The 55,483-nt window shown below is 62.1% G+C and carries 58 protein-coding genes, 1 other RNA gene and 1 pseudogene; 33 read left to right on the plus strand and 27 right to left on the minus strand.

Features of this window, described 5'->3' with window-relative positions:
• Positions 1-131 (minus strand): annotated as a pseudogene (locus B9N72_RS16755) (muconate cycloisomerase); the annotation flags it as partial.
• 111 nt (positions 132-242) lie between these two features.
• On the opposite strand from B9N72_RS16755, the gene B9N72_RS16760 reads away from it, so the two are divergent.
• A complete protein-coding gene (locus tag B9N72_RS16760) occupies positions 243-1,154 on the plus strand; it encodes a LysR family transcriptional regulator (RefSeq protein ID WP_143477855.1) in 912 nt (303 codons plus the stop codon).
• Positions 1,155-1,330: 176 nt separating this feature from the next.
• On the opposite strand, the gene tldD is transcribed toward B9N72_RS16760, so the two are convergent.
• From tldD to B9N72_RS16775, 3 genes are read right to left on the minus strand one after another with little or no spacing between them, the layout of a single operon-like run.
• Positions 1,331-2,773: a metalloprotease TldD gene (gene tldD, locus B9N72_RS16765; RefSeq protein ID WP_085277429.1), complete on the minus strand. Its 1,443-nt coding sequence runs from the start codon at positions 2,771-2,773 to the stop codon at positions 1,331-1,333.
• Between the two features lie 11 nt (positions 2,774-2,784).
• Positions 2,785-3,594 (minus strand): carbon-nitrogen hydrolase family protein, encoded by an 810-nt coding sequence (locus B9N72_RS16770; protein ID WP_085277430.1) that lies wholly within the window; start codon positions 3,592-3,594, stop codon positions 2,785-2,787.
• Positions 3,595-3,596: 2 nt separating this feature from the next.
• Positions 3,597-7,421, minus strand: a complete 3,825-nt coding sequence (locus B9N72_RS16775; RefSeq protein WP_085277431.1) for a YhdP family protein — start codon at positions 7,419-7,421, stop codon at positions 3,597-3,599.
• Between the two features lie 78 nt (positions 7,422-7,499).
• Between B9N72_RS16775 and glnE the strand changes: the two genes are divergently transcribed.
• From glnE to B9N72_RS16805, 6 genes are all read left to right on the plus strand, one after another.
• Positions 7,500-10,172, plus strand: coding sequence for a bifunctional [glutamate--ammonia ligase]-adenylyl-L-tyrosine phosphorylase/[glutamate--ammonia-ligase] adenylyltransferase (gene glnE / locus B9N72_RS16780; protein ID WP_085277432.1), 2,673 nt, complete (start codon positions 7,500-7,502; stop codon positions 10,170-10,172).
• Positions 10,173-10,273: 101 nt separating this feature from the next.
• On the plus strand, positions 10,274-11,200 hold the full coding sequence (locus B9N72_RS16785) for a branched-chain amino acid transaminase (RefSeq protein WP_085277433.1): 927 nt from the start codon (positions 10,274-10,276) through the stop codon (positions 11,198-11,200).
• Positions 11,201-11,246: 46 nt separating this feature from the next.
• Positions 11,247-11,450 (plus strand): zinc-finger domain-containing protein, encoded by a 204-nt coding sequence (locus tag B9N72_RS16790; protein WP_085277434.1) that lies wholly within the window; start codon positions 11,247-11,249, stop codon positions 11,448-11,450.
• Positions 11,451-11,657: 207 nt separating this feature from the next.
• Positions 11,658-12,698, plus strand: a complete 1,041-nt coding sequence (gene waaF / locus B9N72_RS16795; RefSeq protein WP_085277435.1) for a lipopolysaccharide heptosyltransferase II — start codon at positions 11,658-11,660, stop codon at positions 12,696-12,698.
• A gap of 18 nt (positions 12,699-12,716) precedes the next feature.
• On the plus strand, positions 12,717-13,316 hold the full coding sequence (locus B9N72_RS16800) for a TetR/AcrR family transcriptional regulator (protein ID WP_085277436.1): 600 nt from the start codon (positions 12,717-12,719) through the stop codon (positions 13,314-13,316).
• A 114-nt stretch (positions 13,317-13,430) separates the two neighbouring features.
• Positions 13,431-13,892 (plus strand): flagellar hook-length control protein, encoded by a 462-nt coding sequence (locus B9N72_RS16805; protein ID WP_085277437.1) that lies wholly within the window; start codon positions 13,431-13,433, stop codon positions 13,890-13,892.
• Between the two features lie 85 nt (positions 13,893-13,977).
• On the opposite strand, the gene B9N72_RS16810 is transcribed toward B9N72_RS16805, so the two are convergent.
• Both B9N72_RS16810 and B9N72_RS16815 read right to left on the minus strand, forming a co-directional pair.
• Positions 13,978-14,610 (minus strand): tetratricopeptide repeat protein, encoded by a 633-nt coding sequence (locus B9N72_RS16810; protein WP_085277500.1) that lies wholly within the window; start codon positions 14,608-14,610, stop codon positions 13,978-13,980.
• Between the two features lie 44 nt (positions 14,611-14,654).
• On the minus strand, positions 14,655-14,843 hold the full coding sequence (locus tag B9N72_RS16815) for a hypothetical protein (RefSeq protein WP_085277438.1): 189 nt from the start codon (positions 14,841-14,843) through the stop codon (positions 14,655-14,657).
• A gap of 113 nt (positions 14,844-14,956) precedes the next feature.
• Between B9N72_RS16815 and trxB the strand changes: the two genes are divergently transcribed.
• The 5 genes from trxB (at position 14,957) to B9N72_RS16840 (ending at position 19,361) form a co-directional block, all read left to right on the plus strand.
• A complete protein-coding gene (gene trxB / locus B9N72_RS16820) occupies positions 14,957-15,910 on the plus strand; it encodes a thioredoxin-disulfide reductase (RefSeq protein ID WP_085277439.1) in 954 nt (317 codons plus the stop codon).
• 60 nt (positions 15,911-15,970) lie between these two features.
• The gene (locus B9N72_RS16825) at positions 15,971-16,534 is read left to right on the plus strand and encodes a Smr/MutS family protein (protein WP_234986028.1); all 564 of its coding nucleotides are present in this window, start codon (positions 15,971-15,973) and stop codon (positions 16,532-16,534) included.
• 85 nt (positions 16,535-16,619) lie between these two features.
• Positions 16,620-17,072, plus strand: coding sequence for a peroxiredoxin (locus B9N72_RS16830; protein WP_085277441.1), 453 nt, complete (start codon positions 16,620-16,622; stop codon positions 17,070-17,072).
• Positions 17,073-17,127: 55 nt separating this feature from the next.
• The gene (locus B9N72_RS16835) at positions 17,128-18,531 is read left to right on the plus strand and encodes a PhoH family protein (protein WP_085277442.1); all 1,404 of its coding nucleotides are present in this window, start codon (positions 17,128-17,130) and stop codon (positions 18,529-18,531) included.
• Positions 18,528-19,361 (plus strand): alpha/beta hydrolase, encoded by an 834-nt coding sequence (locus B9N72_RS16840; RefSeq protein WP_085277443.1) that lies wholly within the window; start codon positions 18,528-18,530, stop codon positions 19,359-19,361. The genes B9N72_RS16835 and B9N72_RS16840 overlap by 4 nt, the downstream gene beginning before the upstream one ends.
• Before the next feature lie 23 nt (positions 19,362-19,384).
• On the opposite strand, the gene B9N72_RS16845 is transcribed toward B9N72_RS16840, so the two are convergent.
• The 5 genes from B9N72_RS16845 to B9N72_RS16865 all read right to left on the minus strand — a co-directional run bounded on the left by B9N72_RS16845 (position 19,385) and on the right by B9N72_RS16865 (position 24,403).
• Positions 19,385-19,951: a thermonuclease family protein gene (locus B9N72_RS16845; protein WP_085277501.1), complete on the minus strand. Its 567-nt coding sequence runs from the start codon at positions 19,949-19,951 to the stop codon at positions 19,385-19,387.
• Between the two features lie 62 nt (positions 19,952-20,013).
• Entirely contained in the window at positions 20,014-20,574 is a 561-nt protein-coding gene (locus B9N72_RS16850) for a cob(I)yrinic acid a,c-diamide adenosyltransferase (protein WP_085277444.1), read from the minus strand.
• On the minus strand, positions 20,574-22,430 hold the full coding sequence (locus B9N72_RS16855) for a hypothetical protein (RefSeq protein ID WP_085277445.1): 1,857 nt from the start codon (positions 22,428-22,430) through the stop codon (positions 20,574-20,576). The genes B9N72_RS16850 and B9N72_RS16855 overlap by 1 nt, the downstream gene beginning before the upstream one ends.
• A 1-nt stretch (position 22,431) precedes the next feature.
• Positions 22,432-22,857, minus strand: coding sequence for a DNA polymerase III subunit chi (locus B9N72_RS16860; RefSeq protein ID WP_234986029.1), 426 nt, complete (start codon positions 22,855-22,857; stop codon positions 22,432-22,434).
• Positions 22,841-24,403 carry a leucyl aminopeptidase gene (locus B9N72_RS16865; RefSeq protein ID WP_085277446.1) on the minus strand — a complete coding sequence of 521 codons (1,563 nt, stop codon included), beginning with the start codon at positions 24,401-24,403 and terminating at the stop codon, positions 22,841-22,843. The genes B9N72_RS16860 and B9N72_RS16865 overlap by 17 nt, the downstream gene beginning before the upstream one ends.
• A 191-nt stretch (positions 24,404-24,594) precedes the next feature.
• On the opposite strand from B9N72_RS16865, the gene lptF reads away from it, so the two are divergent.
• From lptF to B9N72_RS16885, 4 genes are read left to right on the plus strand one after another with little or no spacing between them, the layout of a single operon-like run.
• Positions 24,595-25,695: an LPS export ABC transporter permease LptF gene (gene lptF / locus B9N72_RS16870; protein ID WP_085277447.1), complete on the plus strand. Its 1,101-nt coding sequence runs from the start codon at positions 24,595-24,597 to the stop codon at positions 25,693-25,695.
• 3 nt (positions 25,696-25,698) lie between these two features.
• The gene (gene lptG, locus B9N72_RS16875) at positions 25,699-26,775 is read left to right on the plus strand and encodes an LPS export ABC transporter permease LptG (RefSeq protein WP_085277448.1); all 1,077 of its coding nucleotides are present in this window, start codon (positions 25,699-25,701) and stop codon (positions 26,773-26,775) included.
• A gap of 1 nt (position 26,776) precedes the next feature.
• On the plus strand, positions 26,777-29,347 hold the full coding sequence (locus tag B9N72_RS16880) for a [protein-PII] uridylyltransferase (RefSeq protein ID WP_085277449.1): 2,571 nt from the start codon (positions 26,777-26,779) through the stop codon (positions 29,345-29,347).
• 14 nt (positions 29,348-29,361) lie between these two features.
• Positions 29,362-29,814 carry a MaoC family dehydratase gene (locus B9N72_RS16885; protein WP_085277450.1) on the plus strand — a complete coding sequence of 151 codons (453 nt, stop codon included), beginning with the start codon at positions 29,362-29,364 and terminating at the stop codon, positions 29,812-29,814.
• 132 nt (positions 29,815-29,946) lie between these two features.
• Here B9N72_RS16885 and B9N72_RS16890 read toward each other — a convergent pair whose 3' ends face one another.
• Positions 29,947-31,548: a methyl-accepting chemotaxis protein gene (locus B9N72_RS16890; protein ID WP_085277451.1), complete on the minus strand. Its 1,602-nt coding sequence runs from the start codon at positions 31,546-31,548 to the stop codon at positions 29,947-29,949.
• A 325-nt stretch (positions 31,549-31,873) separates the two neighbouring features.
• Positions 31,874-32,572, minus strand: a complete 699-nt coding sequence (locus B9N72_RS16895; protein WP_234986030.1) for a ParA family protein — start codon at positions 32,570-32,572, stop codon at positions 31,874-31,876.
• Between the two features lie 59 nt (positions 32,573-32,631).
• On the opposite strand from B9N72_RS16895, the gene B9N72_RS16900 reads away from it, so the two are divergent.
• Positions 32,632-33,291, plus strand: coding sequence for an HAD family hydrolase (locus B9N72_RS16900; protein ID WP_085277453.1), 660 nt, complete (start codon positions 32,632-32,634; stop codon positions 33,289-33,291).
• A 32-nt stretch (positions 33,292-33,323) separates the two neighbouring features.
• Here the strand turns inward: B9N72_RS16900 and B9N72_RS16905 are convergent, their stop codons facing one another.
• Positions 33,324-33,944, minus strand: coding sequence for an IMPACT family protein (locus B9N72_RS16905; RefSeq protein ID WP_085277454.1), 621 nt, complete (start codon positions 33,942-33,944; stop codon positions 33,324-33,326).
• Positions 33,945-34,203: 259 nt separating this feature from the next.
• On the opposite strand from B9N72_RS16905, the gene B9N72_RS16910 reads away from it, so the two are divergent.
• Genes B9N72_RS16910 through B9N72_RS16940 form a run of 7 tightly spaced genes read left to right on the plus strand, consistent with a single transcriptional unit; the run spans position 34,204 to position 38,353 of the window.
• Positions 34,204-34,635, plus strand: coding sequence for an NfeD family protein (locus B9N72_RS16910; protein WP_085277455.1), 432 nt, complete (start codon positions 34,204-34,206; stop codon positions 34,633-34,635).
• Positions 34,635-35,576, plus strand: coding sequence for an SPFH domain-containing protein (locus tag B9N72_RS16915; RefSeq protein WP_085277456.1), 942 nt, complete (start codon positions 34,635-34,637; stop codon positions 35,574-35,576). Before B9N72_RS16910 ends, B9N72_RS16915 begins: the two co-directional genes overlap by 1 nt.
• A gap of 55 nt (positions 35,577-35,631) precedes the next feature.
• Positions 35,632-36,165, plus strand: a complete 534-nt coding sequence (locus tag B9N72_RS16920; protein WP_085277457.1) for a septation protein A — start codon at positions 35,632-35,634, stop codon at positions 36,163-36,165.
• A complete protein-coding gene (locus B9N72_RS16925; RefSeq protein WP_085277458.1) occupies positions 36,165-36,467 on the plus strand; it encodes a YciI family protein in 303 nt (100 codons plus the stop codon). The genes B9N72_RS16920 and B9N72_RS16925 overlap by 1 nt, the downstream gene beginning before the upstream one ends.
• Positions 36,464-36,730, plus strand: coding sequence for a BolA family protein (locus B9N72_RS16930; RefSeq protein WP_085277459.1), 267 nt, complete (start codon positions 36,464-36,466; stop codon positions 36,728-36,730). The genes B9N72_RS16925 and B9N72_RS16930 overlap by 4 nt, the downstream gene beginning before the upstream one ends.
• Before the next feature lie 22 nt (positions 36,731-36,752).
• Entirely contained in the window at positions 36,753-37,547 is a 795-nt protein-coding gene (locus tag B9N72_RS16935) for a peptidylprolyl isomerase (protein ID WP_085277460.1), read from the plus strand.
• A gap of 29 nt (positions 37,548-37,576) precedes the next feature.
• Complete coding sequence (locus B9N72_RS16940; protein ID WP_085277461.1) at positions 37,577-38,353, plus strand: peptidylprolyl isomerase; 777 nt, start codon at positions 37,577-37,579, stop codon at positions 38,351-38,353.
• Positions 38,354-38,417: 64 nt separating this feature from the next.
• Here the strand turns inward: B9N72_RS16940 and B9N72_RS16945 are convergent, their stop codons facing one another.
• Positions 38,418-39,197: an enoyl-CoA hydratase gene (locus tag B9N72_RS16945; protein WP_085277462.1), complete on the minus strand. Its 780-nt coding sequence runs from the start codon at positions 39,195-39,197 to the stop codon at positions 38,418-38,420.
• A gap of 283 nt (positions 39,198-39,480) precedes the next feature.
• On the opposite strand from B9N72_RS16945, the gene B9N72_RS16950 reads away from it, so the two are divergent.
• Complete coding sequence (locus B9N72_RS16950; RefSeq protein ID WP_085277463.1) at positions 39,481-40,161, plus strand: sulfite exporter TauE/SafE family protein; 681 nt, start codon at positions 39,481-39,483, stop codon at positions 40,159-40,161.
• Here B9N72_RS16950 and B9N72_RS16955 read toward each other — a convergent pair whose 3' ends face one another.
• The 6 genes from B9N72_RS16955 to B9N72_RS16975 are packed head-to-tail and all read right to left on the minus strand — an operon-like array spanning position 40,162 to position 44,197.
• On the minus strand, positions 40,162-41,052 hold the full coding sequence (locus B9N72_RS16955; protein WP_085277464.1) for a metal ABC transporter solute-binding protein, Zn/Mn family: 891 nt from the start codon (positions 41,050-41,052) through the stop codon (positions 40,162-40,164).
• 8 nt (positions 41,053-41,060) lie between these two features.
• On the minus strand, positions 41,061-41,936 hold the full coding sequence (locus B9N72_RS16960) for a metal ABC transporter permease (protein WP_085277465.1): 876 nt from the start codon (positions 41,934-41,936) through the stop codon (positions 41,061-41,063).
• Complete coding sequence (locus B9N72_RS16965; protein ID WP_085277466.1) at positions 41,936-42,679, minus strand: metal ABC transporter ATP-binding protein; 744 nt, start codon at positions 42,677-42,679, stop codon at positions 41,936-41,938. The genes B9N72_RS16960 and B9N72_RS16965 overlap by 1 nt, the downstream gene beginning before the upstream one ends.
• Entirely contained in the window at positions 42,676-42,831 is a 156-nt protein-coding gene (locus B9N72_RS21120; protein WP_159453051.1) for a hypothetical protein, read from the minus strand. The genes B9N72_RS16965 and B9N72_RS21120 overlap by 4 nt, the downstream gene beginning before the upstream one ends.
• Before the next feature lie 11 nt (positions 42,832-42,842).
• A complete protein-coding gene (locus tag B9N72_RS16970; protein WP_200811040.1) occupies positions 42,843-43,775 on the minus strand; it encodes a CobW family GTP-binding protein in 933 nt (310 codons plus the stop codon).
• Positions 43,763-44,197, minus strand: a complete 435-nt coding sequence (locus tag B9N72_RS16975; protein WP_008953900.1) for a Fur family transcriptional regulator — start codon at positions 44,195-44,197, stop codon at positions 43,763-43,765. Before B9N72_RS16975 ends, B9N72_RS16970 begins: the two co-directional genes overlap by 13 nt.
• Positions 44,198-44,344: 147 nt before the next feature.
• On the opposite strand from B9N72_RS16975, the gene B9N72_RS16980 reads away from it, so the two are divergent.
• The gene (locus tag B9N72_RS16980) at positions 44,345-44,647 is read left to right on the plus strand and encodes a hypothetical protein (RefSeq protein WP_085277468.1); all 303 of its coding nucleotides are present in this window, start codon (positions 44,345-44,347) and stop codon (positions 44,645-44,647) included.
• Positions 44,648-44,752: 105 nt separating this feature from the next.
• Positions 44,753-45,193, plus strand: coding sequence for a c-type cytochrome (locus tag B9N72_RS16985; RefSeq protein WP_085277469.1), 441 nt, complete (start codon positions 44,753-44,755; stop codon positions 45,191-45,193).
• A 65-nt stretch (positions 45,194-45,258) separates the two neighbouring features.
• On the opposite strand, the gene B9N72_RS16990 is transcribed toward B9N72_RS16985, so the two are convergent.
• The 5 genes from B9N72_RS16990 to B9N72_RS17010 all read right to left on the minus strand — a co-directional run bounded on the left by B9N72_RS16990 (position 45,259) and on the right by B9N72_RS17010 (position 48,965).
• A complete protein-coding gene (locus B9N72_RS16990) occupies positions 45,259-45,912 on the minus strand; it encodes a cytochrome b/b6 domain-containing protein (RefSeq protein ID WP_200811041.1) in 654 nt (217 codons plus the stop codon).
• A gap of 4 nt (positions 45,913-45,916) precedes the next feature.
• Positions 45,917-46,864 carry a lipoyl synthase gene (gene lipA, locus B9N72_RS16995; protein WP_085277471.1) on the minus strand — a complete coding sequence of 316 codons (948 nt, stop codon included), beginning with the start codon at positions 46,862-46,864 and terminating at the stop codon, positions 45,917-45,919.
• Positions 46,861-47,484, minus strand: a complete 624-nt coding sequence (gene lipB / locus B9N72_RS17000) for a lipoyl(octanoyl) transferase LipB (protein ID WP_085277472.1) — start codon at positions 47,482-47,484, stop codon at positions 46,861-46,863. Before lipB ends, lipA begins: the two co-directional genes overlap by 4 nt.
• Positions 47,485-47,487: 3 nt before the next feature.
• Positions 47,488-47,757, minus strand: coding sequence for an HP0495 family protein (locus tag B9N72_RS17005; RefSeq protein WP_085277473.1), 270 nt, complete (start codon positions 47,755-47,757; stop codon positions 47,488-47,490).
• Between the two features lie 65 nt (positions 47,758-47,822).
• Positions 47,823-48,965 carry a D-alanyl-D-alanine carboxypeptidase family protein gene (locus B9N72_RS17010; protein WP_085277474.1) on the minus strand — a complete coding sequence of 381 codons (1,143 nt, stop codon included), beginning with the start codon at positions 48,963-48,965 and terminating at the stop codon, positions 47,823-47,825.
• Positions 48,966-49,196: 231 nt separating this feature from the next.
• On the opposite strand from B9N72_RS17010, the gene ilvA reads away from it, so the two are divergent.
• The 3 genes from ilvA (at position 49,197) to ssrA (ending at position 51,858) form a co-directional block, all read left to right on the plus strand.
• On the plus strand, positions 49,197-50,726 hold the full coding sequence (gene ilvA / locus B9N72_RS17015) for a threonine ammonia-lyase, biosynthetic (RefSeq protein ID WP_085277475.1): 1,530 nt from the start codon (positions 49,197-49,199) through the stop codon (positions 50,724-50,726).
• A 63-nt stretch (positions 50,727-50,789) separates the two neighbouring features.
• Positions 50,790-51,437, plus strand: a complete 648-nt coding sequence (locus B9N72_RS17020; RefSeq protein WP_085277476.1) for an HAD family hydrolase — start codon at positions 50,790-50,792, stop codon at positions 51,435-51,437.
• Between the two features lie 57 nt (positions 51,438-51,494).
• Positions 51,495-51,858, plus strand: a transfer-messenger RNA (tmRNA) gene (gene ssrA, locus B9N72_RS17025).
• 415 nt (positions 51,859-52,273) lie between these two features.
• On the opposite strand, the gene B9N72_RS17030 is transcribed toward ssrA, so the two are convergent.
• Positions 52,274-52,795, minus strand: a complete 522-nt coding sequence (locus tag B9N72_RS17030; protein ID WP_200811043.1) for a hypothetical protein — start codon at positions 52,793-52,795, stop codon at positions 52,274-52,276.
• 145 nt (positions 52,796-52,940) lie between these two features.
• Here B9N72_RS17030 and B9N72_RS17035 point away from each other — a divergent pair, with 145 nt between their 5' ends.
• The 3 genes from B9N72_RS17035 (at position 52,941) to B9N72_RS20915 (ending at position 55,278) form a co-directional block, all read left to right on the plus strand.
• Entirely contained in the window at positions 52,941-53,564 is a 624-nt protein-coding gene (locus B9N72_RS17035) for a TetR/AcrR family transcriptional regulator (RefSeq protein ID WP_085277477.1), read from the plus strand.
• Between the two features lie 49 nt (positions 53,565-53,613).
• Positions 53,614-54,786, plus strand: a complete 1,173-nt coding sequence (locus B9N72_RS17040; RefSeq protein ID WP_085277478.1) for an MFS transporter — start codon at positions 53,614-53,616, stop codon at positions 54,784-54,786.
• Positions 54,787-55,065: 279 nt separating this feature from the next.
• Positions 55,066-55,278, plus strand: coding sequence for a hypothetical protein (locus B9N72_RS20915; RefSeq protein WP_143477856.1), 213 nt, complete (start codon positions 55,066-55,068; stop codon positions 55,276-55,278).
• Positions 55,279-55,483 lie beyond the last annotated feature (205 nt).

Raw genomic sequence — 55,483 nt, forward strand, 5'->3', positions numbered from 1 at the left:
CAGCCCTCGATCCCGTCTTCGCACAGCACGCGCACCAGCACCAGGGTCTGGGTGTTCATGGTGGCCACCGACAACTTGTGCGGGCGGATGGTGGGCACATCGACTAGAATGGTTTCGATTGATCTGATCATGTCTTTAGGATATGGAAGTAAATCTGTTTGACCTGATGCAAAGCATAAGTAGTTGATTTAACACCGTCCAACACCGATTTAGTATCAGCTTTATACCCGGGAGGTATGGTCTTGGAGCTGCGCCATTTACGCTATTTCATCGCCGTGGCCGAGGAGCTGAATTTCACCCGCGCCGCCGAACGCCTCCACATCGCCCAGCCGCCGCTGAGCCGGCAAATCCAGCAACTGGAGGAAGACCTGGGGGTGCAGTTGTTCGAGCGGAATACCCGACCACTGAAGCTGACGGAGGCCGGGCGCTTCTTCTATGCGCATGCCCAGCAGCTGCTGGCGCAAACCGCCGAGCTCGCGGCCATGACCCAGCGGGTGGGGAAAATCGAGCGGAAGATGTCGATCGGCTTCGTGGCGTCGACGCTGTACGGCATGCTGCCCAAGGTGATCCGGCGCTTCAGAACGCGGTTTCCCGAGATCGAACTGAGCCTGCACGACATGACCACCATGGAGCAGATCCAGGCGCTCAAGGAGGGACGTATCGACGTCGGGTTCGGCCGCATCCGCCACGAGGACCCCAACGTGCGCCGCATCCTGCTGCGCGATGAGCGCCTGATGGTGGCGCTGCCGTCGGGGCACCCCCTGCTGTCGGCCAAGCCGGTGTTGTCGCTGAAGGATGTGGCGATGGAAACGGTGATCATTTTTCCCAAGAGCCCGCGTCCGAGCTTCGCCGACCAGGTCCTCGCGGCTTTTCACGACAGGGCGATTGAACCGAAATCGATTTACGAGGTGCGCGAACTGCAGATCGCCCTGGGATTGGTCGCGGCGGGCGAAGGCGTATCCATCGTGCCCAGCAGCGTGAAAGGGTTGAAACGGGAAGATGTCAGCTACATGGAGCTGGACGACCCGCAATTGGTGTCGCCGATCATCCTCAGCACCCGCCTGCTGGATGAGTCGGACGACATCAAGGCATTACTGGAAATGATTTACGACCTGTACCGGGAACAGAATATCGACTTCTACCCAGGAGATTAGCCGCGAAAGCGGCGGAACGGCTTGATGCCCTGGCCAGCCAATGGCGCAAAGCTACTGCGATGTTCCGCCTCGAACGACACTGATCTCGGCAGGACTGCCGCCACCCCCTGCCCGTCCCAATGACAAAGGGGGCATCGCACGATGCCCCCTCTCGTTGATTCCCGAGTTTCGACGCTTCAGCCGCCGGTGCCGCCCACCGTGAGGCCGCCGTCGATGCGCAGTGTCGGCTGGCCCACGCCCACCGGCACGCTCTGCCCTTCCTTGCCGCACACGCCGACCCCGGCGTCGAGTTGCAGATCGTTGCCGATCATCGACACGTAGTGCAGCACGTCGGGACCGTTGCCGATCAGCGTAGCCCCCTTGACCGGGTAGCTCAGCTTGCCATCCTCGATGCGCCACGCCTCCGACGCCGAGAACACAAACTTGCCGCTGGTGATATCCACCTGCCCGCCGCCGAAATTCACCGCGTACAGGCCGTCCTTTACCGAGGCGATGATCTCCTGCGGATCGTGCTGGCCGGCCAGCATGTAGGTATTGGTCATGCGCGGCATCGGAATGTGGGCATAAGACTCACGCCGGCCGTTGCCGGTCGGTGCCACGCCCATCAGGCGCGAGTTCATCTCGTCCTGCATATAGCCCTTGAGGATGCCATCCTCGATCAGCACGGTGCGCTCGGTCTGGTTGCCCTCGTCATCGATGGCGAGCGAACCGCGTCGGGAGGCCAGCGTGCCGTCGTCGACCACCGTCACCCCTGCCGACGCCACGCGCTGGCCGATGCGACCGCTGAACGCCGAGGTGCCCTTGCGGTTGAAATCGCCCTCCAGCCCGTGGCCGATGGCCTCGTGCAGCAACACCCCCGGCCAGCCCGGCCCGAGCACCACGGTCATCTGCCCGGCCGGCGCCGGACGCGCCTGCAGGTTGACCTTGGCCTGATCCACCGCCTGGCGCACATAGCGCTCGACCACCTCGTCGGTGAAATGGGACAGATCGACCCGGCCGCCGCCACCGCTGCTGCCGGACTCGCGCCGGCCGTTCTGCTCGGCAATCACGTACACCGACATGCGCACCAGCGGGCGCACATCGGCCGCGCGTACGCCGTCGTGGCGCGCCAGGTAGATCACGTCGTACTCGGAGGCCAGACCCGCCATGACCTGGATGATGCTCGGGTCCATGGCGCGCGCCAGCTTCTCGACCTTTTCCAGCAGCGCCACCTTGGCCGCCGCCTCCAGGCTGGCGCAGGGATCGAGTGCCGGGTACAGCGCGCGGCTGCTGCGCGGAGAGACCGAACCCACCGAGCCGCTGCCGCCGCTGCGACCGATCTCGCGCACCGCGTCGGCGGCACGCATCAGCGCCTCGGTGTTGATCTCGTCGGAATAGGCGAAGGCGGTCTTTTCCCCCGCCACGGCGCGCACCCCGACACCTTGGTCGATATTGAAGCTGCCCGACTTGACGATGCCCTCCTCCAGGCTCCAACCCTCGTGGCGGGTGTACTGGAAATAGAGATCGGCATAGTCGACCTGGTGCTCGGTCATGCGCGCCAGGGTGCGCTCGAGATCGCGCTCGTCGAGGCCGGAGGGGGCCAGCAGCAGTTCCCGGGCGATAGAGGAGACGTCTTGCATGATGGAATCTTTCACGGCAGTACGCGGTGCGCCAGCGCCGGAAGGCGGCTGCGTACCGACTGGATAACGGAAGGGTCGATCTCGGCGAGCACCACGCCCTCGCCCTTGTCCTGCTGAGCCAGGATGCGCCCCCAGGGGTCGACGATCATCGACTGGCCATGCGTCTTGCGGCCGTTCTGGTGGGTGCCGCCCTGCGCCGAGGCGATCAGGTAACACTGGTTCTCGATGGCGCGCGAGCGGATCAGCGGCTCCCAGTGCGCCTCGCCGGTGGTGGCGGTGAAGGCGGCCGGCAGTACGATCACGTCGATCGGCGACAGGCCGCGGTAGAGTTCGGGAAAGCGCAAATCGTAGCAGATGCTGTAGGCAATATCGGCCAGCGGCGTGGACACCTTGACCGGCTCGGTGCCGGGACGGATGGTGTTGGATTCGCAGTAGCTCTCACCGGTGCCGGTAAACCCGAACAGGTGAATCTTGTCGTAGCGCGCCACCACCTCGCCCTGCGGGTTGTAGGTCAGCGTGCTGTTGAACACCCGGTCAGGCTCGGGGCACTCCAGCGGCACCGTGCCGCCCACCAGCCACACGCCATGGCGGCGCGCCATCGCCGCCAACGCGGCCTGGATAGGTCCGGCGCCGAACGCTTCGCGGTGCGCCACCTTGTCGCTGTCCTGCTCGCCCATCAGGCAGAAGTACTCGGGCAGCACCACCAACCGGGCGCCCTGCTCGGCCGCCTCGGCAACCAGGCGCGCCGCCGCCTCCAGGTTGGCCGAAACATCGGTCCCCGACACCATCTGTACGGCGGCGGCGGTAAATTTTTGCTTCATGGCTATTTTGTCTTTTCCTGGCCGGCGCTCGCCGCGCCAACCTTGTTGACCACCGGGTCGGCGAGCGACCCCTTCACCTCGTAGTCTACCGAGAAAATCTTGCCGACGGGGTCCTGCAGCAGTTTCTGCGCCGCCAGCGCGGCCACGCCGGCCAAGGGGTTCAGCAGCGCCGCCCCTGTCGCCAGCGCCACCCCCTCCGACAAACGCGGCTCAACCCGTACCCGGATGTCCTGAGTTTCACTGTTCAGGTCGACCTTGCCCTTGATGCCGACGGCGGCGGCGGGTCCGTTCATCGCCACGTTATCGGAGGCGAACACGCCATTGCTGATGGCGGCACGGCCGGTCAGCGAATCGAAGGCGAAGCCATCGCTGAACATGTCGGTAAAATCGAGCCGGATACGGCGCGGCAGCGATTGCAGGCTGATCACGCCGAGCAATCGGGCCGCCCCCGGACTCACCTTGGCAAAACGCCCATTACGGAAATCCACCGCCATCTCGCCCGACAAGCGCGACAACTCGTAATCGGTCAGCCCCCCCGGCCAATGCAGCTTGCCGCCCAGCGTCCCCTCGCCCTTGCGGAAGGTGTCGCCGTAACCGAAACGCCCCAGCAGCTCGCCCAGGTTGGCGGATTCGAGCTTGAAGTCGACGTCCACCCGCGGCGTGGCACCGTCGCTGGCACGCGCGGCGCCCTGCAGCAGACCGCTGTCGGAACGCAGCACGAAACGGTCGAGGAGCCAATCCTTGCCGGACTGCACCGCATGCAGTTCGAGCTTGCCGACGCTTCTGCCACTATAGAGCAGATTGCCCACCTCGACGTCCAGCTCGGGCAGGCTCTCGTCTTCGCCCTGTGCCGTCGGCGCCAGCACCTGCGAGGCGCTGGCCGGCAGCGGCAAGGCCAGCCGGGCGATCCTGGCCTTGAGCCGGCCCTGTCCTTGCGGGTAGTAATCAGCCTCAGTGACCAACTGGTCAGAGCCGAAATTCATGTGCCAGAAGGCCTGCCCCGGCTGGCGTGCGAGACGCGCCGAGACCCCGGAGAACTGGCGCGCCCCCACCTCGAGGCGCCCGGTATCGAGCTCGATCCGCCACGGCCAGTCGACCGCCCCGCCTCCCGAGCCGACACTCCGGCTCTTGAGCAGGGTCTGCCATGGCTTCAGCGCGATCACCGGCTGCGCCACGCGTAGCGTCAGTCCCGGGGCCGGCGGGTCGGCCACCGGACGCCCCACCGCTATCAGAGCCGCGCTGAGGGCGCCGTCCTCGGCCAGCCGCAGCCGACCGCCAGCGCGTTTGTTGTCGACAGTGAACCCCACTTGCCAGCCGCTCGCCGGCACCTTGGCAGGCAGCACCTCCACCGCCAACGGCCACGCCTCGCCCGCCGCCTTGCTGGCCGGGGCCGGTGCGGTGATGGCGGTACCGACCAGGTCCGAGCGCACATTCAAGCCTTCCAGCCCCTTGCCCACCTGGAAATTGACGCTGTAGCGGGAACGACCGGCGGCGTACGGCGCCAGAAACGGCACGTAACCCTGCAGCACCCGCCCCGAGTCGGCCTCTCCGTCCATGCGGAACGTCATCCGCCCGGCGGGATCGGTCGTCGCCCGCAGGGTGAACGGACCGCCCAGCGCGGTCATCCTGAGGCCATTGCTGAGCACGCCCTTCTCGGTGAAGCGCAGCACACCACGCACACCCTCGGCGGCGGGAATCGGCCAGTGCGTGAAGGCCAGCCGGTTGTCGATGAACGACAGGTCCCCAGCCACCCGGCTCGTCTGCGCAGCGGACAGGGGTACCGCAATGGTGAGGTCGAACCGTGCCGACCCCGTCGCCTGGATCTGCCCGGTAAAACCACCCAGCCAGCCGTCGACCGGGCTGTGCGTGGTGAACGCCAGCAGCTTGGCGAGCTCGCCCTGAGCCCGTCCCTTGATGTCGAGCACCGGTGCGGCGGCGCCGAGATCGGCGATGCCGACCCTCACGTCACGCAGCGGCACGCCCAGCGTCGTGGCACGCGGCGACACGATCTCCATCTTTTCGTTGTGGAATCGCAGCAAGGCATCGATGTCGTCCAGCTTCGGCCAACCTGGCTGATACTCGAGCTGGCCATGCTCCACCTGCGCTTCCACCAGGAACTCGCCGTTGCGCCCGCCCTTGAAGGGAAAATCGTCCAGATTGCCCTTGAGCTGCAGCGTCACCTTGCGCGCCTCACCGTCCTTGAGCGCGGCGCGCAGCCAGCGGATCGTGTCGGCCCCGGCAGCATAGGGCAGGTAGTCGGGCACTCGCACGGCCCGCACCCGGTCGATACCGGCCTTGAGATCGATCTGCCCCGCCCCCTGGCCGGTATAGCGATACTTCCCTGACAGCCACCCCTGCAGGTCGCGGTTGCCGAAATTCAGCTGCCGGAAGGCGACGTCGACACCGCCGGCCACACGGGTCCACTCCACATCGGCTTTCAGATGCTCGAAACCGAGCGGCTGCGGAAACACCCGCGACAGCTGCAGTGACGAAGCGCCGGCATCCAGTTGCAGGCGTCCGCCGGCCTGGTCGAAGCGTATCTGCCCGGTCACCCCGGCCACGCCGGGAACCGGCCCGGTCTCGGCCCAGGCCAGCTGCTGGAATCCGCTCGCCACGCTGTACTTGGCCGGCGCCTCGAGCCGGCCTTGCCAGCTGACGCTGACATCGTGCAACTGACCGGAGGGCGAGAATTTGCCAAACAAGGGCGATTTGTCCGCGCCCACGGCGTGGATCAGCGGCGCCAGATGCGTCAGCGACGCGTTGTCCAGTTTCAGGTCGCCGCCATCCTCGGCCCAGAACCCGGAAACGCGCGAGTGATCGAAAGCCAGCCCCGTCGCGCTGGCCAGGGTCAGATCACGTGCCTCGATCTGGTACTTGCCGCCATCCCGCACCACCTCCAGTTGGCCACCCAGCTTGGGAACGTTGAGCTCGCCGGCATCGATCGGCGCGTAGGCCGCATTCTTGAGGGCGACATTGGCCTTGAGCCGGTCGATGCGGCCCTGGCTGAACGCCACCTGGAACACACCGTCGCCCTCGCCGGAACGCACCCCGCCCCACTGTTTCAGATAGCGTGACCAGGGGCTCACCTTGACCCCCTGCCAGTCGACCCTCAGCTCGCCTTGCCATTCCTTCCATGCGCGCACGTCGTCACCGCGCCACTGCGCCGACAGAGAGATGGCTCGCCCGAGCGCGGCCGAAGGCTGGCCGGTGATTTTCAAGCCGTGGCCGAACAAGCCGCTGCTGAATTCGGCCTGCCCCTTGTCGAGCCGGAAACGCGGCAAGCCAAGCAATTCGTCCTGCCACGACAGCCGCGCATTGTTGATCACCAGCGAAGGCTGGTTGAGCCACCAGTTGGCGGCGCTGCCGTCGCCGGCCCGCCCCTCGCCACCGGAGGAAATATCGAAACCATTCAGGTAGATCACGCCGTCACGCCCGCGCGACAGGTCGACCACCGGCCCGTCGACCACGATGTGTGCAAAGCGGGGAGACCACACCAGCAGGCTGCGCCACGCCGGCGTCAGGCTGACGCGTTCGAAGCTTAGCGCCGCGCCATCGCGTGGATTGGCCATGGTGACGCCGTAGAGATCGAGCCGCGGGGCCACGCCGGCCCACTGCCCTTGCAGTTGCCGGATCGTCACCACCCGTCCGGTCTGGCGGGACAACAGCGACGCCAGCTCGGCGCGATACTGCTCGAGGTTAGGCAGGAACCAGAAAGTGAACGCGGCGAAGGCTGCCGCCAGCACTGCGGTACCGCCGGCCAGCAGCACCCCACCCCAGCGCAGCACAAATTTGAGGGACGCGACCACCGGCAGCCGGCGAAAAGACAATCGACGCTTTTCCAAGAAAGAGAACCATTACACAATGAGAAAAATGACCGGACCGAACGATCAGACAGCGGAGCCATTATGCCAGCAAACCCCGTCCCCACCATCGACAGCAGCTGCAACTTTTCGCTTTACCTGCGTCGCCTGCTCGATGCGCATCCCGAGCAGCGCGAGCGTCTCGTCGCCCGGCTGCATATGCCATTTGACCGGCAGGAAATGGAGGAGTTTACCGACTGGGCCACAACCCTGGCTCCCGAGCTCTTCATGTCCCGGCTGCGACAGCTGCGCCAGGCCGTCATGGCTCGCCTGATCAGCCGCGACCTGGGCGGACTGGCCGGGCTCGACGAAGTGGTCAGCACCATCAGCGAGCTGGCCGAATTCGCCGTGCAGCGCTCGCTGGCCGTCGCCCACGCCGCGCTCTCCCATTATGGTCAACCGATCGGAGAAGAAAGCGGTCAGGTCCAGGAGCTGATCGTCATCGGCATGGGCAAGCTGGGCGGCGGCGAGCTCAATGTCTCCTCGGACATCGACCTGATCTTCATCTACCCGGAAAACGGCGAAACCAACGGCGGGCGCCGCATCAGCAACATCGAGTACTTTACTCAGCTCGGCAAACAGATCATCCGCTTCATCAACGACCAGACCCCCGATGGCCAGGTGTTCCGCGTCGACATGCGCCTGCGCCCCTACGGCGACTCCGGCCCGCTGGCGATGAGCTTTGCCGCCCTGGAAAACTACCTGCTGTCGCAGGGGCGCGAATGGGAACGCTACGCGTGGATCAAGGCCAAGGCGCTCACCGGCGATACCGACGGCCTGGCCGAACTGGTACGCCCCTTCGTCTACCGCAAGTACCTCGACTACAACGCCTACGGCGCGATGCGTGAACTGCACGTGCAGATCCGCCGCGAAGTGGCACGGCGCGACATGGCCGACAACATCAAGCTGGGGCCGGGCGGCATCCGCGAAGCCGAGTTCATCGCCCAGGTGTTCCAGCTGATCCGGGGCGGCCGGGAGAAGAGCCTGCAGCTCAAGAGCACCCGCGAAACCCTCGCCCGCCTGGCCGAAATGCGCCTGCTGGAACCCGACGCAGTGCACGAGATCATGGAAGGCTATGTGTTCCTGCGCAACCTCGAGCACCGCCTGCAATACCTGGACGACCAGCAAACCCAGACGCTGCCCTCCTCGGCGGAAAATCGCGCCAAGATCGCCGGCAGCATGGGCTTTGCCGACTGGCAGGCGTTCATGGACGCCCTCAACATCCATCGCCGCCACATCACCCGCCACTTCGAACAGGTCTTCTTCCTGCCGACCGAAAACGCCGTCGCCCACCCGCTGACGCCGCTGTGGCGCGACATTGGCGACGACGACAACATCCCGGAACAACTCGCCCAGCTGGGGTACCAGGATGGCAACAGCGTCGCCCAGCAGCTGAAGAGCCTGGCCGGCAGCCAGCGCTACCAGCAGATGCCGCTCGCCAACCGCAAGAAGTTCGATGCGCTGATCCCGCCGCTGATCGAGGTCGCGGCAGCGCTGCCGCACCCCGACGTCACGCTCGCCCGCATCATCACACTGCTGGAAACGATCAGCCGCCGCGCCTCCTACCTGGCGCTGCTGACCGAATACCCGCAGACGCTGCAGCGCCTGGCCTCGCTTTACGCCAGCAGCTCCTGGGTGTCGAACTACCTGACCCGCCACCCCATCCTGCTCGACGAACTGCTGGACGCCCGGGTGCTCTACGCCACCCCGGACTGGCCGCAACTGGCCGCGCAACTGGAAGAGCAGCTTTCGGCCAACCCTGGCGACACCGAAGGCAAGATGGACGCGCTGCGCCATTTCAAGCATACCCAGACCTTCCGCCTGGTGGCTCAGGACCTGGCCGGCATGTGGACCGTCGAAGCCCTGTCCGACGAGCTCTCCCGGCTGGCCGATACCGTGCTCGAGGCCACCCTGCGCCACGCCTGGCTGGAGATGCCGACACGGCATCGCGACGTCCCGCGCTTCGCCATCATCGGCTACGGCAAACTGGGCGGCAAAGAGCTGGGCTATGCCTCCGACCTCGACATCATCTTCCTGCACGACGACCCCCACCCCGACGCCGCCGACCTCTACTCGCGCCTGACGCGCAAGATGTCGACCTGGCTCACCAGCGTCACCTCGGCCGGGATTCTGTACGACATCGACCTGCGTCTGCGCCCGAACGGCTCCAGCGGCCTCTTGGTCAGCTCGCTGGAAGCCTTCGAGAAATACCAGCACCACGACGCCTGGGTGTGGGAGCACCAGGCCATGACCCGGGCCCGCTTTGTCGCCGGCGATGCTGCCATCGGCGAACGCTTCGAGGCCATCCGTCACGACGTCCTCACCCTGCACCGCGACCCGGCAGTGCTGCGCGAGGAAGTGCTGGCCATGCGCCAACGCATGCTGGAATCGCACCCGGCCCGGGAAGACGACGTCAAGCACGCCCGCGGCGGCATCATCGACATCGAGTTCCTGGTGCAATACCTGATCCTGGCCCATGCCCACGAACTGCCGACTCTGACCCGCAACGCCGGCAACATCGCACTCCTGGGCGTGGCGGCTGATGCCGGCCTGATCGACGCCGGACTGGCCGCCGCCGCGCGCGAAGCCTACCGCCACTATCGTCGCCTGCAGCACGCCGCCCGCCTCAACGACGGCAACAGGATCGAGGTAAACGACAAGTTGCGGCATTTCTACCACCAGGCCCAAGCCTTGTGGCAAGCCGTGCTGGGCGGCTAGCCCTGAAACCGGCCCGTGGCTGTTTTTCACCCGGGCCGGTTCACAAGCGGGGCGACGACGGTATAATCTGCCGCACACTACTTTTCAGACGGAGAAACACGATGTCCATGGCTGACCGCGACGGCTTCATCTGGTACGACGGCAAACTGGTCGACTGGCGTGATGCCACCACCCACGTACTGACTCACACCCTCCACTACGGCATGGGCGTGTTCGAAGGCGTGCGTGCCTATGAAACCCCGAAAGGCCCGGCCATCTTCCGTCTGCAGGACCACACCGACCGTCTGTTCCGCTCGGCCCACATCCTCGACATCAAGCTGCCGTTCACCAAGGAAGAGATCAACGCCGCCCACGTCGAAGTGGTGCGCGCCAACCGTCTCAAATCCTGCTACTTCCGCCCGATGGCCTTCTACGGCTCGGGCAAGCTGGGCGTGGCGCCGCCGGTAGGCGACGTGCACGTGATCGTGGCCGCCTGGCCGTGGGGCGCCTACCTCGGCGAAGAAGGCCTGGAGCGCGGCATTCGCGTCAAGACCTCGTCCTTCACCCGCCACCACGTCAACATCACGATGTGCAAGGCCAAGGCCAACGGCAACTACATGAACTCCATCCTCGCCAACACCGAAGCCACCCGCGACGGTTACGACGAGGCGCTGCTGCTCGACGTCGAAGGCTACGTGGCCGAAGGGTCCGGCGAAAACATCTTCATCATCCGCAAGGGCAAGCTGTATACCCCGGACCTGACCTCGGCGCTGGAAGGCATCACCCGCGACACCGTGGTGCAGATCGCCAGCGAGATGGGCCTGGAACTGATCGAGAAGCGCATCACCCGCGATGAAGTCTACAGCGCCGACGAAGCCTTCTTCACCGGCACCGCCGCTGAAGTGACGCCGATCCGCGAGCTGGACAACCGCGCCATCGGCAGCGGCACGCGCGGCCCGATCACCACGGAAATCCAGAAGCGCTACTTCGACTGCGTCAAGGGCCTCGACCCGGCGCACGAAGAATGGCTGACCTACATCGAACAATGAACGTCCCGGCCGGCCCTTGCCGTGGCCGGCCTGCAAGGAAGCAAGCATGACCGTACTGAAAGAAAATACCCAACGCGTGATCGAAGTCACCGAGAAGGACCTGCCGCTGCACTGCCCGATGCCGGACATGGTGAAGTGGAATGCCCACCCGCGTGTCTTCCTGCCGGTGCACAAGACCGGTGAAGCGCTGTGCCCATATTGCGGCACCCGCTACAAGCTGGTTGGCCCGGTGAGCGGGCACCACCACTAAGAGCCCATCTCATTAGGCGGCTGTGCCTGCGCATCTTGAGCGTCAGCGGTGCTCGGAATCCTCATGTACTCCGTGTACATTCCGGTTCCTGTGCTCCGGTGACGCTCAACCTGCTTTGGCTCGCCCACCTACTGAAATAGGCTCTGATTTATCACAAAGGACATACTAGGGGTGCGGCCCGCTGCCGCACCTTTTTGCTTTGTATCGATGATGAAAAAAATCCTGGTGATCGCCCCATCCTGGGTGGGCGACGGCGTCATGGCCCAGCCACTGTACCGGCGCCTGCACGAACGCCATCCGGACCTGGAACTGCACGTCTTCGCCCCCAGCTGGACGCTCCCCTTGCTGGCGCGCATGCCCGAGGTTCACAAGGCCCACCTCAATCCGTTCGGCCATGGCCAGCTGCGCCTGCGCGACCGCTGGCAAGTGGGCCGCCTGCTCGCCCGCGAGCGTTTCGACCAGGCCATCGTCCTGCCCAATTCGATCAAATCGGCACTGGTACCGATGTTTGCCGGCATCCCGCGTCGTACCGGCTTCCTTGGCGAGTCGCGCTACTGGCTGCTCAACGACGCGCGCGAGCTGGACGAAACGGCGCTGCCGATGATGGTCGAACGCTTTTGCGCCCTGGCCGAAGACAAAGACCAGCCGGTGGTGCGACCAATTCCCCACCCCCGGCTCGCCAGTGACGCAGCGGGCCGAGAGGCCGCGCTCAGCCGCCTGCAGCTGGACACCCAAAAACCGATCGCCGCCTTCTGCCCCGGGGCGGAATACGGCCCGGCCAAGCGCTGGCCGAGCCGGCACTTTGCCGAACTGGCCCAGCGCTTCACTCGGGCCGGCTACCAGGTATGGCTGTTCGGCTCCCCCAAGGACAAGGAGATCGGCGACGAGATTGCCGCCCTGTCAGGGCATACGGCCGTCAACCTCTGCGGCAAGACGGGCCTCGACGAGGCGATCGACCTGCTCAGCCTGGCCAGTGTCGCCGTCTGCAACGACTCCGGCCTGATGCACGTTGCGGCCGCGCTGGATGTACCGCTGGTTGCCCTATACGGCTCCTCCAGCCCGGATTTCACGCCGCCGTTGACAGCGCGCTCGGCCATCGCCACGCTGAATCTGGAATGCAGCCCCTGTTTCGAGCGTCAATGCCCCTACGGGCATACCGACTGCCTCGAGAAGCTCGTCCCCGACATTCCCTGGAAAGCCGTCGTCCAGTTTGTGCCGCCGCTGACGGACAAGGCCGATGAAACGTAACCGGACACTGCCCAAGACATGACCACACTGGAAAAGAATACGCCACTGGAAGAAAACAGCCGTCGGATGGAACTGGTACGGGCCGCCGCCAAATTGTTCCGCGACCAGGGTTACGAGCGCACTACGGTGCGCGACCTCGGCAACGCGGTTGGCCTGCAGTCGGGCAGTCTGTTCTATCACTTTCGCACCAAGGAAGAAATCCTGGTTGCCGTGATGGCACTGGGCATCAGCAGCACCACCGAGCAACTGGAGCGGGCCATCGCCAAGGCCGGATCGACGCGGGAGAAATTGTCCGCGCTGTTCCACGTTCACCTGAACTCGCTGCTCGGCGACAATCAGGCGGCGCTGGAAGTCATGCTGTACGAGTGGCGCAGCATCTCCGAGGCTGCCAAGCCGGGGCTGATCCTGCTGCGCGACCGTTACGAGGCGTTGTGGCAAGCCGTGCTGGACGAGGCAGCGGCCGCAGGGCTGGTCAAGCCGGATACGCGCCTGCTGCGCCGCACCCTGCTAGGCAGCCTGCACTGGTCCGTCCAGTGGTACCGCAAGGATGGGGAGCTGTCCGTGGACAAGCTGGCTGACCGTATGCTGGATCTGGTTTTGATCGAACAATCGAAGTAACCGGATTACACGGGCTATGTCGTTTTTCCACCCGGGCAGGCGATCATTACTACGGCATACCTCGGAAGCTGGGCTAGAATATCAGCATCACGCCTTTGGGCAGCAGGTCCGCACATGAACATTGCAGGCAGCACAGCCAGTATTGGCTACACCACCGTTGCGCCAAGCGCGGCTTACCGCGCCGATCGTGACCCTCTCCCCGAGTCGACACCCGACACCTCGGCCGACCCCGCCCCCCTCGCGTGGGCTGCCGGCATCACCGTGCCGCGCCGCAGCGAGAGCATCGCCCAGGTCGAGAGCGAGCTCAGCCGCCAGTTGACGGTGAATCAGGCCACCGGCTCCGAGGCCGACAGCGCCGCACCCGACGCCACGGCGACGAGCACCAGAAAGGCATCCGCCGCCGCAACCTCTCCCGACGACAACCCCGAGCCACCATCACCCCGGCCAGTCCAGACGGACACTGCTGGGCAGCTGAACGCCACGGCTCAACTGGCCGTCACCCAGTATCAGGCGCACCAAGCGCTGCTCGACACAGACAATGATTCCAGCTCGCACCGGATTTCCCTTTCTGCCTGAGCACGCGGCAGTACCACAAAAAGACGATGGCCCGACACATCATCCGTGTCGGGCCATCGTCGTATTCATTCACACGCTACACCAGTCACTCTGTCAAACGCCGGGCCAGTTCCCGCGCCTTGAGTGAAGCGGCCACATCTCCCTGCCGGGCCGCCGCCACATACCAGCGAATCGCCTCGCGCAAATCCTGCGCCACCCCGTCGCCGTGCTCGTACAGGCTGGCCAGTAGATACTGCGCGCCGACATCGCCTTGCTCGGCGGCCGCCTTGTACCACTTGGCCGCCTGCAGGTAATCCTGCGTTACGCCGCGCCCCAGATAATACTGGGTGCCCAAGCTGACCTGGGCATCACGGTAGCCTTGTCGCGCAGCCAAGTCGAACCAGCGGGTTGCCTCCGGCTGCGAGCGCGGCACACCATCCCCGTTCTCGTACAACAGACCCATCGCGTACTGCGCCCGCGACAAACCATGGCCGGCAGATTTACGCAGCAGCTCAAGCGACTTGTCCCGGTTGGGCGAAACCCCCTGTCCGTGCCAGTACATCATGGCGAGATTGAACTCAGCCACTGGCTCACCTGCGCGAGCCCCCTCCTCGAACAGCTTCCGGGCGGTAGAGTAATCCCCTCCCTCATAGGAAGACCACCCCGGTATCGCCGGCTTTTCTTCTGCCAGCGCGAAGAGGCTCAGGCCGAACAAACACATCAGCATCAGGTAACGCACGGCACCCTCCTCCATCGGAAGAAGTGACAGCCGCCACTGGCCGCTCAGGCGGTGACATCGACATTCTGTCCCAGATGAGGCGGATTGACCGATGCCGCCTGCTCGGAAACGTTCACCGCGCCCTCAATCAAGGAGAGCGCGGTATCCGCTGCCACCTCTCTGACCTTGTTCAAGGAATACACTTGCAGCGTCGTGGCAACGTCCACCAAACCGGCTTGACTAATCGGGTCCATGCCCACATCTCCCACATTGCTTGCTACTATTTTGACTGTAACCTCCGGCAGCGGTTCTGTCAGTCATAACTTGTTAAAATACTGATCTACACCCCAAGAACAGGAACATCTCCATGAGCACGACTCGCCACAGCCCTCTTCTCATCCTTGGTTCTGGCCCGGCCGGCTACACCGCTGCAGTCTATGCCGCGCGCGCCAACCTCAAGCCGGTGATGATTACCGGCCTGGCACAAGGCGGCCAGCTGATGACCACCACCGACGTGGACAACTGGCCGGCGGATGCCGACGGCGTGCAGGGCCCCGAGCTGATGGTGCGCTTCCAGCAGCACGCGGAGCGCTTCGGCACCGAGATGATCTTCGACCATATCCACACCACCCACCTGCAGGAAAAGCCGATCCGCCTGGTCGGTGACGCCGGCGAATACACTTGCGACGCACTAATCATCGCCACCGGCGCCTCCGCCCAGTACCTGGGCCTGGCCTCGGAAGAGGCCTTCATGGGCAAGGGTGTGTCAGCTTGCGCCACCTGCGACGGTTTTTTCTACCGCAATCAGGACGTGGCGGTGATCGGTGGCGGCAACACCGCCGTGGAAGAGGCCCTGTACCTCGCCAATATCGCCAAGCACGTGACCCTGGTGCACCGCCGCGACAGCTTCCGTGCCGAGAAAATTCTGATCAACCACCTGATGCACAAGGTCGAGGAAGGCAAGATCACGCTGGCACTGAACCAGACGCTGGACGAGGTATTGGGTGACGACTCCGGCGTGACCGGCGCGCGCCTGAAGAACACCGCCGACGGCACGACTCGCGACATCGCCCTGACCGGCGTCTTCATCGCCATCGGCCACAAGCCGAATACCGACATCTTCAAGGGCCAACTGGAGATGGATAGCACCGGCTACATCATCACCAAGGGCGGCCGCGAGGGCAATGCCACCGCCACCAGCGTTCCGGGTGTGTTCGCCGCCGGCGACGTGCAGGACCATATCTACCGCCAGGCCGTCACCAGCGCAGCATCGGGCTGCCAGGCCGCCCTCGACGCCGAGCGTTTCCTGGACGGCAAGTAAGCCTTGAAGCCCTTCAAGGAACAGCTGAAGGGGTTTCGTAAACAGGCAAGGCAAGCCGCCTTGCCTGTTTTGCCTTCGGTCAAGCCGCCCGAACCGGAGCCGGATTTCCGCAAACTGTTTTGCGACGTCCGCCCGGTCAAGGACGGCAACCGCGTGCCGCCGTATACCCCCAAGCCCAGCCCGCGCCCGCGTCAGCCAGATCGATACGTCCAGCTTCCCCTGGAACTGGAAGCGGCGTTGCTGGCGCATGCTGTCGGCTGGTTCGAACCGGCCGAACTCGAGCGCAACTTCGCCCGGAACGGCATGCCAGCGGCCACGCTCAAACGCCTGCGCAGCGGCCACTGGCCCGTTGTCGCCGAACTCGATCTGCACGGACTCGACCGCTACCAGGCCCAGGACACCCTGACGCTGTTCCTGCACCGTGCCAGCACACGTGGGCAATGCGTGCGCATCATCCACGGCAAGGGCTTCGGCTCGCAAGGCGCACCGGTGCTCAAGCGCATGGTGCGCAACTGGCTTAAACACCACCCCGAGGTACTGGCCTTCTGTGAAGCGGACGAACGCCAGGGTGGCAGCGGCGCCTTGATGGTCCTGTTACGCCGCCCTCCCTCACCAAACAAGTAACCCCTCTTCCCAGCGTCATGGGTTTCCGCTAGTCTTCAAGAAAAGGGCGGGCCCATGTCATTACCACCCTACCCAGGAGCTACGCATGCAAGGCGAACGCTGCCCCGACTTCACTCTGCCGGCCACTTCCGGCAAAACGTTCACGTTGGCCGAAGCCGGCAAACCACTGGTCATCTACTTCTACCCCAAGGACAACACTCCCGGCTGCACCAACGAATCGATGGCCTTCCGCGACCTCTACACGGAATTCACCGCAGCCGGAGCCGAAGTGGTCGGCATCTCGCGTGACAGCCTGAAGTCCCATGAAAACTTCAAGGCCAAGCTGGAACTACCCTTCGAATTGCTGGCCGACCAGGAAGAAGTCGTCTGCAACCGCTTCGCTGTCATCAAGATGAAGAATATGTATGGCAAACAGGTAAGGGGGATTGAGCGCAGCACTTTCGTCATCGACACGCAAGGTAACGTGGCGCGGGAATGGCGTGGCGTGAAGGTGCCAGGCCACGCCGAAGAAGTGCTGGCGTTCGTCAAGACGCTTTGAGCGCAGCCCTGCCCGGCATCCCCGGCCGGGCACTGCGCAGACAAGGGGACTCATCATGACAAGCCACAGGAAAAGCAGAATCGCCAAGCTGTTTGTGCTGGACACGAATGTACTGCTGCACGACCCGACCTGCCTCTTCCGCTTCGAAGAGCATGATATTTTCATCCCCATCATCACCCTCGAAGAACTCGACAATCACAAGACCGGCATGTCCGAAGTGGCGCGCAACGCCCGCCAGGCCAGCCGCTTCCTGAACGAGATTGTCAGCAGCACCGAGGCACGCATCGACGCCGGTATCTCGCTGGCCGGGCCAAGCAAAGATGCCGCCTCCGGCAAGCTGATCCTGCAGACCCAAGCCATTTACAGCGTGTTGCCCACCTCGCTGCCGGTCGGCAAAGCCGACAATCAGATCCTGGGCATCGTCATGGCGCTCAAGGAGCTGCATCCTGAACGCCCCGTCATCCTGGTCTCCAAAGACATCAACATGCGCATCAAGGCGCGTGCGCTGGCACTGGATGCGGAAGACTACTTCAACGACAAGGTGCTGGAAGACACCGACCTGCTGTACACCGGGTCGCGCGAGATCGATGCCAGTTTTTGGGATCGCAACAGCGAAGACCTACGCTCGTGGCAGGAGCATGACCGACGCTACTACCAGATCAAGGGGCCGGACGTCCCGGACATGCACGTCAACCAGTTGCTCTGGCAGACCGGCGAGCAGCCGTTGCTGGCCATGGTCACCAAGATCGAGGGCAAGACCGCCACCCTCGAGACGCTCAAGGACTTCAGCCATCAGAAAAACAACGTCTGGGGCATCGTGGCGCGCAACCGTGAGCAGAACTTCGCCCTCAACCTGCTGATGAACCCGGATATCGATTTCATCACCCTGCTGGGCCAGGCGGGCACCGGCAAGACCCTGCTGACACTGGCAGCCGGGCTCGCCATGACACTGGAGCAGAAACTCTACTCGGAAATCATCATGACCCGGGTGACGGTGCCGGTTGGCGAGGACATAGGCTTCCTGCCCGGCACCGAGGAAGAAAAGATGACCCCCTGGATGGGGGCGCTGGAAGACAACCTCGACGTGCTCAACAAGAGCGACGACGACGGAGGAGACTGGGGACGCGCCGCCACCCGTGACCTGATCCGCTCGCGCATCAAGGTGAAGAGCCTCAATTTCATGCGCGGCCGCACCTTCCTCAACAAGTACCTGATCATCGACGAGGCCCAGAACCTCACGCCCAAGCAGATGAAGACGCTGATCACCCGCGCCGGTCCCGGCACCAAGGTGGTCTGTCTCGGCAACATCTCGCAGATCGATACTCCCTACCTGACCGAAGGCAGCTCCGGGCTGACCTACGTCGTCGACCGCTTCAAGGGATGGGTGCACTCGGGCCATATCACGCTGCAGCGTGGCGAGCGTTCGAGGCTGGCCGACTTCGCAGCCGAAGTGCTATGACGCACCCCCGTCTCGAAGTCATTCGCGAGGCGGCAAAAGGGGTGGCGCGCAATGCGCCGCCCCTTTTGTTTTTGCATGGGGCTTTCTCCGCCGCCTGGTGCTGGCAAGAGCATTTCCTGACCTGGTTCGCCGAGCAAGGCTACGATTGCTGGGCACCCAGCCTGGAGGGTCACGGTGGCAGCAGCGGGCGCAACTACCTGTCCGGCATCAGCATCGACGACTATGTACGCAATCTATCGGCGGTGATTCGCCAGATCGGCCACACCCCGATCGTCATCGGCCACTCGATGGGGGGCTTCGTACTGCAACAATATCTTGCCCTGCACGCCCTGCCTGGCGCCGTCTTCCTGGCCTCGGTTCCTCCACACGGGCTCGCCGGCTCCAGCCTCCGTTTGCTGAGCCAGGCGCCATCGCAGTTTCTTGCGTTGAATCTGTATCAGAACGGCATGCATCAACCCGACTGGCGCGAGTTGCGGGACATGCTGTTTTCTCCTGCCGCCAGCGACGAGGCCATCGCCCTGATGGCCAGGCAAGCTCAGCAGGAAAGCCAGCGCGCCATCATGGACATGACCCTGATCAACCCGCTGTTCATCCGCCCGTTGCCGCCGGTGCCGGCGCTGGTACTGGGCGCCGCCGACGACAGGCTGATCTCGGCTGCCGACGTGGTCGCCACCGCCTCCCGGCTCAACTGCACCGCCGAGATTCTGCCGAGCATCGGCCACATGATGATGCTGGACGCTCACTGGCCGCAGGTTGCCGATCGCATACTGGAATGGCTCGACCGGCACTGGCCACAACCTGAAGCCGAAACCTACCCCTCCCCCAATTGATACCAAGGTTGGCCGAAGCGGCCTCAGTTGCCGCGTTTACTGCGCCGGAACTCCCATGGTGCTTGTGGGGCGCTCCCTTCCCACAGCCCCAGGCGTTGGGCGCGCGCCTGCTGTTCAGCCGCCTCGTAGCGGGAAAAATCCTCGGCAGACTGGTTCTTGCTGGCATAAAAGCGATAATGCCAGGCGTAACCCTCTTTGAGCTGGGCCAGGTTGACGTCGGTCGCCCCTTGCCAGACACGTCCCACGATCCGGCCATAACGGTCTTTTTCCACCACGTCCACCTTTACCACCTGGCGATAAACACGGGCAGCCAGTATCTGCTTGGCACGCTGCCCATACGGCTGAGCCTTCTCAGGTGCATCGATGAAAGCAAACCGGATCTTGTGCTGCTGTTGCGCCGCATCCAGCACAGTGATGGTGTCGCCATCGGCCACCCCAACGACAACTCCGCTGATTTCTCCGTTATCCGCCTGGGCGAAATAGGCACCAACCGCCAACAGCAGCGTGACACCCGCGATCAGCTTTTTAGCCGTGGAGGCCCCGGAGAGCAACGTCATGACGGCACCAAGTTGCCGCTGATTCACTTTCATCTGCACATACACCCTTCACAAAACAAAAACGGCCTTGCGGCCGTTCCACTTCATATCGACAATCAGCAATCGCTCTCATGCCGGCGTGGCTGCCACAACACGTCAGGGTGGCCCTCCACACGGTTGAGATGCCGGGCCAGCACGAACAGGGCGTCAGACAAGCGATTGAGATACTGCCGGGCCGTTTTCGAGACCTCCTCCTCACGAGCCAGCGCCACCACCGTCCGTTCTGCGCGACGGCAGACCGAGCGGGCCTGGTGAGCCAGCGCGGCAGAACGCGAACCGCCAGGAAGGATGAACTCCTTGAGCATCGGCAACTCGGCGTTCATCTCTGTCACCTTGCCCTCCAGCGCCAGCACCTGGGCCGGCTGCAGCGCCTTGTAGCCGGGCACAGCCAATTCCGAACCGAGGTCGAACAGCGCATGCTGCACCTCGCTCAGCCAGAGCGCCACCTCAGACGGCAGCACTTCGGCCAACAGCACGCCGATGACGCTATTCAGTTCGTCCACATCGCCCATGGCCGCGATGCGGGTAGCGTCCTTGCTTACCCGGCTACCGTCTCCCAGACCGGTCGTTCCATCGTCACCGGTGCGGGTGACGATACGTGACAGCCGATGCCCCATCACGACTTCCCGTCCCGTTCGTCACGACCGATCTCGCTGATGGCCTGACGCAGGCTCTCACGCAGCGTTTCGTTGAACAGCATCTCGTAGTCCTCTTTCAGCTGGTGCATCACGCCGGCCAGCATCTGCCGCGCCTGCATTTCCAGTGCGTCCTGCAACCACAGAGACAGCTCGACTTTCATCCGCGGCAGAATCTTCTGCGTCAGTGAATCGATCAAGGACTGCTCATCTACCACGGCGCAGGAGGGTTCAGGGTCCTTCTCGACCGCTTTATCCGTACCGACAACCGGTTCGGATATCTCCAGCAACGGCGCGGCAGGGGCCGGCGGCGCCTCACTCGACGGAGGAACCGACACCTGCCCTGCTACCGCACTGCTGCTGGGCTCCGGCATGGAGGGCGCATCAACCGCAACCGCGCAGACACCGGCAACGGCATCCTCCAAGTCCAACACGGACGAGCTATCATCATCCGACACGGGGGCCGGGTCGGGCGAAATCGCGTCTATCCCCACCTCAGACGCACCGCTCGCTCCGGACAACAGCTCGTCCGACTCCGCCATGGAGGCTAGCGGTTCCTCTACTCCCGACACAGGCAGGTCGACAGCAGCCCTTTCCGGCTCAATCACCGCCCCCTCCAAGCCGTTCTCATGCGGTAGATTCACTGCGACGTCCACGTGGGCAGCAGGTGGAACCGCCTCGGCAACGTTTGCCGCCGCAGAGAACTCGGGCAATCCGCCATTGATGAATTCCTCGAGCCAGGCGTCCCCATCAACCTCCTCCTGCGACTCGGCAACGCCGACATCCAGCGAGGATTTCTCGGCGACAGGGAGGTCATGCACCTCAGTGGTTTCCGAGAACGAGACTTCCAGCTCCGGCAAGGCCGGAACGCCGGCCAATGCGTCTCCCTCCCCGGATGGAGCGTACGTCACAGCCCACGAGGAAGATGACTCGGGGCCAATTCCGCCACCCAGCACGCCAGTCGGCAAGCTGTCGATATCAATACGCTGCGGAGCCAAAGCCGGTTCAGGGGCCGTTTCCATGTGCTGGGTCGACTCCACCTCGGTATTTTCGGCCCAGGACGCAAGCGGAGCGTCCACCGGCTCGGCCTCTTCGCCCCCCAGCTCGACGGCGGCGATAACGCCCGGCTCCACTTGCCCGTCACCAGACAGACCATCAGGCACCTTGACCTGGACTGCCATCGGTGCGCCGGCATCAACCGCTTCCGGGGCGCCTTCGGTCAATAGCGGAATCGAAACCGAGCCCTCCAAACCAACGGCATCGGACAAAGAGGCAACGGCGGCACTCTCGGGTTTCCCATCCTGGGCAGCCACCGGCTCCGACCATTCCATGGTCAGCTCCGGTATGTCGAACGCACTGTCATGCAGGGGCGCTGGCTCTACAGACGTCGTCGTAGGGTGCTCCTCCACCGGCGGCGTCAGTATGAAATCAAAGACGCCCGCACCCAGATCGCCTACTGGGACCGATTCGCTTTCCTGCGGCACCGGCGCAACCCTCTGCAACTCGGGCAGCACGTCGCCCAGCGCCAGCTCGTCCAAGTCAGCCACATCCAGATCAAGCGATGGCAGATTTGAAAAATCCACCACCGGCTCGGTACTCACCGGCACCGGCCCCACATCCAGCACATCGTCGAGGGGTAACTCAGGAATCTCCAGCTCGATGGTGGCTGCTTCCGGCATGGCGGCCACCATCGCATCCAGTTCGCCGGAGAAGTCGAAATCAGGCAGCTCGAAGGGGGGCTCATCCGTCAGGACGGGCGGCGCCGCCTCTTCAACTACGTCGGTCAACACCGGGAGTTCCAGACCAGCGGGAAGCGATGCGTTTTGCGAGGGATTCATCTCAGAGGTGGCTCATATCGTGATGTTCGATCTCGTAGGCTGCCGCGCGGTAGAACCGAAAACGCTCGCGTGCTGTCGCCAACGACGCCTCGTCGCAACCGACGATTTCCAGAATACGGGCAAAGTGCTCGGGATGCTCCGGCAACGCCGGCCCCAGGTTCAACAGAACCGGGTGCTCCAGGTCAGCCGGCAAGCGCGTCGTAAGCCAGATCGGCGTTTCCGGAGCTTCGCCAGCATCCAACTGACAATGCGGCACGAACTGGGTATCCGCGATGCTCCACAACCGGGCGCTGAAGCCCGCCAATTGCCCTTCATCGGCCAACCACACAAGCAGGCGCTCGCCCTTGCGGAATACCGTTTGGGCAAGCCTGCAAGCAAACGCCTGAGGGTCGGCGACGTTGGTGTAAAAGTCAATCCGCGGCATCATCAACCAGGTCGTGAGATTCGCGCCGCGGCCGGCCGCGACGCACCACATTGCCGATGGCGATATCGGCGCGGTCTTGCAGGAACTGCACCAACAACGGCACGGGGCGACCGGTCGCCCCCTTGTCCTTTCCGCTCTTCCATGCGGTTCCGGCAATATCCATGTGAGCCCAATCGTAGGACTTGGCAAAGCGCGACAGGAAACACGCCGCGGTAATACTGCCACCCGGGCGTCCGCCGGTATTGGTCATGTCGGCGAACGGACTCTTGATCGCCTCCTGGTACTCGTCCCACAGCGGCAAATGCCAGGCACGATCACCCACTTCTTCGCCCGCCGCCAGCAGTTCGCGCGCCAGGGAATCCTGGTTGCTGTAGAGGCCGCTGGCCACGTTGCCCAAGGCAATTATGCAGGCGCCGGTCAGCGTGGCGACGTCAATGACCAGAGCTGGATTGAAGCGTTCGGCAAACGTGAGGGCATCACACAGGATCAGGCGGCCTTCGGCGTCGGTGTTGAGAATCTCGACGGTCAGACCGGACATGGTCGTCACGATGTCGCCCGGCTTGTTGGCCTTGCCCGACGGCATGTTTTCGCAGGTGGGAACGATGGCGATCAGGTTCAGCGGCAGCTGCATCTCGACGGCGGAGCGGAATGCGCCCAGCACGGTGGCGGCACCGCACATGTCGTACTTCATCTCGTCCATGCCTTCGCTTTGCTTGAGCGAAATGCCGCCGGAATCGAATGTAATGCCCTTGCCGACCAGCACAATCGGCTTCTCGTCCGCCTTGCCCCCCTGGTAGGACAGCACGATCAGACGCGCCTCTTCCTCGCTGCCCTTGGCCACTGACAGGAAGGAGGTCAAGCCTAGCGCCTCGATAGCGTCGGGAGCATAGATATCAGCTTTGACCGAGAACTGACGGGCCATCTCCTCTGCCTGCCGGGCGAGATAATCCGGTGTGCATACGTTGCCCGGCAGGTTGCCCAGGTCCTTGGCGAAATTCATCCCATTGCCGATGGCCAGGCCGCGCTGCAGGCCTTTTTCACCGTCGGCCAAGTCGCTGCGACGCGGTACCGCGAGGGTGAGCTTGCGCGGTTCGCGCAGACCGTCTTCGGACTTGGTCTTGAAGCGGTCGAAACGATACAGGGTGTCGAGCGTTACTACCGTCGCCTGTTCGATCATCCACTCCGCATCATGCTTCTTGACTGTCAGCTCGGTCAGATAGCTCACGGCCTCATTGGCCGACGTCTGGGTCAGAGCGCGAACCGAACTGCGGATCGCCTCGCGATATTCCTTGGCGCGGAAATCACGCTCCTTGCCCAAGCCGACCAGCATCACCCGGTCGCACAGGGTGTGCGGCACCGCATGCAGGATGAGGGTGGAGCCCAACTTTCCCTCCATGTCGCCGCGGCGGATCACATCGCTGATGAAGCCGTTGGAAATGCGATCGAGCAGGTCCGCGGCGAAGGTCAGCTTGCGCGACTCGAACACGCCGACGATAACGCAGGCGACGCGCTGTTTTTCCGGGCTACCGCTTTTTATGTTAAATTCCATCGTGAACTCTCATGGATTATGTGCGTCAATTATGCCTGTTCCAACCGTGTGTCAGCCGGTTACGCCCAAGAATAGAGGCATTGACCGCAAACAGATAGTCTCCCACTCCAGAATCTGCCAAACAGGCACCTCTGAAAATTCATTCAAATTATCTCTACGCTTAACATAAAAAGTCAAAAAGGCCCTGCTCAATGGTTTTTCAAAAAAGCCTGACCCGTGAATTGACTTTTACTGCGGTCAGCGTGTTCGTGGTCCTGCTGGCCATCCTGGTCACTACCCAGACCATCAATCTGCTCGGCCGTGCCGCCGAAGGGCGCATCGCCAACGAGGCGGTAGCGGCCCTGATCGGATTCTGGACACTCGGCTTGTTTCCCCTGCTGTTGATTCTCACCGTATTCGTCAGCGTCCTGGTGGTGTTAACCCGACTCTGGCGCGATCATGAAATGGCCGTCTGGCTGGCCTCAGGTGTATCGCTCAAGGACTGGGTCAAGCCGGTGCTGCGTTTTGCCGTCCCCTTGGCCATTCTGGTCGGCATCTCATCGCTACTGATCGGCCCTTGGGCTGAGCAGCGCAGCCATGAATACGCCGAAATTCTCAAACAGCACGAGGATGTTTCCGCCATATCCCCCGGAATTTTCAAGGAATCCCACTCCTCGCGCCGCGTCTATTTCGTCGAGAATTTTTCGGGGAAAAACGGCTCGGCCGCCAACATCTTCATGCAGGACATGAGCAAGGGTAAGGTTGCCAGCATTTTTGCAAAATCCGGCCGAATCGTGACCAACGAGCAGGGCGAGCGGCTTCTGGTGCTGGAAAACGGTCGGCGCTATGTCGGCAATCCTGGCGAGGCGGACTACGAAGTGGCCGAATTTGCCCGCTACAGCGTGGTCATCAATGACCAACCCCAGTTTATTCCCTCCGGCAACTCGCGCCAGACCATGACCTCGGCCGCGCTGGCCCTGAGCGACAAGGCCGGCGACAAGGCCGAACTCGGCTGGCGGCTGTCCATGCCCATCAGCACCATCGTCCTGGCGCTGCTCGCCATTCCCTTGTCTTATTTCAACCCGCGCAGTGGTCACACCTACAACCTTCTGCTGGCCCTGCTGGCGTACTTCGTTTACCAAAACGCCCTAACCCTATGCCGTAACTGGGTGCTGCAAGATCGCCTGAGCGCCTATGCGATGCTGGCCCCCCATATGCTGATGCTGCTGGCAGCACTCGGCATGCTGGCGTACCGCAACCGTCCGGCCATTTCACCGGGTCGCTTCCTGGGCCAGCTCATCCGGAAATCCTGATCCATGAAACTGATTTACCGCTACATCACCACCCAGCTGACCGTGGCCACGCTGTATGCCCTGGCGGCGCTGCTCGCACTGTATGCCTTCTTCGACATCATCAAAGAAGTGCCTGACTTGGGACACGGCGGCTATGGCGTGCCGCAGATGCTGCTCTACATTGTGCTTTTGATGCCGGGTCACGCCTACGAACTGATGCCCCTCGTGGTGCTGATCGGCGGCATGGTCGCCATGACCCAGCTCGCCACCAACAGCGAATACACCATCATCCGCACCAGTGGCGTCACCCTCGCCCAGGTCGCGGGCGTGCTGTTGCGTTTCGGCATCGGCTTTGCCCTGATCACCGGCCTGCTGGGCGAATTCGGCGCCCCCTTCTCCGAAAAGCAGGCAGAGCGCATGAAACTATCGGCGACCAGGTCGATGGTCACTCAGGAGTTCCGTTCGGGCATCTGGGTCAAGGATGACCAGAATTTCATCAACGTGGGCGAAATGCTGCCGGACAACACCCTGCTCGGGGTTCGTATCTACACCTACGACAAGGACTACCGCCTGGTGCAAACCCGTTTTGCCGAGCGCGGCACCTATCAGCGGCCACAGCATTTGTGGCGACTCGAAAAGGTCAAGGAAACCACGCTGGGCGACAAGACGACGACAACACGCCAACTCGACACACTAGATTGGCATTCGGTGATCGAACCGTCGATCCTCGACGTGCTGCTGGTGGTACCCGAGCAGATGTCCGCCATGGACCTGACCACCTATATCGAGCACCTGCGCAGCAACGAGCAGAAGACCCAGCGCTATGAGATCGCCCTGTGGAGCAAGTTCTTCTACCCCCTGGCCTGCATCTCCATGGCCCTGGTGGCTCTCGCCTTCACGCCGCGCCAACGCCGTCATGCCCAACTGGGCATAAGGCTGTTCGTCGGCATCTGCCTGGGGGTCACTTTCCACTTCGTCAACCGGCTGTTTGCGCACCTGGGCCTGCTTTACGACTGGAATGCCATGTTTGCGGCCACGCTCCCCACCCTGTTGTTCCTGCTGGCGGGTATTACCATCACCGTACGACAAGAAAGGCGCTGACATGACCGACCCGATGCTCGAACGCTGCAAGGCCTGGCGCCGGACACTCAACGAGGGTCGTCAGCAGCTGGCCGAGACCTACCTGAAGAAGCGTGACCCGGAGCGCTTCCTCAAGCAATACAGCCAGGTCGTCGATGGTATCCTGCAGGACATGTGGGGGGCACTGGAGCTCGGCCAGCAGGCAACGCTGGTCGCAGTCGGTGGCTACGGGCGCGGACAATTGTTCCCGCACTCCGACATCGACCTGCTATTCCTGCTGCCATCCGCTAACGAAACCGAACTGAACGATGCGATCACCCGCCTGATCGGTTTAATGTGGGATAGCGGCCTGGAAGTCGGCCACAGCGTTCGGACCATCGACGAGTGCCTGAGTGAGGCGGCCAACGACATTACGATCGAGACCACGCTGCTGGAAAACCGTTTCCTCGCCGGCGACGCGGCCCTGCACCAGGCAGCCTGCACCGCGCTCGCCCAGCAACGCGACCCGCTGGCCTTTTTCGAAGGCAAGATTCTCGAGCAGCAACAGCGCCATAACCGCTATTTCGGCGTCACCAACAACCTCGAACCGAACGTCAAAGAAAGCCTGGGTGGCTTGCGTGACCTGCAAACCATCCTGTGGATCAGCAAGGCCATTGATCTGGGCGACAACTGGGATGCACTGGTGCGGCGCGGCATCCTAACCTTGGCCGAAGCCCGCCTAATCAAGCACAGCGAGAGCCAACTGCAAAAACTGCGCATCGATCTGCACCTGCTGTCCCGCCGCCGCGAAGACCGCCTGATCTTCGACCTGCAGCAACAGATGGGGCTCGCCTGGGGACTCAAGGACACTCCGGCCAAGCGCGCCAGCGAGCAGGTCATGCAGCTCTATTACCGCGCCGCGAAAACGGTCGGCCAGCTGAACGGCATTCTGCTACCCAACCTGCGGGCACGGATTTATTCGCAGGTGCCGCGCGTCACGCAGAATCTCAACGCCCGCTTCTATAGCGTCAACGGCATGCTGGGCATCCGTCGCCCGGACGTGTTCGAGAAAGAACCGTCGGCGATTCTGGAGGCCTTCCTGATCCTGCAAAGAAACCCGGAATTGACCGGCTTTGCGCCGCGCATGCTGCGCGCGCTATGGCACGCACGCAGCCGCATCAACGAGAAATTCCGCCGCGACCCGGCCAATCGGGCGCTATTCATGCAGATTCTGCGCGAACCCGGCCTTACCCGAACGTTGCGGCGCATGAATCTGTACGGCGTACTGGGCAAGTACCTGGCCAATTTCGGCCGCATCGTCGGCCAGATGCAGCACGACCTGTTCCACGTCTATACCGTGGACGAACACATTCTGATGGTGGTGCGTAACCTGCGCCGCTTCGCCATCAGTGCCTTCAGTCACGAGTATCCCCTGCTCTCGAGGCTGATGAACGATTTCGTCCGCCCTGAAGTGCTGTACGCGGCCGGGCTGTTCCACGACATCGCCAAGGGCCGGGGCGGCGACCACTCGATGCTCGGCATGGATGACGCGCGCCAGTTCTGCGAAAGCCACGGCCTGTTGGCCGAAGATACCGAGCTGGTAGTGTGGCTGGTCGGTCAACACCTGACGATGTCCAGCGTCGCCCAAAAGCAGGACATCTACGATCCGGATACTGTGCTGCGCTTTGCCGACCTGGTACAGACTCCACGCCGTCTCGCGGCACTGTACATGCTGACCGTAGCCGACATCCGCGGCACCAGTCCCAAGGTGTGGAACGCCTGGAAAGCCAAGTTGCTGGAAGACCTCTATCACGCCACCCTCAAGGTGCTGATGAGCGGCGGCGCCTTGGACGTGGCCTCCGAGTTGAATGACCGCAAGCAAGAGGCCCTCACCCAATTGCGCTTGTTCGCGGTACCCGATGACGCCATCCAGCGCTTCTGGGATGAGCTGGACACGGTCTATTTCCTGCGCCATGAAGCACGCGAGATCGCCTGGCACACCCGGGTACTCAATCGCTTCGTCCACGTCACCGAGCCAATGGTCAAGACGCGACTGTCGGACGACCGCGAAGGCATCCAGGTCCTGGTCTATACCCCAGATCAGCCGGAGCTGTTCGCCCGCATCTGCGCCTTCTTCGGCCGAAGCAATTACAGCATCGCCGACGCCAAGATCCATACCACGCGGCACGGCTACGCGCTCGACACCTTCCATGTCTTTATCCCGGAGCATCATGATGGCGACTACCGGGACATGATCAACTTCATCGAATTCGAACTGGCGGACTGCCTGAAGAAAGCGGCGCCGATCGTTCTGCCCTCTGAGGGCCGTATCAGCCGCCACCTCAAGCACTTCCCGGTCAGCCCCCAGGTAATGATCCGTCCCGACGACCGCGATAACTTCTTTGTGCTGACGATTGTGGCGGGCGACCGGCCCGGTCTTCTGGCGAGGATCGCCAAGGTGCTGACTGGCTACCGGCTCAACGTCCACTCGGCCAAGATCATGACGCTGGGCAGTCGCGTCGAGGACTCCTTCCTGGTCACCGGCTCGGCGCTGAAAGACGGCAAGAGCGTGCTGGCCCTGGAGGGGGAGCTGCTCGAAACGCTGCGACTGTAACGAAGGAGAAAAGCATGCTGTTCCTGGAAGACCTGACCCTCGGCCGACGCTTCGAGACCGGTAGCCATACCCTCACCGAGGCAGAGTTACTGGCCTTCGCTCACCAGTTCGATCCGCAGTTTTTCCATACCGACCACGAAGCGGCCAAGAACAGCGTCTTCGACGGTCTTGCCGCCAGCGGCTGGCACACCAGCAGCCTCAGCATGCGCCTGGTCGCCCTGTCCGAGCTGGGCACGGTGGCGAACGGCTTGGTCGGCATGGACATCATTTCGATGCGCTGGCCACGCCCCACCCGCGCCGGGGACACTCTCACCGTGTGTGTCGAGGTGCTGGAGAACCGCCGCTCCAACAGCCAGCCCGGCTTCGGCATCGTCACCGTACGCTGGACCACCACCAATCAACGGCAAGAAATCGCCATGCAACTGGAAAACCGCATCTGGGTCCAGGCACGCGGCGAAGCGGACTGAGCCGATAGAACCGGCCCGCCCGACATGATCGTTTGAGGATTAATCAGGGTGTGTCGGCAGCCCCGGGGCACCACCCCGAACAGAGAGACGCAGGCTCAGGGCACCAGCACGGCTGATACCCTGAACAGGCCTTCAGCGGACATTCCACTTGCGAAAATCGGCAGTCAGCTTGGAGAGGTCGCCGGCCGTTTCGGCCAGATGGTTCGAGCTCTGCTCGATGGCACGCGTCGTATGCAGATTCTGCTCGGCGATGGTGTTGAGCTGTTCCAGCGAAGCGGCCACCTCGTGCACCGACTGCGAGTTTTCCTCCATGCCCATGGCGAGATCGTTGGCTTGACGTCGCGCCTGCTCGGCCACCTGCATCAGGTGATCGAGGTTGGCCGAAGACTGGCGAATATGCCCGCTGACCTCTTCCACCTCTTCGACCGTGGCATCCATGCTGGACACAGCCTGCCGCGTGATCTCGCCGATTTGCTGGACCACTTCGGTAATCGATCCGGTTGCCGAACTGGTCCGTTCCGCAAGCTTGCGCACTTCATCCGCCACGACGGAAAAGCCGCGGCCCGCTTCTCCGGCGCGCGCCGCCTCGATGGCGGCGTTGAGTGCAAGAAGGTTGGTCTGCTCGGCGATCTCGTGGATCATGTCGGTCATGGTGCGGATACGCTGCATCGAGTGATCCATTTCGGAGATCGCGGCACGCGAGGTGCCCACCACCGACACCGTGCGCTCGGCAGCCCGCGTCGCCGCCTGCATTGTGTCCTTGCCGGCTTCGGCAACCGACTTCGTCGATTCGGCGCCGTTCAGATTCTGCTCCGCCAGCTCCACCACGTCTTTGATCGCCGCGCTCATGGTTTCCATGTTGCGACTGATCTGCATCAGGCCTTCGCCCTGCTGCACCGAGCGTGCCGCCAGCGAATGCATCTCGTCGCGCAACTGATCAGCCTGGCCGGAGGTCCGCGAACCCGCACCGATCACATCCGCCACCACGGCACGATAATGGATGCGCAACGACTCCAGCCCGCCGATCACCTCGCCCAGCAGCCCGCCATCGCGGACCTGGAGGTCGCGGCCGAGTCGCCCTTCCGCGAGTTCACCGAAGCCCTGCCGCAACAGGCCCAGCACCTTGTTGACCCGCCACCAGCCCCAAGCCCCGCCACTCACGGCCAGCACAGCGCCGGCCATGACAAGCGCTGCCCCACCCACGCCTGGCGGCACGAGACTGCCGGCCAACAACAACACAACGCCGGCCCCCGCCAGCAAAGGAGCCCAGCGCAGCACGTCGACGCAACGCCGCAAGGCCTTGAGGGTGGACGGCACCACCGCCTGCTTGTTGCGGACAGCCTGGTATAACGCCGTGGCGGCCGCAATTTCCTCGCGCCGAGGCGCCGATCGCACCGACATGTAACCGGTAATCTTGCCATGCTCGGTGATCGGCGTGACATACGCTTCCACCCAGTAGAAATCACCATTTTTGCAGCGATTCTTGACCAAACCCCGCCACGGCCGCCCCGTCTTGATGGTCTCCCATAGGTCGGCAAAGGCCTCGGGCGGCATGTCCGGGTGGCGCACGATGTTGTGATTGCGGCCGACCAATTCTGCTTCGCTGAAGCCGCTGATATCGACAAAGGCACGATTCACATAAGTGATGCTGCCCTTGGCATCGGTCTTGCTGACGATAGGATTGGATGGGTCGACCAGATGCTCCTGGTCGGTAACCGGCAGGTTGATTTTCACGAAACGATCTCAGAAATAACGATATTTTATAATTATTATTTATAATAAATAATTGCCGGGAACAAAGCAAAGCAATCGTCGTTCACTTTGCCTTGAGCGACATCAAGCCAATCAAAACCGCCGCAAGATGGCCGCAAGATGGCCGGATCGGCCATGGCGGGGATCGGCAGAAGGTTGGGGAAGACGGTTACCCTAGGTCGCCAGCGTGAACCGGGTTCAGGAAACGTCATTGAATCTGGCTAAGGAGAGGCAAAAAGCGTGGGAAACGGGGCTCTGCGGGCAAATCGTTTATCCCGGCCACCACGCCAGGGCTCACTGGCCCGTTCTATTTATCGCACCAGCCCTCCTCGGCCGGGGGACGCAACCACTCGATAATGGTCTGCCACGCGGCACGATCCCTGGCCACCTTGCTGGCCGGCAGATCGAACAAGGTCAGGCCTTGCGCCGCGGCTTGCACGTACAACTGGGTATCTCTCAACCAGCTCAGAACCGCCACGTCGTGGCGCTGCAGGAAGGATTCCAGTTCACGCGCCGAGCGGGTGCGCGGGTCGACACGCATGCCGACCACAGCCATGAATACCTTGTTTTTCCTGATCGCCTTTTCTTCCAGCAGCCGATGGAAGAATTCCTCGCTCGCCCACATGTCGAACGGGGAAGGCTGGATCGGGATCAGGATACGGTCGACTCGGGAGATCAGACTGTTGAGTCGCTTGCCATGAAGCCCGGCAGGGCTATCCAGCACCACGACACTGGTGCCCTTCGGCGGCTTTGCCGGCTCGCCAGGCTCGACCTGCCAGCCGTGAATGCTCGGTAGAACGGGCGGGCGGCGTGCCAGCCAGTGCAGGGATGACTGCTGCCGATCGACATCCCCGAGCATGACCTTGTCACCGCTGTTGGCAAAATATCCGGCCAGATTTGTCGCCAGGGTCGATTTGCCACTCCCCCCCTTGGGGTTGGCAACCAGCACCGAAAGCACCATGCTCGTCTCCATTGCATCACGGCGCGATGACTCTACCGAAGCCATCGCCCTTGCCTGTTTTCGGAAATTCTGTTCAGCTTGCCGCTGGATACAGGGAAACAACCATGATACGCAGCTTTGACGCCGTCTTGTTCGATATGGACGGCCTGATGATAGATACCGAATCGGTGAGCGCTTCAAGCTGGCGTCTGGCGGGCGAGTCGCTCGACATTCAGATCCCCGAGGAACTGATTCACAGCATGGTCGGCCTGTCGGTCAGCCGGAGCCTGGAACGGGTCATCGAGCACTACGGCGACCGCACTCTCGGCCAAGCCTTGAGCGAGGCCTGCCGTCACCACTACCGGCGCCAGCTCGCCGAGGATGACATTCCCCTCAAGAGCGGTATCGAGGCAGTACTGGATTGGCTGAGTGAACAAGACATTCCGCGCGCCGTGGCGACGTCGACACAACGGCTGATGTGCGACCTCAAATTGCAACGCACCGGTTTGGCGCGTTATTTCGATATCAGCGTTGCCGGTGACGAGGTCCAGCATACCAAACCGGCCCCCGACGTTTATCTGGCCGCCGCCGCCAGACTCGACATTGCGCCGGAGCGCTGCATCGTACTGGAAGACTCTCCGTACGGGCTCCTTGCGGGACACGCCGCAGGCATGCGTGTCATCCTAGTACCAGACCTGATCAAGCCCAGCCAGGAAGACAACGCCAAGGCCCTCGCCACGTGCGACACCCTGCACGACGCCCTGACCCTCCTCAAGTCACTGTGACATCGACAGGTTGGCCGAACTCTTCGGCCAACCTAGTCCCGGGCATTGCCATCAGTAGGCGCCTTGGCCTGGCCATCGAGCACCGTCAACGCCCCATGCAGATAATCGGTCAGTTGGGCCAGCAACTGCGCCCCCAACTCCGCTGGCGCTTCCAGAGTCAGCTGCACCCGGTCGCCGTAAGCGGGCTCCAGCACGATCACGCCATGGTCCGAACAAAAGCGCCGCAATCGCGACTCCTCGGCAAAGCCGGTACTGACCCTGTAGCGAGCCATCTTGACGGTCGGCAGTAGCTGGGCATTCTGCAGGGCGGCACTCACCGCCTGGGCATAGGCCCGCACCAAGCCGCCGGCGCCCAGTTTGATGCCGCCGAAATAGCGCACCACCACCGCCAGCACGTTACCCACATCCTTGTGCGTCAACACCGCATACATCGGCTTGGCCGCCGTACCGGAAGGTTCGCCGTCGTCGTCGAGTCCCGAATCCCCTTCCGTCAGCAGTACCGAGCAGTAATGCCGGGCATCCTTCCAGCGCTGACGCACCTCGGCCAGACGGTCCATCGCCTCGGCCCGGCTGGTTACCGGATAGAGTACGACGATGAAGCGGCTTTTCTTGATCTCGATCTCGGCCGTTACCGGTGCCGCTAGTTGCAACATTGCTGCCTTTCCTCAAGCTGGAACCACGGATAAATCACACTGTGCCTTCCCGGATCGATCCGCGGGCTCGCCGCCGCCCCCCTTTTACCTGGGTTTTGTCAGCACACACAAAGTCTCCATCTTACCCGAAGCCCTACCTAGGCTGAGATGAAGCACAGCCATTACCGATGAGGCTGGCCAGGCCAACACACCTCCCATGCTTGTCACCGACTCCGTCGGGATGGACAATAACCCATCCATCATGGCCGGAAAGGTAACGATGCTGAGCACCCCTACCCTATGGTTCACCTGCGCCGTGGTTGCCCTGATCGCCGAGTTCGTCACCGGCACCTTCTACCTTCTGGTGGTAGCACTAGCCTTGGCCGGGGGTGGGCTGGCGGCACTAAGCGGCCTGGGTGCCGCCGCCGAGCTGACCGCCGCCAGCCTGACCGGCGTCATCGGGCTGTGGCTCGTCACCCGCTGGAAACAACGCCACGCCAACCCGCGCCAGCCTCGCCGCGAGGCCGACTTCGGCCAACCCGTACGCATCGTCAGCGTTGCCGGCAATGGTCAGGCTCGCGTCCATTACCGTGGCACCGAATGGGACGCTGAGCTGCTCGACCCCACCCTCTCTCGCGGCCAGACCGGGTACATCACCGACAGCGACGGCGGCCGGCTCAAGATTTCCTCAACACCACCAGGACAACACTAATGGAACTGGCGCTCCTCCTCTTTCTGGCCGTAGTGATCTTCGTCCTCAAATCGATCAAAGTCGTACCGCAACAGCATGCCTACGTGATCGAGCGGCTCGGACGCTACCACGGCACACTGCAGCCCGGGCTCAGCATCGTCGTGCCTTTCGTCGATCGCGTCGCCTACAAGCACATCCTCAAGGAGATTCCGCTCGACGTCCCCAGCCAGATTTGCATCACCCGCGACAATACCCAGCTCAAGGTCGATGGCATTCTGTACTTCCAGGTCACCGACCCGCAGCGGGCCTCCTACGGCTCCAGCGACTACATCCTGGCGATTACCCAACTGGCTCAGACCACGCTGCGTTCGGTCATCGGCAAGATGGAACTCGACAAGACCTTTGAGGAGCGTGACGAGATCAATCGCGCCGTGGTCGCCGCCCTGGACGAAGCCGCCTTCTCCTGGGGGGTCAAGGTGCTGCGCTACGAGATCAAGGACCTGGTGCCTCCGCAGGACATCCTGCACGCCATGCAGGCACAGATCACGGCCGAGAGGGAAAAACGCGCCCTGATCGCCTCGTCGGAAGGCCGCAAGATGGAACAGATCAACATCGCATCCGGTACGCGCGAAGCCGCCATCCAGCAGTCACAGGGTGAAATGCAGGCCACCATCAACCAGTCGGAAGGGGCAAAACAGGCTGCCATCAACAAGGCCCTCGGCGAAGCGGAAGCCCTGCGCCTGGTTGCCACCGCCACTGCCGAAGCCATCCAGCGCGTGGCAGGGGCGATCAAAACCGAGGGCGGCATCGAAGCGGTGAATCTCAGAGTGGCCGAGCAGTACGTCGACGCATTCGGCAAACTCGCCAAAGAGAACAATACCCTGATCCTGCCCGGCAACGTCGCCGACATCGGCGGCCTGGTCGCCAGCGCCATGAGCATCGTCAAGCAGGTTCAACGTTAAGACAGCCTACGGCCGCAGCTTGTATTGCGGCCGGCCTGCCCCCATAATCGTTTGCATGAAATTCCTGTCCGACCTCTTTCCCGTCCTGCTGTTCTTCGGTGCCTACTGGTTCAGCAGAGACATGTTCATCGCCACCGCTGTCGCCATTGCCGCCACCACATTGCAAGTGGCGACCGCTTGGCTGCGCCACCGCAAGGTCGAAACCATGCAATGGGTCAGCCTCGGGCTGATCGTGGTGCTGGGTGGTGCCACCCTGCTGCTGCATGACAAGCATTTCATCATGTGGAAGCCGACCGTACTGTACTGGATCATGGGCGCCGGCCTGCTGATCGGGGAACTTGCCGGCAAGAACGGCATCAGAGCCTTGGTTGGACAGCAAATGGAACTCCCCGCTGCCGTGTGGCGCAAGCTCAATTACGCGTGGGTGGCGTTTTTTGCCCTGATGGGTGCGCTCAACCTGTTCGTTGCCTTCCGCTTCAGTGAAGACATCTGGGTCAATTTCAAGCTATTTGGTGGATTGGGCCTGATGTTCGCCTTCGTCATCGCCCAAAGCCTGTTTCTCTCCAAGTATCTAGAGGAAAAAAAGTAATGCTGTACGCCATTATCGGCCAGGACCAGCCAGGCTCTCTGGAAAACCGTCTGGCCGCCCGCCCGGCTCATCTGGCGCGCTTGCAGGCTTTGCAAGAACAGGGCCGCTTGCTCGTCGCCGGGCCGTTTCCGGCCATCGACTCGCCAGATCCGGGTCCTGCCGGATTCAGCGGCAGCCTGATCGTGGCCGAATTCGGCTCACTCGACGAGGCTCGCGACTGGGCCGATGCCGACCCCTACGTCGCCGCTGGCGTTTACGCGCAGGTCGAGATCAAACCGTTCCGCAAGGTCTTTCCGGCATGAACGACATCCTGCAACGGATGCAAGAACGCCTGTCCAGCCTGCAACCCGAACACCTCGACATCGAGGACGATAGTGCCGCCCATGCCGGCCACGCCGGTGCCCGATCGGGCGGTGGACACTACAACCTGACCATTGTCAGCCCCTGCTTCGCGGGCCTGAGTCGTGTCAAGCGCCACCAAATAGTATACGAGGCGCTGGGCGATCTCATGCAAACCGGCATCCATGCCTTGGCCATCAAAGCCATCGCCCCGAACGAAATCTGACATCACCGATAAGGATTCCCCCATGCGACATTCCCGTCTCGCCGCTTTGCTGTTCGTTGCCGCCATCGGCGTCCCCGGCCTCGCTGCTGCGCAAGCCGTTGCCACCGTCAACGGTGTCGCAATCGACAAGAAAGACGTCGACGAAGCCGTTACCATCCTGGGCAAGAACAGCAATGGTAAAGTCCAGGACAGCCCGGCACTGCGCGAGCAGATCAAGGAAAACCTGATCAACAAGCAGCTGATCCTGCAGGAAGCCACGCGCCGTGGCCTGGAAAAGCAGCCGGATTTCGTCGAGCGCCTGCAGAACGTTCGTGAAGAGATGCTGCGCGATGCGCTGTTTGCCGAGATCGTGAAACAGAACCCGGTTACCGACGCCAAGATCAAGGCCCGCTATGACCAGCTCGCCTCCCAGCAGGCTGGCAGCAAGGAAGTGCACGCCCGCCAGATCATGGTGACCAGCGAGGCGGAAGCCTCCAAGGTTATCGCCGACCTGAAGAAGGGCAAGAAATTCGAAGACCTGGCCAAGACGCTTTCCAAAGACCCGACCGCCAAACAGTCTGGCGGCGATATGGGCTGGGGCAACCTGAGCCAGATGGAACCCAAGCTGGCAGAGGCGCTGAAAGGTCTGGGCAAGGGTCAGAGCAGCAGCCAGCCGTTCAAATCCGGGCTGGGCTGGCACGTATTCAAGATTGAGGACATCCGCGACGCCAAGTTGCCGCCGCTGAACGAAGTCAAAGCCCAGATCGCTCGCCAGATTCAGCAAGAAGACGTAGCCAAGGCCGTCGGTGAACTTCGCTCCAAGGCCAAAATCCAGTAAATCAAGAACGACAAAGGATACTATCCAACATGCGCAAAACTCTGCTGCTTAGCACCCTGACCGCCGCCGTGCTGTCGACCGCCGTCTTGGCGGCGCCTCCGGTCGTCAACGGGACCGCCATTTCCCAGTCCCGTATCGACGCCGTCGTCCGCATGATGGAAGCCCAAGGCCAGCAGTCGTCGCCGGACATGCAGGCCGCGGCGCGTGACCAGCTGATCACCGCCGAAATCCTGCGTCAGGCAGCGGTGAAGAAAGGCCTCGACAAGTCGCCCGAATACCGCGCCGAGCTGGAAAACATGCAGACCATGGCACTGGCCAGCCGTCTGATCAAAGACTTCCAGCGCAGCAACCCGGTGAGCGATGCGCAGCTGCGCGCCGAATACGACAAGATCAAGTCGCAGTTCCCGGAGAAGAAGAGCTATCATGCTCGCCACATCCTGGTTCCGACCGAAGCGGAAGCCAAGGCCGTGATCGACGCTCTGCGCAAGGGCAAGGCGTTCGACCAGTTGGCCAAGGAAAAGTCGATCGATCCGGGCAGCAAGAACAACGGCGGCGATCTAGGCTGGAGCGAAGCCAGCAATTTTGTTGCCCCGTTCTCCGAAGCCATGACCAAGCTCTCCAAAGGCCAGGTCACCTCGGAACCGGTCAAGACCGAATTCGGCTGGCACGTCATCAAGCTTGACGACGTGCGCACCGAAGCGGCTCCGCCGGTGGAACAAATCCGCCCGCAGCTGGAACAGCGCATCATGTCCGGCCGCATCGAGAAGTTCATCAGCGATCTGAAGGCCAAGGCCAGCATCCAGTAATCGGAATGCGAGCCATAGAAAACGGGGCGGATAACCGCCCCGTTTTTCATTGCCGCACCCGCACTCACTCGTCGTCGCACCACTTCGGGGTTCGCTTGCCCATGAAGGCGGCCACCCCCTCCAGCTGCTCCTCCCCCCCGACCAGCCGCAGCATGGCTTGCTTCTCCAAAACCAGATGCTCCTCCATGTCATGGTATGCACTGCTCATGATCAGCTTGCGTACCTCCTGGATGGCTCTCGGAGCTTGGCGCGCGACTTTATTCGCCAGGCTGACGGCAACGATCTTGGACAGGCCGGGGTCGACCACCTCTTCCACCAGGCCGATGGACAAGGCCTTGGCCGCCGTGAGAATCTCACCGCCAAGAATGATCCGCTTCGCCCAGGACACGCCGACCTTGTCGGTCAACGCCTTGGTGCCACCGGCACAAGGCAGCAGCCCTACCTTGGTCTCCGGAAGGCCGAGCTGCGCACCGACTTCTGCCACCATGTAATCGCATGCCAGAGCGCACTCCAGCCCTCCCCCCAAGGCATAGCCATTGATTGCGGCCACGGTCACCCCATGGAAGTGGCGGATCGCACCGAATGCCAGCGCAAAGGCATCGATGACCTCGGCTGCCAACTGCCGGTCTCCACCAACAAACTGATTAAGGTCGGCACCGGCCGAGAAGAAGGCATCGCCTTCTCCGGTTAACACCACGGAACGGATCAAATCATCTTGTTCAATCTCCTCCATCACCGCCGCCAGCTCGCGCAGACTCGTCAGCGTCCACAGGTTGGCTGGAGGGTTGTTGATGGTCAGGATGGCTGATTGCCCGAGTTTCTCAACAGTCACACTGTTCGCCATGATGCTCCTCACTACGCTCTCGCTTGTTATGGTTGTGAACGTTCATGGCGGCAAGCACCTCGCAGCTGCCTCTCAGGGCAGCCCATGGTGCGCCCAGCCATTGCTAACACAAATATTTAGCAGTACAACAACTGTTTCTTACTTATTAATTTTTAGCTCGTTGCTTGATGAATGCCAAAATAAAATCGGCGCCTTTTCAATTATTCCAAAGGCAAGAAAAGCGACATGCAGGTAGAGCCACCGTCTGTTTGGTAAAATCAGGCTTTCCTTGGCGGTGCCGTCGATGATTGAGACCAGTTTTCTTGTTTTGTTCCTGGCCGGGCTCCTCGGCGGGGGGCACTGTATCGGCATGTGTGGGGGTATAGTCACCGCGCTGTCCCTGAATCTGCCCGAGCAACGCCGCGGTTTCATCCTGCTCTCCTACAATATCGGCCGCATGGCCAGTTACGTGCTGATTGGCACTTTGCTTGGTGGTTTGGCACAGGCAGGGCTCTCCTTGCTGCAAGTACGCCCGCTGCAAATTGGCCTCTACCTGCTGGCCAACGTGATGATCATCGGCATGGGGTTATACCTGGCAGGGTTATCGCCCGCCATCACCCGCATCGAAACGATCGGGAAGCCCGTGTGGCGGCGCTTGCAGCCGCTGCTGGCCCCCCTGCTGCCGATACGCCATCCAGGCCAGGCGCTGCTGGCCGGGGCGCTATGGGGTTGGTTGCCATGTGGACTGGTCTATAGTGCCAGCCTCACCGCCCTGGCCTCGGGGTCGGCCGCTCGTGGCGCACTGGTCATGCTGGCGTTCGCTCTGGGAACGCTGCCCAATCTGCTCGCCATGGGTTTGTTCGCCAACACCCTGAAACGCTGGCTGCAAAAACGGCCAGTGCGGCTGATTGCCGGACTGGCCGTGGTGGGAATGGGCGTGTATCAGTTACTCAGCCATCTGCTGCCCCAATACACCCCATTTTGATCAACGGAACGACTTGAGAATGGTATTCACGTTGTAACGGAACAGCGCCAGGTAGCTATTGGCCGGACCGTTGGGCGCCGAAAGAGCGTCGGCGTACAGTGCCGCGTCGGCCTTCACATTGGCCTCCCGCGCCAGTTGCTCGAGCAGGCGCTTGTCGCTCATGTTCTCAAAGAAGACCGCCTTCACCTTTTCCTTTTTGATCTGCCGCACCAGCATCGCCACGGCTTTGGCGGACGCCTCGGTATCGGTGCTCACCCCCTGCGGTGAGAGCAGTTGGATGCCATAGCGCTTACCCAGGTAAGCAAAGGCGTCGTGCGAGGTCAGCACCTTGCGCTGCACGGCCGGCACGGCGGCTAAGGCCTTGGCCGCCCATTGATCCAGCTCGCCCACCTTGCGCCCGTAGTCGGCCGCGCGCTGCCGGTAGACGGCTTGCCCCTCAGGATCCGCCTTGCTCAACCCTTCCGCAATGTTCTTGATGTAAGTCTGCACCCGCGCGGGGTCCTGCCAGGCGTGCGGGTCGATGCCACCATGCTGATGACCGTGCTCTTCCACTCCATGGTCCTCCACCATCAACGGCTGGATGCCCTTGCTGGCTTCGATCAGCGTGCCCTTGAACCCGGCAGAACGGGTCAGACGCCCCATCCACCCCTCGAAGCCCAGGCCGTTGACAACGAACACCTTGGCCGCGGCCAGGCGTTTCACGTCTGCCGGTGCCGGCTGGAACACGTGGGCATCCTGATTCGGCCCGACCAGCGACACCACTTCGACGCGGTCGCCGCCGATTTCGCGGGTCATGTCCGCCACGATACTGAAACTGGCCACTACCGGCAGCTTGGCCCACGCCCACAACGGCAGGCTCAACAAAGCGACACCCAACAAGGTTTTCTTCATGTATTCCCTCAGGATTCAAGATGGCGGGCACGGATATAGCGAGGCAAGGCCCCACCCAGCGGCGCCACGAACAGGGACAGCAGATAGAACAGCCCGGCCAGCAGGATGATCGCCGGCCCGGACGGAAGTTCGAAATGATAGGACAGCAGCAACCCGCCAATGCCGCAGACAAACGCCAGCCCGACCGAAAAGGCCAGCATGCGGCCGATGCTCGGCACCCACAGCCGGGCCGTGATGGCAGGCAGCATCATCAAGCCGACCGCCATCAGCGTCCCCAGCGCCTGGAAGCCGGCCACCAGATTCAGCACAACCAGCATCAGGAATGCCAGATGCCAGATGCCCCCTTTGCCGCCGACTGCACGCAGGAAAACGGGATCGAGGCTTTCCAGCACCAGCGGACGATAGATGATCGCGAGCACCACAAGGCTGAACGACGCTACGCCGGACACCAGCAGCAAGGCGGCATCGTCCACCGCCAGCACCGAACCGAACAAGATGTGGATCAGGTCGACGTTGCTGCCGTTGCGGGACACCAGCAATACCCCTACTGCCAACGACAGCAGATAGAAGGCAGCAAAGCTGGCGTCTTCCTTGACCGTGGTGAAACGGGTGGCCAGGCCCGCCAACAACGCCACGAGCACCCCGGCAACGAAGCCACCCAGGCTCATTGCCGGAAGGCTCAGGCCCGCCACCATGAAACCGACCGCCGCTCCAGGCAGCACGGCATGGCTCATCGCATCGCCCATCAGGCTCATGCGGCGCATCACCAGAAACAGGCCGACCGGGCCGCTACCCAGCGCCAGCGCCAGGCAACCCGCCAAGGCACGGCGCATGAAGGCGAATTCGATGAAGGGCGAGATGAGTAGATCGTACAAGTGCGTCATTACACCGCCTCCTCGTCCACACGGCAAACCGGAGCACGTTCGTGCCAGTGCGCTGCCGTTTCCGCCGCCCGACGCAGGTTGAGGTCGGTCAACACCAGTTCGGTCTTGCCCCAGGCCACGATTTCGCGCGCCAGCAGCAGCGTGTACGGGAAGTAGGCTCGTACCTGTTCGTAATCATGCAGCACTGCAATCACCGTACGTCCCTCATCGCGCCAGCGGCGCACCAGCTCGAGCAGATCGTAAGTGGTCTTGGCATCGACGGCATTGAACGGCTCGTCCAGCAGGATCAGCGGTGCATCCTGCAGCAGGATGCGGGCAAACAAGACACGCTGGAACTGCCCCGTCGACAAGGCCGAGATCGGACGCTCGGCGAAGTCGACCAGCCCGACCGCCTGCAGCGCCTCCTGAATCTTTGCCCGCTGCTTTCGGCCAACCTTGCCGAACACCCCGGTCTGGTGCCACAACCCGGTCGCCACCAGGTCGTGGACCGAAACCGGCAGGGTACGGTCTATCTCCGACTGTTGCGGCAGATAGGCAATGTCCTTGCGCTTAAACGGCCCCAGGTTGACGTGGCCGGAGTCGGGCTTCAGTGCGCCGATCATGGTCTTGAGCAGCGTGCTCTTGCCGGCGCCGTTGGGCCCGAAGATGGCGGTCGCCTCGGCTTCGGCAAACGATCCGCTGGCGTGATGCACCGCCGGGTGACGCAGGTAGGAGACAGTCAGGTTCTCGACGCGAACGCTCATTCCCCGCTCCCCATTGCCCAGCCGACGATGCTCCACAACAGGGCCAGCAGGACCAGCACGCCGCCCAACCGCTCGGCCACCGACATTCCCATCAGGCTGACGCCAGGCTGCGGAATGGGTTCCTGATGATGGTGATGATGATCATTATTCATGATGGTGCCATTCACTCTTGTTCGATACAGGCGCGCAAGGCGGCCTCGATCTCTTCCGCATCCAACTCGGGTGCAATCAATTCGAAGCGGCTGTCTCGGCGCCAGGCCACCTGGCTCGCCCCCCACTGCCCTTCCGCCCAGTTGAGCCAGACCCACGAACCCAGCACCCGGAATACCCCCTTGGCACGCACCAGCCCCGGCACACGCTGCGGCAGGGTGTCGAAGAAATTCGTCAGCGCCTCGCCATTGAAGTCTGTATCGGCGGAGAAGAGCCAACCCTGCGAGCGCCAGTCCGAGGCGGCCTGGGGTGGCACTGCCGGGCGATAACGTGATTTGGGCGTCACGGCCAGATCAAGCCAGGCCGGGTCCAGCGCCCCCTGCCGCACCTCAGACACCAGCGATTTTGGCGGAAACAGACTGGCCGCCTGGCGCCGGAAGGCGTCCAGCATGTCAACATCCGCCAGGTCGACCTTGTTGGCGACCAACACGTCGGCCAGCGACACCTGATCGCGATAAAGCGGCTGGCGGAAGTAATCGGGGTTGGTGAACTGGCGCGGATCGACCACGGTCAGTACCGCTCCCAGCGTCAGCGCATCGCCCAGCGGCGGTTCGCGCAATTCGTCGATCACACCCGCGGCATGGGCCAGTCCGCTGGCCTCGATCAGAAGCCGGTCAGGACGCTCTCGGCGCAGCAGATTGGCCACGGTGACCGTCATTTGCGGCCCGGCCACGCAGCACATGCACCCCCCGGCGATTTCGGCCACCGGCAGTTCGTCGCTGCTCAGTGCCGCGCCGTCGATACCGACCTCGCCAAATTCATTGACGATGACAGCCCAGCGCTCATGTGCCGGCCGGTTGGCGATCAGATGGCGCAAGGCCGTGGTTTTGCCCACCCCGAGAAATCCGGTGAACAGATTGACAATCGTCTTCTTCATGCGTGACATGCCTTGCATAACCCGGTGAGCAGCAAGTTCTGCTCACGACTTTCAAAACCCACCGCCTCGGTTACTTCCTTCAGCGCCCCCAAAAACTGGCTGGCATCAATTTCCTCGACCCGCCCGCACTGCTCGCACACCAGGATCAAGCCATGGTGATTGCATTCGAAATGACTGCATACGACGAAGCCGTTCAAGGCATCCACCTTATGCAATAACCCCTGCTCGACCAGAAAGTCGAGCGCCCGGTAGACGGTAGGCGGCGCGGCCACACCGCGCTCGCGCTGCAGATCGGCCAGCACCTGGTACGCCTTGACCACGCCGTCATATTCGAGCACCAGCTCGAGGATATGCCGGCGCAAGGCGGTCAGCTTGCAGCCTCGGTGCAGGCAATGCTGCTCGGCAGCGGCCAAATAGCTTTGCTTATTCATCACGGGGAAGGTCAACGATTTTGGAATGGAACCATTATGTTATTATATAACACAGGCCTTCACAACTATTAACACTCTTGGCATGTATAATGGATTTCTCATGGTGTTAGACTGGCTTCACGCCAATCAACGACCGGAGAAGAACATATGAAGCGGATGCTATCGTGTCTGGCTGGCTGCCTCTTGGTAACCAGCGCGCTTGCCGCGGGCCTGATCGCCCCCCATTCCGACGCTTTCACTCAGTGTCAGCAAACGACACAGCGGACCGCGCAACCAGCGCCGGGCAAAAACAATCTGACGCGCGACGAACAGGCCAAGCTGGCCGCTCATCTGGACATGCTCGCCGAGCAAACCCTGCAACTCGATACCTCTACGGCGAACGGCAGCCAAGCTGGCAAAGCCAGTCATTACACGGCACGCCGCTCGAAGCAGGCCGGTGAGCTGAGTTGAGACCAACCGTCTTTCTCCGCCCCTCGCGTTTTACCCGAGCGCTTCAGCTGAGCTTAAGCTGAAGCGCTCACCCTTACCGGCTTGTTCAACCCGAGCTCGACGCCCATGACACTTCCGAAAAACCTTGCCCCCGCCCTCGCCCTGTTAGCTCTGTCGCTCCCGGTCTTGGCCTCGTCCGGGGAGGAGCGCCAGCAGTCCTTCAAGAAAATTCTGCGGACGTTCGAGCCGATGGGGCTGGTGGCACGCGATCGCGCACCGTACCGCAAGGATGAATTCATCAAGCAGGCCGATACGCTGAAGCAAATCGCCGCAACCCCTTTCACTTTGTTCACGCCGAACAGCATCGACGCGAAAAGCCGAGCCAAACCCGAAATCTGGAGCCAGCCGGAAAAATTCAAGGCCGCGCAGCAGAAATTCCTGACGGCAGTAAACGACCTCGATGCCGCGGCCAAAACGGGCGACATTGCCAATATCAAGCGGAGTTATGGCGTAGTGGCACAAAGCTGCAAATCCTGTCACGACAGTTTCCGCGGCCCGGAAAAGTAAGCCGCACGACAGCCATAAAAAAAGCTGGCATAGGCCAGCTTTTTTTATGACGGTGTATCGGGAGGCTAATGCAATAACGCATAGAACACTCCCGCCGAACCGCCCAGTGCGAGCAGTGCCAGGCCAGCCGGAGCAAAATGCAGCGAGCGGACTTGCCCATCGATCGCCTTGTAACCGGTAATCATCGGCAGCACCAGGTTTTTGCGCTTGACCACGCGATACACCAGAATGGCCAGCAGGTGCAGCGACACCAGCACCAGCAGCACATCGAACGAGGCCTTGTGCCAGGCCGTGATGCGCTCGGCCACTTCGCCGGCGACACGGGTTGCCAGCGGGCCATCGTACAGATAGCTGTCGACGTCGGCGGCAAACAGCCCGGAGAACACCTGCAGTGACAAGGTACACAGCAGGGCCAGCACCATCCAGCCCCCCAGTGGGTTATGTCCCGGCTGCTCCGTCTCGCTCAACTCGCCGCGCAGGTAGCGCCCAACCGTGCGCGGCCCGGCCAGGAAGCGGCCAAAGCGCGCCGTCTCACTGCCGAACACGCCCCAGGCCAGGCGAAACAGCAAGAGCGTGGCCAACGTAAAACCCGCCAGCTGATGGTAATGCAGCCAGTCTCCGCCCTGCTTGCCGGTAAACCACATGACACCAAACAATCCGGCCATGCCCCAGTGGAACAGGCGAAGCGGCAGATCCCACACCAGCACCCGCTGCTTCATGCCGTTACACCCCGGCGCCGTGCGCCTGCTGGTCGGCATGGTAGCTGGAGCGCACCATGGCACCGACTGCCGCATGCTTGAAGCCGGCTTCGTAAGCCTTGTCCTCGAACTGCTTGAACACGGTCGGGTGGACGTAACGCAGCACCGGCAGGTGGCCGTCGGTCGGCTGCAGATACTGACCGATGGTGATCATGTCGATATTGTGGGCGCGCATGTCGGCCATCACTTCGTACACTTCCTCGTCGGTCTCGCCGAGGCCGACCATGATGCCGGACTTGGTCGATACGTTCGGGTTGCGCGCCTTGAATTCCTTGAGCAGGGTGAGCGAGTGCTGGTAATCGGCACCCGGACGGGCCTGCTTGTAGAGACGCGGCGCTGTCTCCAGATTGTGGTTCATCACGTCCGGAGGCGTTTGCGTCAGGATGTCCAGCGCAATGTCGAGACGACCGCGGAAGTCCGGCACCAGCACTTCGATCTGGGTGCTCGGCGACAGCTTGCGGATTTCGCTGATGCAGTCGGCAAAGTGCTGGGCGCCGCCGTCACGCAGGTCGTCGCGGTCGACCGAGGTGATCACCACGTACTTGAGCCGGAGCGCGGCCACGGTTTCGGCCAGGTGCTTGGGCTCGTTCGGATCGAGCGGGTTGGGACGACCATGGCCGACGTCGCAGAACGGGCAGCGCCGGGTGCAGATGTCGCCCATGATCATGAAGGTGGCGGTGCCATTGCTGAAACACTCGCCGATGTTCGGGCAAGTGGCTTCTTCACAGACGGTATGCAGCTTCTGCTCACGCAGGATCTGTTTGATCTCGTTGAAACGCTGGCCGTTGGGCAGCTTGGCGCGAATCCACTCGGGCTTCTTCAGTTTTTCGTCGAGCGGCACGATCTTGATCGGGATGCGTGCGGTCTTTTCGGCGCCCTTGTGCTTCACGCCAGTCTGGTTGTCCAGTTTCATGCGGTCTCCTTCTTCACCGTCAGGTGTCGCTCCAGGTGCGGCAGCAGGCGTTCAGCCGTTTCAGCTACCGTCAGCGAAGCGCCTTGGTCTTTGATCTGCGTGACCTTGAGGCCGGCGTAGCCGCAAGGGTTGATCCAGCTGAACGGTGTCAGGTCCATGTCCACGTTCAGGCTCAGACCGTGATACACCGCGCCGTTCTTGATGCGCAGTCCCAGCGAGGCGATCTTCTCGCCACGCACGTATACCCCCGGCGCATTGACGTCGCCGTTGGCTTCGATACCCAGTTCGGCCAAGAGGTCGATGACCGATTGTTCGATGCGCCGCACCAGTTCGCGCACGCCGATGCCCATGCGCTTGAAGTCGATCAGCAGATACACCACCAGCTGGCCGGGGCCGTGGTAGGTCACCTGACCGCCTCGGTCGCACTTCACGACTTCGATCTGGCTCGGGATGATCAGGTGCTCGGGCTTGCCGGCCAGGCCCAGCGTGTACACCGGCGGGTGCTCGACACACCACAGCTCGTCCGGCGTATCGGCGGTGCGATTATCGGTAAAGGCCTGCATGGCCCGCCAGGTGGGCGAGTAGTCGACCAGCCCGAGATGCTTGACGATACGACCCATGGCTTACAACGCCACCTTGACCATGGCATGCGAGCTCAGCGCCATGTAAATGCTGTCCAGCTGCTCGCGCGACACGGCCATCACGTTGACCGTCAGCGAGATGTACTTGCCGCCGGAACTGTCGCGCGCCACGATGTCCACCCTCTCGAGATCCGGCGCGTGCACGCGCACCACCTCGTAGATGGTGGTCTGGAAATCGGGGTGCTGCTCGCCCATCACCTTGATCGGGAAGCGACAGGGGAAATCCAGCAAATCCTTGAGATCGTTACTCATCACTCTTTAATCCTGAAAAAACATGAAGGTTGGCCGAAGACGACAGCCCGGCCAACCTCCCGCACTTACCAGCCCAGCATCAGCTTGATGCTATCCCACAAGCGGCTGAAGAAATTACCCTGTTCGATCGCCTTCAGCGCCACCACAGGGCGTTCCAGCACCTTCTTGCCATCCAGGCTGACGACCAGCTTGCCCACGACCTGGCCCGCCTTGATTGGCGCGATGACCGGCTGACTGGTGGTCAGGTCGGCTTTGAGCTGGGCAGACTGCCCCTTCAGCACCGTGGAGTAGACATCGCTGGCGAAACCGATCGGCAGCTTCTTGGCATCGCCCTTGTACACCGGAATTTCCGAAACCGGCTTGTTCGCCGCATAGAGTTTGGGCGTATCGAAGAATTGCAAGCCATAGTTCAGCAGCTTGGAGCTTTCCACCGCGCGCGCTTCCGGACTGGCGGTACCTACCACCACGGAAATCACCCGACGGCCATCGCGGCGGCTGGACGCCACCATGTTGTAGCCGGCGTCGTCGGTGAAGCCGGTTTTCATGCCGTCGACGTTGGGGTCACGGTACAGCAGCAGGTTGCGATTGGGCTGGGAGATGCCGTTATAGGTGAACGACTTGAGCGAGTAGGTCTTGTAGAACTCGGGGTACTCACGAATGATCGCACTGGCCAGAATGCCGAGATCGTGCACCGTGGTGTAGTGTTCCGGGTTCGGCAGACCGGTGGCGTTGCGAAACTGGGTGTTGTTCATGCCCAGCCGGCGCGCTTCGGCCGTCATCATCTGGCCGAACGCCTCTTCGCTGCCAGCGATGGCTTCCGCCAGGGTCACGCAGGCGTCGTTACCCGACTGCACGTCCATGCCCTTGATCAGGTCGTCGACACTGACGGGAACCTTGGGATCGAGGAACATGCGCGAACCGCCCGTGGTCCAGCCCTTCTGGGACACGGTCAGCTTCTGATCGAGGGTCAGGCGCTTTTCCTTGATGGCCTTGTAGGTCAGGTAACCGGTCATCAGTTTGGTCAGCGAAGCCGGGGCGATCCGCTTGTCCGGATCGTTCGAGGCCACGACCTGGCCACTATAAAAATCGACCAGGTAATAAGCCTTGCCGGCGATTTCCGGAACGGGAGGAACGAACGGGGCATTAGCGAAGGAAACGGACGGCAGAGCAACAGCGGCTGCCACAAGCAGGCTAGTCAGTTTTTTCATTAGCGAGGAACGGCACTTCACGATGATGGGTGTGAACGATATGGCCAGCAATTATACCCCTGCTTCGGACCGATGCGGCCAAAAACACGCCCGAATCCGCCCTCTTCCGCCAAAAATTACCCTGGCTATCCATCGTGGCGCCCGATGCAGGAGCTGCCGGCTTCCCGAGAGCTTGGAGTTCCTGATACTCTGACAGTTCACAAAGAAAACATCAGGACAATCGGCATCACCATGCACCACCCTCAAGATTATCTGGAACGTATTCTGACTTCGCGCGTTTATGACGTGGCAATCGAGACGCCGCTGGAACCGGCCCCCAATTTGTCCCGCCGTTTCAACAACACCATTTTGCTGAAACGCGAAGACCTGCAGCCGGTCTTTTCCTTCAAGCTGCGCGGCGCTTACAACAAGATGGCCAAGCTCACCACCGAGCAGCTGGAAAAAGGCGTGATTACCGCCTCCGCCGGCAACCATGCCCAGGGCGTGGCGCTGTCTGCCCAGAAAATCGGCTGCGAAGCCATCATCGTGATGCCGGTAACCACCCCTCAGGTCAAGATCGACGGCGTCACCCGTCGCGGCGGCAAGGTCGTGCTGTCCGGCGAGTCGTTCAGCGATGCCTATCAGCACGCCATGAAACTGGTGGCGGAAACCGGCAAGACCTACATCCCGCCGTTTGACGACCCCGACGTCATCGCCGGCCAGGGCACCATCGGCATGGAGATCCTGCGCCAGCATCCGGGACCGGTCGACGCCGTGTTCGTCGCCATCGGCGGCGGCGGCTTGGCGGCCGGGGTGGCTTCCTACATCAAACGCCTGAAACCGGAAATCAAGGTCATCGGCGTGCAGCCGGTCGATTCCGACGCCATGAAGCAGTCCATCGACAAGGGCGAGCGCGTCGAGCTGAAGGACGTGGGCCTGTTCGCCGATGGTGTGGCGGTGAAACTGGTGGGCGAAGAAACCTTCCGTATCTGCCGGGAGTTGCTCGACGAAATCATCCTGGTCGACACCGACGCCATCTGCGCCGCCATCAAGGATATCTTTGAAGACACCCGCTCGATCACCGAACCCGCCGGCGCATTGGCGGTGGCGGCGGTCAAGGCCTATGTCGAACGGGAAGGCTGCCGGGGCAAGACGTTCGTCGCCATCAACTGTGGCGCCAACATGAACTTTGACCGCCTGCGCCACGTTTCCGAGCGCTCCGAGCTGGGCGAGCGACGCGAGGCCATCATCGCCGTCACCATCCCGGAGGCGCCGGGCAGCTTCAAGCGCTTCTGCGCGGTGATCGGCAATCGCAGCATCACCGAGTTCAACTACCGCTACGCCGACGACAAGACCGCTCACGTCTTCGTCGGGGTGCAGATCAGCAGCAAGGAGGACGTCACCCGCATCATCGACGACCTCAAGAGCAACGGACTGGATGGCATCGACCTGACCGACAACGAGCTGGCCAAGCTGCACATCCGCCACTTGGTCGGTGGTCACGCCCCGGCGCTGCGCGACGAACGCATCCTGCGTTTCGAGTTCCCGGAACGCCCGGGCGCGCTGATGCGCTTCCTCGACGCCATGCGCACCGACTGGAACATCAGCCTGTTCCACTACCGCAACCACGGCGCCGACTACGGCCGGGTGCTGGTCGGCATCCAGGTGCCCGGCTACGACAACGAGGCGTTCCAGACTTTCCTCGACAGCCTGGGCTACCCTTACATCGAAGAGACCAACAACCCAGCCTACAAACTATTCCTGGGCAAGACCGCCCTGTAACCCCTTCGGCCAACCTTGCGCCCGTGCAAAAGGTTGGCCGAAGCCCGACCCGCATCACATACCATGATCAAAGCCGTACTGTTCGACCTCGACGGAACCCTGGCCGATACCGCACGCGACCTCGGCGCCGCGCTGAACCGGCTGCTGGCGGAAGAAGGCCTGCCGGCGCAGCCCTTTGACGCCATCCGTCCCATCGCCTCGCACGGCGCCCGCGGCCTGATCCGCCTTGGGTTCGGCATCGACCCGGGCCACCCGGACTTCAATACGCTGCGCACCCGCTTCCTCGATCATTACGAGGCCAGTTTCGCCAACCAGACCTGCCTGTTCGACGGCATCAACGAGTTGATCCTGCAGCTTGCCGCACGCGATCTGCGCTGGGGCATCGTCACCAACAAGCCGATGCGCTTTACCGACCGCCTGGTGCCCGCCCTCCCCTTCGCCACGCCCCCGGCGGTGGTCGTCAGCGGCGACACCGTCGGCGTCGCCAAGCCCGACCCCAAGCCAATGCTGCATGCGGCCGAGTTGATCGGCGCCGACCCAAGCTGCTGCATCTACGTCGGTGACGCCGAGCGCGACATCCAGGCCGGCCACGCCGTCGGCATGAAAACGGTACTGGCCAATTGGGGGTACATCTCCGATCTCGACACCCCGCACGACTGGGGTGCCGACCACGCCATCGACCATCCGCTCCAATTGTTGAATTATCTTTAATCGGCTGCGGAACTAGCCGGCACCGGTCTTTGTCTGTACAATCACGGAACTTTATCTGGGGGCGACCTGGTTTCGACGGGGGTTGCGAAGCAGATGAGGGCATACCGGGATTTCAGTCACCCCGTAAAACACTGAATTTATTTAGTCGCAAACGACGAAACTTACGCTCTGGCCGCTTAATTGCGCCAGACACTGCAACGATTCGCTGATGGGTCGGGTGGGTCAAACCGCTGCAGTGTCACTCTACATCAGCTAGCGCTGTACCGGGTCACTTGATCCAGCGCGAAACAATAGGTGACTCGCTCCAGTCCAGCCTGCCCGTCGGCGTGACCCGGGGTTAAATCCAAATGACACGGCTAAGTATGTAGAACTCACTGTAGAGGATTTCCGGACGCGGGTTCGATTCCCGCCGCCTCCACCAATTTGATTTCCTGAGCCGTCCAGGAAGAGCCAGAACCCCATGATTTCATGGGGTTTTTGCTTTCTAGCATGTCCTATACTGTCCAGTAAGTACCCCCTACATCCAGACCATTCAGGGGGTACAAGCGGGGGTAGCTCACACCCCACTGTAACGTTGCGCGAGTTTTGGTATTGTTTTGCGCAGCTTTTGGCACTCGCCAAGGCCTACCTTTATATGCCAATTAGCGCGCTTAATGCCCCCCTCTAGCCGCCTCCACCAGCTTTTTCGATAAAAAACGCCGCTCAATACGGCGTTTTTCTTTATAAAATCAAAGCACCCCAAAATACACCTTACAATTTCACCTTATCCCATCAGCCTAACGATAGCTCCCGCAGACTGGCAAATACCACGTGAGCCAAGTCCGCATGACCCGAGGTTAGGAGCCATTGCTCTTTAGAAGTTTGAGTACTTCGGTATGTGCAGCAGCCAACTCTGGCGATTTATCGAAGTGCTGGATGTAGTGAACGGAGAAAACATCGCTCTTTGTTCGATCCAATCCTAGAAGATCTCGCACCCTAGACGTAACGACGCTGGGAGTCATGCTGGAGTCAGCCCCCTGCTCCAGCGCCTCATCCAGCATCACGATCAAACGGCTCAGGGGCTCCAACCATCGCATTTCATCGGAGAATGCTACCACCTGCAAGAACTCACCTGCCGAGTGCTTACCATGGCGTTTTTCGTAATGCCGTCGCTCCAGCTCAATCAGCACCCGATGCAGTTCCAGCAACGATGAGCGCAATGCATGGCAGCGTTTCTCTGACGTCTCACGTTCATCCCTGTTCACGAAAACCTCCTTTTTCGACGCCCTTTGTGGCACAGCAATAGAGTGCCCTTTCACTTCGAGCACGAAGTCATTAAACCATAGCACGAGCCACCCCAACTTTCCGATGGCTTGCATATAGCCGTGACGTGGCAATCCAACCCCCGGCCGGCCGCACTGTGCCAATGAGCCGGCAGCCCTTTCCTGCGCAACCGTTGGAAGCACAACATGGCACCCACATGTCACTCTTGCATTTGGAAACAATCGATTCCATAATGTTTATATGTCTACCTTGACCGCATTAGCGAAACCGCCGGGGCGTGGCCCGGGACGGCCGCGCGAGTTCGACCTGGAACGCGCACTGGACGATGCCATGCGCGTGTTTCAGCAGCACGGCTACCATGCCACCACGATCAGCGATCTGGAACAGGGCATGGGCCTGTCCGGCGGCAGTCTGTACAAGGCTTTCAAGGACAAACGCGGCATTTTTCTGGCCGCTTTCGAACACTACACCCGGCTACGCACTGAACAGATGCAGGAGCAACTGGCCCAGTCGGGCAGTGGGCGCGAACTGCTGCACAAAATGCTATTGCACTATGCCGAGCAGTCGTCCTGCATGGAAGGCAAAATCGGTTGCCTGGTGGTGACCACTGCGGTCGAGCTCGCCACCCGCGACGAGGAAGTCGCCGCCCGAGTCGCGCATGTGTTCCAACTGCGCCAGCAAGTACTGCGCGAACTGATCGAGCGCGGTCAGGCGGACGGCAGCATCGCCACAAGCATTGACAGCGCCGACGCGGCGCGCTTCATGCTCTGCCTGATCCAGGGTATGCGCGTATACGGCAAAACCGGCCCGGCCGAGCACGAGATGGTCAAGGTGGTCGACTTGGCCATGCAATCGCTCGGTTAATTTTTTTTGATCAATTAGGAAATATTCATTTCCATACGGGAAGAAGCTCATGAGCAGCACCGCAGCACAAACCGCGACACCCACACTGTCGGCGCGGCTGACCCTACTGTTGGCGACCGCCTGCGGTGTAATCGTCGCCAACCTCTATTATGCCCAGCCATTGGTCGGGCCGATCAGCGTGTCAACCGGCCTGCCTGCGCAAGCAGCCGGGCTAATCGTCACGTTGACGCAGGTCGGCTATGGTCTAGGGCTGCTGTTCATTGTGCCGCTCGGCGATCTGATGGAGAACCGCCGGCTGGCGGTGAGTTCGCTGCTGGTGGCGGCGGGTGCGCTGGTCATCGCCTCGCTGTCTGTCCATGCAGCGCTGTTTCTGGCGGCTTCACTGCTGATCGGCTTGAGTTCGGTATCGGCCCAGGTACTGGTGCCGCTGGCGGCGCATTTTTCGCCCGAGCACGAGCGCGGCCGTGCGGTCGGCAATGTGATGAGCGGGTTGTTGCTCGGCATCATGCTGGCGCGCCCCACTTCAAGCCTAATCGCCGACCTGCTCGGCTGGCATGCGGTGTTCGCCCTGTCGGCCGGCGCAATCGTGCTGCTGGCCACAGTACTGGCGTACAAACTGCCGCCACGCCATCCTGTCGCCAGAACGCACTATGCGGCGCTGCTCGTTTCGATGTGGCACTTGCTGAAAACCACCCCGGTGCTACAGCGGCGTGCACTCTACCAGGCCAGCGCATTCGGCGCGTTCAGTTTGTTCTGGACCACGGTGCCGCTCGAACTGGCGCACGGCTTCCACCTTTCGCAGACCGGCATCGCGCTGTTCTCGTTGGCGGGTGTGAGCGGCGCCATTGCCGCGCCGCTGGCCGGGCGCTTGGCCGATCGCGGCCTGAGCCGTCCAGGCACGGTGCTGGCACTCGGCCTGATCATCGTATCTTTGCTGTTGCCGCTGATGGCCGGGGGCTCACTGGCGGTGCTGCTGTTGACGGCGATCCTGCTCGACATGGGCGTTTCGGCCAATCTAGTGCTCGGCCAGCGCGCCATCTTCACGCTCGGCGCCGCGGTGCGCAGCCGGCTCAACGGCCTGTACATCGCAATCTTCTTTGCCGGAGGCGCGGCCGGTTCGGCGATCGGCGCCTGGACCTATGCCTGCCTCGGCTGGCACAGCACGCTTGCCGTCGCCATCGTGGCACCGGTGGCAGCCCTGCTCTACTTCGCGAGTGAATAGCCGGCTTTTTGATTTCTCGGCCTTTCTTACTCTTCGCTTCGTCAGGCCCCTGCCCCCGGCCATCCCATCGCTCAATCTCTTCAACACCGGCTTGCCCTTTTGCCTTCATCGCTTCCAAGCCACTATCCAACCATCTTCGTTGCAAGCGTAAATATTCGCAAAGTTACACAGACATACTCATTTACGAACATATTTGTCGCAATCATTATGGTGCACCGCACAATTGGCAACTATAATCTGCTCAATGATTTAGAAACCACAGCACGTCCAATCTCGAATATGAAATACATCATCTCCAGCCTTCTGTCCCTTTTTCAAAGTAACGAAGTTCAACCTCAGCCTGGTTTGCGCGTGAATTATGCGCCGTACGGCCATGTTGAGAAGTGTGATGGCACGGTCGTCGCATGTGACCACGCCCGCGGCGTGCTGGTTGCCTGGCCGCGTGGTGGTGCCGACTGGCTGCCGAAGCACCTCTTGTCGGTCATCCACTAAGATATTTTCTTATGTGAACAAACGGCCCACTATACAGTGGGCCGTTGTTGTTTCTGGAAGAGACGGCACAAATCAGTCGTCCAGCGTGAACGCGGTTGCGGCCGCTGCCATCACGACCACCACGGACTCTGTTGCGCAGGTACCGCCCCGGGCAATGGGCCACTCGTTGCTGTCGCCGTGATGGCGGCGCTGGCGATACCCGTGA

The sequence above is a fragment of the Pseudogulbenkiania subflava DSM 22618 genome (genome assembly GCF_900177275.1).
Classification (GTDB): Bacteria; Pseudomonadota; Gammaproteobacteria; order Burkholderiales; family Chromobacteriaceae; genus Pseudogulbenkiania; species Pseudogulbenkiania subflava.

Excerpts from the sequence above, each read along its gene's own strand:
- tldD (WP_085277429.1), bottom strand. The coding sequence starts at position 2,773 with ATGCAAGACGTCTCCTCTATCGCCCGGGAACTGCTGCTGGCCCCCTCC.
- B9N72_RS16770 (WP_085277430.1), bottom strand. The coding sequence starts at position 3,594 with ATGAAGCAAAAATTTACCGCCGCCGCCGTACAGATGGTGTCGGGGACC.
- glnE (WP_085277432.1), top strand. The coding sequence starts at position 7,500 with ATGCCAGCAAACCCCGTCCCCACCATCGACAGCAGCTGCAACTTTTCG.
- B9N72_RS16785 (WP_085277433.1), top strand. The coding sequence starts at position 10,274 with ATGTCCATGGCTGACCGCGACGGCTTCATCTGGTACGACGGCAAACTG.
- B9N72_RS16790 (WP_085277434.1), top strand. The coding sequence starts at position 11,247 with ATGACCGTACTGAAAGAAAATACCCAACGCGTGATCGAAGTCACCGAG.
- waaF (WP_085277435.1), top strand. The coding sequence starts at position 11,658 with ATGATGAAAAAAATCCTGGTGATCGCCCCATCCTGGGTGGGCGACGGC.
- B9N72_RS16800 (WP_085277436.1), top strand. The coding sequence starts at position 12,717 with ATGACCACACTGGAAAAGAATACGCCACTGGAAGAAAACAGCCGTCGG.
- B9N72_RS16805 (WP_085277437.1), top strand. The coding sequence starts at position 13,431 with ATGAACATTGCAGGCAGCACAGCCAGTATTGGCTACACCACCGTTGCG.
- B9N72_RS16815 (WP_085277438.1), bottom strand. The coding sequence starts at position 14,843 with ATGGACCCGATTAGTCAAGCCGGTTTGGTGGACGTTGCCACGACGCTG.
- trxB (WP_085277439.1), top strand. The coding sequence starts at position 14,957 with ATGAGCACGACTCGCCACAGCCCTCTTCTCATCCTTGGTTCTGGCCCG.
- B9N72_RS16830 (WP_085277441.1), top strand. The coding sequence starts at position 16,620 with ATGCAAGGCGAACGCTGCCCCGACTTCACTCTGCCGGCCACTTCCGGC.
- B9N72_RS16835 (WP_085277442.1), top strand. The coding sequence starts at position 17,128 with ATGACAAGCCACAGGAAAAGCAGAATCGCCAAGCTGTTTGTGCTGGAC.
- B9N72_RS16840 (WP_085277443.1), top strand. The coding sequence starts at position 18,528 with ATGACGCACCCCCGTCTCGAAGTCATTCGCGAGGCGGCAAAAGGGGTG.
- B9N72_RS16845 (WP_085277501.1), bottom strand. The coding sequence starts at position 19,951 with ATGAAAGTGAATCAGCGGCAACTTGGTGCCGTCATGACGTTGCTCTCC.
- B9N72_RS16850 (WP_085277444.1), bottom strand. The coding sequence starts at position 20,574 with ATGGGGCATCGGCTGTCACGTATCGTCACCCGCACCGGTGACGATGGA.
- B9N72_RS16855 (WP_085277445.1), bottom strand. The coding sequence starts at position 22,430 with ATGAATCCCTCGCAAAACGCATCGCTTCCCGCTGGTCTGGAACTCCCG.
- B9N72_RS16860 (WP_234986029.1), bottom strand. The coding sequence starts at position 22,857 with ATGATGCCGCGGATTGACTTTTACACCAACGTCGCCGACCCTCAGGCG.
- B9N72_RS16865 (WP_085277446.1), bottom strand. The coding sequence starts at position 24,403 with ATGGAATTTAACATAAAAAGCGGTAGCCCGGAAAAACAGCGCGTCGCC.
- lptF (WP_085277447.1), top strand. The coding sequence starts at position 24,595 with ATGGTTTTTCAAAAAAGCCTGACCCGTGAATTGACTTTTACTGCGGTC.
- lptG (WP_085277448.1), top strand. The coding sequence starts at position 25,699 with ATGAAACTGATTTACCGCTACATCACCACCCAGCTGACCGTGGCCACG.
- B9N72_RS16880 (WP_085277449.1), top strand. The coding sequence starts at position 26,777 with ATGACCGACCCGATGCTCGAACGCTGCAAGGCCTGGCGCCGGACACTC.
- B9N72_RS16885 (WP_085277450.1), top strand. The coding sequence starts at position 29,362 with ATGCTGTTCCTGGAAGACCTGACCCTCGGCCGACGCTTCGAGACCGGT.
- B9N72_RS16895 (WP_234986030.1), bottom strand. The coding sequence starts at position 32,572 with ATGGCTTCGGTAGAGTCATCGCGCCGTGATGCAATGGAGACGAGCATG.
- B9N72_RS16900 (WP_085277453.1), top strand. The coding sequence starts at position 32,632 with ATGATACGCAGCTTTGACGCCGTCTTGTTCGATATGGACGGCCTGATG.
- B9N72_RS16905 (WP_085277454.1), bottom strand. The coding sequence starts at position 33,944 with ATGTTGCAACTAGCGGCACCGGTAACGGCCGAGATCGAGATCAAGAAA.
- B9N72_RS16910 (WP_085277455.1), top strand. The coding sequence starts at position 34,204 with ATGCTGAGCACCCCTACCCTATGGTTCACCTGCGCCGTGGTTGCCCTG.
- B9N72_RS16915 (WP_085277456.1), top strand. The coding sequence starts at position 34,635 with ATGGAACTGGCGCTCCTCCTCTTTCTGGCCGTAGTGATCTTCGTCCTC.
- B9N72_RS16920 (WP_085277457.1), top strand. The coding sequence starts at position 35,632 with ATGAAATTCCTGTCCGACCTCTTTCCCGTCCTGCTGTTCTTCGGTGCC.
- B9N72_RS16925 (WP_085277458.1), top strand. The coding sequence starts at position 36,165 with ATGCTGTACGCCATTATCGGCCAGGACCAGCCAGGCTCTCTGGAAAAC.
- B9N72_RS16930 (WP_085277459.1), top strand. The coding sequence starts at position 36,464 with ATGAACGACATCCTGCAACGGATGCAAGAACGCCTGTCCAGCCTGCAA.
- B9N72_RS16935 (WP_085277460.1), top strand. The coding sequence starts at position 36,753 with ATGCGACATTCCCGTCTCGCCGCTTTGCTGTTCGTTGCCGCCATCGGC.
- B9N72_RS16940 (WP_085277461.1), top strand. The coding sequence starts at position 37,577 with ATGCGCAAAACTCTGCTGCTTAGCACCCTGACCGCCGCCGTGCTGTCG.
- B9N72_RS16945 (WP_085277462.1), bottom strand. The coding sequence starts at position 39,197 with ATGGCGAACAGTGTGACTGTTGAGAAACTCGGGCAATCAGCCATCCTG.
- B9N72_RS16950 (WP_085277463.1), top strand. The coding sequence starts at position 39,481 with ATGATTGAGACCAGTTTTCTTGTTTTGTTCCTGGCCGGGCTCCTCGGC.
- B9N72_RS16955 (WP_085277464.1), bottom strand. The coding sequence starts at position 41,052 with ATGAAGAAAACCTTGTTGGGTGTCGCTTTGTTGAGCCTGCCGTTGTGG.
- B9N72_RS16960 (WP_085277465.1), bottom strand. The coding sequence starts at position 41,936 with ATGACGCACTTGTACGATCTACTCATCTCGCCCTTCATCGAATTCGCC.
- B9N72_RS16965 (WP_085277466.1), bottom strand. The coding sequence starts at position 42,679 with ATGAGCGTTCGCGTCGAGAACCTGACTGTCTCCTACCTGCGTCACCCG.
- B9N72_RS21120 (WP_159453051.1), bottom strand. The coding sequence starts at position 42,831 with ATGAATAATGATCATCATCACCATCATCAGGAACCCATTCCGCAGCCT.
- B9N72_RS16970 (WP_200811040.1), bottom strand. The coding sequence starts at position 43,775 with ATGTCACGCATGAAGAAGACGATTGTCAATCTGTTCACCGGATTTCTC.
- B9N72_RS16975 (WP_008953900.1), bottom strand. The coding sequence starts at position 44,197 with ATGAATAAGCAAAGCTATTTGGCCGCTGCCGAGCAGCATTGCCTGCAC.
- B9N72_RS16980 (WP_085277468.1), top strand. The coding sequence starts at position 44,345 with ATGAAGCGGATGCTATCGTGTCTGGCTGGCTGCCTCTTGGTAACCAGC.
- B9N72_RS16985 (WP_085277469.1), top strand. The coding sequence starts at position 44,753 with ATGACACTTCCGAAAAACCTTGCCCCCGCCCTCGCCCTGTTAGCTCTG.
- B9N72_RS16990 (WP_200811041.1), bottom strand. The coding sequence starts at position 45,912 with ATGAAGCAGCGGGTGCTGGTGTGGGATCTGCCGCTTCGCCTGTTCCAC.
- lipA (WP_085277471.1), bottom strand. The coding sequence starts at position 46,864 with ATGAAACTGGACAACCAGACTGGCGTGAAGCACAAGGGCGCCGAAAAG.
- lipB (WP_085277472.1), bottom strand. The coding sequence starts at position 47,484 with ATGGGTCGTATCGTCAAGCATCTCGGGCTGGTCGACTACTCGCCCACC.
- B9N72_RS17005 (WP_085277473.1), bottom strand. The coding sequence starts at position 47,757 with ATGAGTAACGATCTCAAGGATTTGCTGGATTTCCCCTGTCGCTTCCCG.
- B9N72_RS17010 (WP_085277474.1), bottom strand. The coding sequence starts at position 48,965 with ATGAAAAAACTGACTAGCCTGCTTGTGGCAGCCGCTGTTGCTCTGCCG.
- ilvA (WP_085277475.1), top strand. The coding sequence starts at position 49,197 with ATGCACCACCCTCAAGATTATCTGGAACGTATTCTGACTTCGCGCGTT.
- B9N72_RS17020 (WP_085277476.1), top strand. The coding sequence starts at position 50,790 with ATGATCAAAGCCGTACTGTTCGACCTCGACGGAACCCTGGCCGATACC.
- B9N72_RS17030 (WP_200811043.1), bottom strand. The coding sequence starts at position 52,795 with ATGCAAGCCATCGGAAAGTTGGGGTGGCTCGTGCTATGGTTTAATGAC.
- B9N72_RS17035 (WP_085277477.1), top strand. The coding sequence starts at position 52,941 with ATGTCTACCTTGACCGCATTAGCGAAACCGCCGGGGCGTGGCCCGGGA.
- B9N72_RS17040 (WP_085277478.1), top strand. The coding sequence starts at position 53,614 with ATGAGCAGCACCGCAGCACAAACCGCGACACCCACACTGTCGGCGCGG.
- B9N72_RS20915 (WP_143477856.1), top strand. The coding sequence starts at position 55,066 with ATGAAATACATCATCTCCAGCCTTCTGTCCCTTTTTCAAAGTAACGAA.